The organism is Acinetobacter soli, assembly GCF_000760595.1.
In the GTDB taxonomy this organism is placed as follows: Bacteria; Pseudomonadota; Gammaproteobacteria; order Pseudomonadales; family Moraxellaceae; genus Acinetobacter; species Acinetobacter soli.
In genome coordinates, this window is record NZ_BBNM01000006.1 from 173,015 (window position 1) to 220,908 (window position 47,894).

General features: G+C 43.9%; 46 protein-coding genes (1 of these 46 cut by a window edge). 14 read left to right on the forward strand and 32 right to left on the reverse strand.

Annotated features, from left to right (window positions below; all coding sequences use genetic code 11):
- A protein-coding gene (locus Aso01_RS09305) for an NCS1 family nucleobase:cation symporter-1 (protein WP_004934974.1) crosses the window boundary here: on the forward strand, positions 1 to 924 show its 3' portion. The gene continues 513 nt to the left of window position 1, outside the view; only the last 924 of its 1,437 coding nucleotides appear in the window; its start codon lies off the left edge, out of view; its stop codon occupies positions 922 to 924.
- Between the two features lie 205 nt (positions 925 to 1,129).
- Positions 1,130 to 1,951, forward strand: a complete 822-nt coding sequence (locus Aso01_RS09310; protein WP_004934970.1) for a tetratricopeptide repeat protein — start codon at positions 1,130 to 1,132, stop codon at positions 1,949 to 1,951.
- Positions 1,952 to 1,994: 43 nt separating this feature from the next.
- Here Aso01_RS09310 and Aso01_RS09315 read toward each other — a convergent pair whose 3' ends face one another.
- From Aso01_RS09315 to Aso01_RS09325, 3 genes are all read right to left on the reverse strand, one after another.
- On the reverse strand, positions 1,995 to 2,918 hold the full coding sequence (locus tag Aso01_RS09315; protein WP_004934967.1) for an AEC family transporter: 924 nt from the start codon (positions 2,916 to 2,918) through the stop codon (positions 1,995 to 1,997).
- 62 nt (positions 2,919 to 2,980) lie between these two features.
- Complete coding sequence (locus Aso01_RS09320; protein WP_004934964.1) at positions 2,981 to 4,093, reverse strand: NADH:flavin oxidoreductase/NADH oxidase; 1,113 nt, start codon at positions 4,091 to 4,093, stop codon at positions 2,981 to 2,983.
- A 21-nt stretch (positions 4,094 to 4,114) separates the two neighbouring features.
- Positions 4,115 to 6,292 carry a TonB-dependent receptor domain-containing protein gene (locus Aso01_RS09325; RefSeq protein ID WP_004934961.1) on the reverse strand — a complete coding sequence of 726 codons (2,178 nt, stop codon included), beginning with the start codon at positions 6,290 to 6,292 and terminating at the stop codon, positions 4,115 to 4,117.
- 246 nt (positions 6,293 to 6,538) lie between these two features.
- On the opposite strand from Aso01_RS09325, the gene mutM reads away from it, so the two are divergent.
- Positions 6,539 to 7,387 carry a bifunctional DNA-formamidopyrimidine glycosylase/DNA-(apurinic or apyrimidinic site) lyase gene (mutM, locus tag Aso01_RS09330; RefSeq protein WP_004934957.1) on the forward strand — a complete coding sequence of 283 codons (849 nt, stop codon included), beginning with the start codon at positions 6,539 to 6,541 and terminating at the stop codon, positions 7,385 to 7,387.
- Between the two features lie 3 nt (positions 7,388 to 7,390).
- Positions 7,391 to 7,678 (forward strand): peptidylprolyl isomerase, encoded by a 288-nt coding sequence (locus tag Aso01_RS09335; RefSeq protein WP_004934954.1) that lies wholly within the window; start codon positions 7,391 to 7,393, stop codon positions 7,676 to 7,678.
- A 56-nt stretch (positions 7,679 to 7,734) separates the two neighbouring features.
- On the opposite strand, the gene Aso01_RS09340 is transcribed toward Aso01_RS09335, so the two are convergent.
- From Aso01_RS09340 to typA, 3 genes are all read right to left on the reverse strand, one after another.
- A complete protein-coding gene (locus Aso01_RS09340; RefSeq protein WP_004934951.1) occupies positions 7,735 to 8,082 on the reverse strand; it encodes a gamma-glutamylcyclotransferase family protein in 348 nt (115 codons plus the stop codon).
- A gap of 138 nt (positions 8,083 to 8,220) precedes the next feature.
- Positions 8,221 to 8,661: a large conductance mechanosensitive channel protein MscL gene (gene mscL / locus Aso01_RS09345; RefSeq protein ID WP_004934947.1), complete on the reverse strand. Its 441-nt coding sequence runs from the start codon at positions 8,659 to 8,661 to the stop codon at positions 8,221 to 8,223.
- Between the two features lie 226 nt (positions 8,662 to 8,887).
- Positions 8,888 to 10,720 carry a translational GTPase TypA gene (gene typA, locus Aso01_RS09350; RefSeq protein ID WP_004934944.1) on the reverse strand — a complete coding sequence of 611 codons (1,833 nt, stop codon included), beginning with the start codon at positions 10,718 to 10,720 and terminating at the stop codon, positions 8,888 to 8,890.
- A 176-nt stretch (positions 10,721 to 10,896) separates the two neighbouring features.
- On the opposite strand from typA, the gene Aso01_RS09355 reads away from it, so the two are divergent.
- The 4 genes from Aso01_RS09355 to Aso01_RS15870 all read left to right on the forward strand — a co-directional run bounded on the left by Aso01_RS09355 (position 10,897) and on the right by Aso01_RS15870 (position 15,138).
- Complete coding sequence (locus tag Aso01_RS09355) at positions 10,897 to 12,270, forward strand: uracil-xanthine permease family protein (protein ID WP_004934942.1); 1,374 nt, start codon at positions 10,897 to 10,899, stop codon at positions 12,268 to 12,270.
- Positions 12,271 to 12,332: 62 nt separating this feature from the next.
- Entirely contained in the window at positions 12,333 to 13,358 is a 1,026-nt protein-coding gene (locus Aso01_RS09360) for a methyltransferase (protein ID WP_004934939.1), read from the forward strand.
- Between the two features lie 9 nt (positions 13,359 to 13,367).
- Complete coding sequence (locus Aso01_RS09365; RefSeq protein WP_004934936.1) at positions 13,368 to 14,831, forward strand: amino acid permease; 1,464 nt, start codon at positions 13,368 to 13,370, stop codon at positions 14,829 to 14,831.
- A gap of 139 nt (positions 14,832 to 14,970) precedes the next feature.
- The gene (locus tag Aso01_RS15870; RefSeq protein WP_004934934.1) at positions 14,971 to 15,138 is read left to right on the forward strand and encodes a hypothetical protein; all 168 of its coding nucleotides are present in this window, start codon (positions 14,971 to 14,973) and stop codon (positions 15,136 to 15,138) included.
- Positions 15,139 to 15,222: 84 nt separating this feature from the next.
- Here Aso01_RS15870 and omp38 read toward each other — a convergent pair whose 3' ends face one another.
- Complete coding sequence (gene omp38, locus Aso01_RS09370; RefSeq protein ID WP_004934932.1) at positions 15,223 to 16,275, reverse strand: outer membrane protein Omp38; 1,053 nt, start codon at positions 16,273 to 16,275, stop codon at positions 15,223 to 15,225.
- A 386-nt stretch (positions 16,276 to 16,661) separates the two neighbouring features.
- On the opposite strand from omp38, the gene Aso01_RS09375 reads away from it, so the two are divergent.
- The 3 genes from Aso01_RS09375 (at position 16,662) to Aso01_RS09385 (ending at position 19,049) form a co-directional block, all read left to right on the forward strand.
- The gene (locus tag Aso01_RS09375) at positions 16,662 to 17,180 is read left to right on the forward strand and encodes a GspH/FimT family pseudopilin (protein WP_004934930.1); all 519 of its coding nucleotides are present in this window, start codon (positions 16,662 to 16,664) and stop codon (positions 17,178 to 17,180) included.
- A 114-nt stretch (positions 17,181 to 17,294) separates the two neighbouring features.
- Positions 17,295 to 18,470, forward strand: a complete 1,176-nt coding sequence (locus Aso01_RS09380) for a thiolase family protein (RefSeq protein ID WP_004934927.1) — start codon at positions 17,295 to 17,297, stop codon at positions 18,468 to 18,470.
- A gap of 132 nt (positions 18,471 to 18,602) precedes the next feature.
- On the forward strand, positions 18,603 to 19,049 hold the full coding sequence (locus Aso01_RS09385) for a VOC family protein (protein WP_004934924.1): 447 nt from the start codon (positions 18,603 to 18,605) through the stop codon (positions 19,047 to 19,049).
- 15 nt (positions 19,050 to 19,064) lie between these two features.
- Here the strand turns inward: Aso01_RS09385 and Aso01_RS09390 are convergent, their stop codons facing one another.
- The 6 genes from Aso01_RS09390 to rpe all read right to left on the reverse strand — a co-directional run bounded on the left by Aso01_RS09390 (position 19,065) and on the right by rpe (position 24,698).
- The gene (locus tag Aso01_RS09390) at positions 19,065 to 19,382 is read right to left on the reverse strand and encodes a DMT family transporter (RefSeq protein WP_004934921.1); all 318 of its coding nucleotides are present in this window, start codon (positions 19,380 to 19,382) and stop codon (positions 19,065 to 19,067) included.
- A gap of 144 nt (positions 19,383 to 19,526) precedes the next feature.
- Positions 19,527 to 20,468: a hypothetical protein gene (locus Aso01_RS09395; protein ID WP_004934920.1), complete on the reverse strand. Its 942-nt coding sequence runs from the start codon at positions 20,466 to 20,468 to the stop codon at positions 19,527 to 19,529.
- A gap of 70 nt (positions 20,469 to 20,538) precedes the next feature.
- On the reverse strand, positions 20,539 to 21,357 hold the full coding sequence (locus tag Aso01_RS09400; protein WP_004934917.1) for a copper resistance protein B: 819 nt from the start codon (positions 21,355 to 21,357) through the stop codon (positions 20,539 to 20,541).
- Positions 21,344 to 23,131, reverse strand: coding sequence for a copper resistance system multicopper oxidase (locus tag Aso01_RS09405; RefSeq protein ID WP_004934915.1), 1,788 nt, complete (start codon positions 23,129 to 23,131; stop codon positions 21,344 to 21,346). Before Aso01_RS09405 ends, Aso01_RS09400 begins: the two co-directional genes overlap by 14 nt.
- 58 nt (positions 23,132 to 23,189) lie before the next feature.
- On the reverse strand, positions 23,190 to 23,639 hold the full coding sequence (locus tag Aso01_RS09410) for a hypothetical protein (protein WP_228127969.1): 450 nt from the start codon (positions 23,637 to 23,639) through the stop codon (positions 23,190 to 23,192).
- Positions 23,640 to 24,011: 372 nt separating this feature from the next.
- The gene (rpe, locus tag Aso01_RS09415; RefSeq protein ID WP_004934908.1) at positions 24,012 to 24,698 is read right to left on the reverse strand and encodes a ribulose-phosphate 3-epimerase; all 687 of its coding nucleotides are present in this window, start codon (positions 24,696 to 24,698) and stop codon (positions 24,012 to 24,014) included.
- A gap of 183 nt (positions 24,699 to 24,881) precedes the next feature.
- Between rpe and Aso01_RS09420 the strand changes: the two genes are divergently transcribed.
- Entirely contained in the window at positions 24,882 to 25,157 is a 276-nt protein-coding gene (locus Aso01_RS09420) for a DUF2218 domain-containing protein (RefSeq protein WP_004934905.1), read from the forward strand.
- A 54-nt stretch (positions 25,158 to 25,211) separates the two neighbouring features.
- Here the strand turns inward: Aso01_RS09420 and fghA are convergent, their stop codons facing one another.
- The 6 genes from fghA to Aso01_RS09450 all read right to left on the reverse strand — a co-directional run bounded on the left by fghA (position 25,212) and on the right by Aso01_RS09450 (position 30,391).
- Positions 25,212 to 26,048, reverse strand: coding sequence for an S-formylglutathione hydrolase (gene fghA / locus Aso01_RS09425; RefSeq protein WP_004934902.1), 837 nt, complete (start codon positions 26,046 to 26,048; stop codon positions 25,212 to 25,214).
- On the reverse strand, positions 26,017 to 27,450 hold the full coding sequence (locus tag Aso01_RS09430) for a C13 family peptidase (protein ID WP_004934899.1): 1,434 nt from the start codon (positions 27,448 to 27,450) through the stop codon (positions 26,017 to 26,019). Before Aso01_RS09430 ends, fghA begins: the two co-directional genes overlap by 32 nt.
- 129 nt (positions 27,451 to 27,579) lie before the next feature.
- A complete protein-coding gene (locus Aso01_RS09435) occupies positions 27,580 to 28,392 on the reverse strand; it encodes a class I SAM-dependent methyltransferase (RefSeq protein ID WP_004934896.1) in 813 nt (270 codons plus the stop codon).
- Positions 28,393 to 28,438: 46 nt separating this feature from the next.
- Positions 28,439 to 29,107: a tRNA (adenosine(37)-N6)-threonylcarbamoyltransferase complex dimerization subunit type 1 TsaB gene (tsaB, locus tag Aso01_RS09440; RefSeq protein WP_004934893.1), complete on the reverse strand. Its 669-nt coding sequence runs from the start codon at positions 29,105 to 29,107 to the stop codon at positions 28,439 to 28,441.
- A gap of 103 nt (positions 29,108 to 29,210) precedes the next feature.
- Entirely contained in the window at positions 29,211 to 29,759 is a 549-nt protein-coding gene (locus Aso01_RS09445; protein WP_004934890.1) for a gamma carbonic anhydrase family protein, read from the reverse strand.
- A 5-nt stretch (positions 29,760 to 29,764) separates the two neighbouring features.
- Positions 29,765 to 30,391, reverse strand: coding sequence for an NUDIX hydrolase (locus tag Aso01_RS09450; protein WP_004934887.1), 627 nt, complete (start codon positions 30,389 to 30,391; stop codon positions 29,765 to 29,767).
- A 121-nt stretch (positions 30,392 to 30,512) separates the two neighbouring features.
- On the opposite strand from Aso01_RS09450, the gene Aso01_RS09455 reads away from it, so the two are divergent.
- On the forward strand, positions 30,513 to 31,061 hold the full coding sequence (locus tag Aso01_RS09455) for an NUDIX hydrolase (RefSeq protein ID WP_025096147.1): 549 nt from the start codon (positions 30,513 to 30,515) through the stop codon (positions 31,059 to 31,061).
- Positions 31,062 to 31,104: 43 nt separating this feature from the next.
- Here Aso01_RS09455 and filF read toward each other — a convergent pair whose 3' ends face one another.
- The 6 genes from filF to filA all read right to left on the reverse strand — a co-directional run bounded on the left by filF (position 31,105) and on the right by filA (position 39,053).
- Positions 31,105 to 32,991, reverse strand: coding sequence for a putative pilus system protein FilF (filF, locus tag Aso01_RS09460; RefSeq protein ID WP_004934881.1), 1,887 nt, complete (start codon positions 32,989 to 32,991; stop codon positions 31,105 to 31,107).
- A 20-nt stretch (positions 32,992 to 33,011) separates the two neighbouring features.
- Entirely contained in the window at positions 33,012 to 34,274 is a 1,263-nt protein-coding gene (gene filE / locus Aso01_RS09465) for a putative pilus assembly protein FilE (RefSeq protein ID WP_004934878.1), read from the reverse strand.
- Complete coding sequence (gene filD, locus Aso01_RS09470; protein ID WP_004934875.1) at positions 34,274 to 35,938, reverse strand: putative pilus system OmpP1/FadL family transporter FilD; 1,665 nt, start codon at positions 35,936 to 35,938, stop codon at positions 34,274 to 34,276. The genes filE and filD overlap by 1 nt, the downstream gene beginning before the upstream one ends.
- A 14-nt stretch (positions 35,939 to 35,952) precedes the next feature.
- Positions 35,953 to 37,107, reverse strand: a complete 1,155-nt coding sequence (gene filC / locus Aso01_RS09475; RefSeq protein WP_004934872.1) for a putative pilus system protein FilC — start codon at positions 37,105 to 37,107, stop codon at positions 35,953 to 35,955.
- A 54-nt stretch (positions 37,108 to 37,161) separates the two neighbouring features.
- A complete protein-coding gene (filB, locus tag Aso01_RS09480; protein ID WP_004934869.1) occupies positions 37,162 to 37,995 on the reverse strand; it encodes a putative pilus system C39 family peptidase FilB in 834 nt (277 codons plus the stop codon).
- A 215-nt stretch (positions 37,996 to 38,210) separates the two neighbouring features.
- On the reverse strand, positions 38,211 to 39,053 hold the full coding sequence (filA, locus tag Aso01_RS09485; protein ID WP_004934866.1) for a putative pilus system protein FilA: 843 nt from the start codon (positions 39,051 to 39,053) through the stop codon (positions 38,211 to 38,213).
- A gap of 244 nt (positions 39,054 to 39,297) precedes the next feature.
- On the opposite strand from filA, the gene pabB reads away from it, so the two are divergent.
- Entirely contained in the window at positions 39,298 to 40,656 is a 1,359-nt protein-coding gene (gene pabB, locus Aso01_RS09490; protein WP_039910010.1) for an aminodeoxychorismate synthase component I, read from the forward strand.
- Here the strand turns inward: pabB and hisC are convergent.
- The 7 genes from hisC to Aso01_RS09525 all read right to left on the reverse strand — a co-directional run bounded on the left by hisC (position 40,644) and on the right by Aso01_RS09525 (position 47,642).
- Positions 40,644 to 41,735: a histidinol-phosphate transaminase gene (gene hisC / locus Aso01_RS09495; RefSeq protein ID WP_004934860.1), complete on the reverse strand. Its 1,092-nt coding sequence runs from the start codon at positions 41,733 to 41,735 to the stop codon at positions 40,644 to 40,646. The genes pabB and hisC overlap by 13 nt on opposite strands.
- A 70-nt stretch (positions 41,736 to 41,805) precedes the next feature.
- A complete protein-coding gene (hisD, locus tag Aso01_RS09500; RefSeq protein ID WP_004934857.1) occupies positions 41,806 to 43,095 on the reverse strand; it encodes a histidinol dehydrogenase in 1,290 nt (429 codons plus the stop codon).
- Between the two features lie 257 nt (positions 43,096 to 43,352).
- On the reverse strand, positions 43,353 to 44,045 hold the full coding sequence (gene hisG / locus Aso01_RS09505; RefSeq protein ID WP_004934855.1) for an ATP phosphoribosyltransferase: 693 nt from the start codon (positions 44,043 to 44,045) through the stop codon (positions 43,353 to 43,355).
- Entirely contained in the window at positions 44,045 to 45,301 is a 1,257-nt protein-coding gene (gene murA / locus Aso01_RS09510) for a UDP-N-acetylglucosamine 1-carboxyvinyltransferase (RefSeq protein WP_004934852.1), read from the reverse strand. The genes hisG and murA overlap by 1 nt, the downstream gene beginning before the upstream one ends.
- 6 nt (positions 45,302 to 45,307) lie before the next feature.
- Positions 45,308 to 45,559: a BolA family iron metabolism protein IbaG gene (gene ibaG, locus Aso01_RS09515; protein ID WP_004934849.1), complete on the reverse strand. Its 252-nt coding sequence runs from the start codon at positions 45,557 to 45,559 to the stop codon at positions 45,308 to 45,310.
- A gap of 134 nt (positions 45,560 to 45,693) precedes the next feature.
- A complete protein-coding gene (hpf, locus tag Aso01_RS09520; protein ID WP_004934846.1) occupies positions 45,694 to 46,032 on the reverse strand; it encodes a ribosome hibernation-promoting factor, HPF/YfiA family in 339 nt (112 codons plus the stop codon).
- Between the two features lie 161 nt (positions 46,033 to 46,193).
- Positions 46,194 to 47,642 (reverse strand): RNA polymerase factor sigma-54, encoded by a 1,449-nt coding sequence (locus Aso01_RS09525; protein WP_004934842.1) that lies wholly within the window; start codon positions 47,640 to 47,642, stop codon positions 46,194 to 46,196.
- Positions 47,643 to 47,894 lie beyond the last annotated feature (252 nt).

Genomic DNA, 47,894 nt, shown 5'->3' on the forward strand with positions numbered 1-47,894 from the left:
AATGCCATTCGGGTATTTATCGACTGGGCAGGCCCGCTGGTATACGTGGTAATGTTTATTTTGGCAGCGTATCTGGTCTACAAGGCAGGCTGGAGCAATATCTCATTTAGTTTAAGCGAAAAAAATCTCACGACTGGTCAGCAAATTACCCAAACATTTGTAGCCATTGCGTTGGTGGTTTCTTATTTTTCTGGGCCACTTCTTAATTTTGGTGATTTCGCCCGTTATGGCCAAAACATGCAACAAGTGAAAAAAGGCAATTTCTGGGGTTTGCCATTTAACTTCATTTTCTTCTCTCTGATCACCGTGGTTACTGTCTCGGCGACCTACAGCGTATTTGGCAAAATGGTGACCGATCCGCTGGAAACCGTTGCCATGATTGACAGCACGGTGGCCGTGGTATTGGGCCTGATTACAGTACTTACAGCTACCATTGGCATTAATATTGTGGCGAACTTTGTGTCTGCCGGATTCGATTTTTCTAATATTTTCCCACAAAAACTGAGCTTTCGTGGTGCAGGGATGATTGCCGCCTTAGGCTCGGTACTCATTACTCCATGGAATTTGTTTAACTCACCAGAGCTGATTCATTACACCTTAGATGTACTGGCCGCATTTATTGGCCCGCTCTTTGGTATCTTGATTGCAGATTTTTATTTTGTAAAAAAACAGCAGGTAATGGTCGATGAGTTATTCAATGACAAGAGCACGGGACAATACTGGTATAAAAAAGGTGTGAATCCAAAAGCAGTTTGTGCGCTAATTCCTGCTGTCGTGATTGGCTTAGTATTTACACTGGTGCCTGCGCTACAACATCTCGCGCCGTTTAACTGGTTTATTGGTGCATTTCTTGGCGCAAGCTTCTACCGTTACTTAAGCCGCGAAGAGGTGAAAGCCATTCAACGGGCTATGATCAAACCTTAATACACGCTGCTTTTCTTCATAAGCTCTCCATTTTTGGGGAGCTTTTTACATGGTCTCCCCAGAACGATACGCCTTGTAGCAAAATCCTGTAAATTGTCTCGATTGAACCATTTACATTCGGCATAAATTACTTAATATGAACTAGATCACAAAACACAAATACTCATCAACGGAATGATATGAGTAAGCATTAGGATTTTGGTACATGAAAAAACAGCTTCTTGCCCTTGTTGTGGCGCTATCGACTACAGTGAGTTTTGCAGCAACCGCACCGCAAGCCCAAGGCAGTAATCCTGCACAAGGCACCCCGTTTGAAAAAGCAGAACAGCTTTATAATCAAAAAAATTATCCAGCGGCTTATCAGGAAATTGACCGTCTGGCCAAAACAGGTAATGCGCAGGCCATTTATAATTTAGGCTTTATGACCGAACTGGGCCAAGGGACCAGCAAAGATGCGAAAAAAGCCTTACGCTATTATGAAGAAGCATCGAACAAGGGCTATTCAGTTGCCACTTATCGACTGGCCCAGATTTATTCGATTGGTGATTTGGGCGTAGCAAAGGACGCTCAGAAATCACGCCAGTATCTAGAAAAAGCATCGAATGCTGGCTTTGATGAAGCAACGGTGGAGCTGGCGGTATTGCTCTTTGCAGAGAATAAACCGGCGTCAGATCAGCTTGCTTTGCAAAAACTCAATCCGCTGATCAAGCAAAATAATTACCGTGCCATGCACCTTAAAGCCATCTACGACATCAGTCAGGGCTTTAAAACCAAAAATGAAGCGACCGTTAAATCGGGCTTGAGTACCATCGAAACACTGGCCAAAAAGGGCTATGTTCCGGCCTTGATGGCAGTGGGCAATATGATGGCCAATGGCAACATTGTGCCGCAAAATCTAGATGAAGCAAAAAAAATCTTTACCGCGCTGGCGCAAGAAAATGTGCCTCAAGCTAAAGAATCTCTAGCAGCGGTAAATAAACTGATTGCCGAAAAAGCCAAAGCGCCAGCGGCAAAAAGTAAAAGCTAACAATGCGTGTCACTTTGCCCGATTGTATCGGGCAAATGTGATTCTACCACCACAAGATAATCAGCATGCTCACCCCTATAAAGCCAATAACTGTACTGAGCATAAGCGGCGTGAGCGCGCGTTCATTGAGTCCGTAGGCTTGCCCGAATATACCAAAGGCGATCGGCATGGGCAAAGCGGCCAAAATGGTTCCGGCATGCAGCATTTCCTCACTGACATTAGGCAAAACACTAAGCAAGCTAAAAATAAGCAGTGGCATGAGTAGCACTTTCATACCGACCAAAAGTGCACTTTGCAGGTTTAAGGCTTTAATTCCCATGCCGACCAGACTGCCACCAATTGCAAATAATGCTAGAGGCGACGCCGTTTTTCCGAGTAACTCCAATGATTGATTCAGAAGTGCCGGAAGTCTCAAATCGAGCAAAATACAGCTCATTCCCAAAATAATTGCAATAATGACTGGGTTTTTGAGTAGGCTTTTTGCCGTTTTGATCACCAATGGAAAAATCGCCTGTTTTTCTTGCATCCCCGCTTCGGCCAAGGCCAATACCAAAGCCAGAATCAACAGATTTTCTAAAATCAGGGTAAGCGAAATATAGATGGCAGCATGCGAACCGATCAGCATGGTCAAAACAGCGGTACCAATAAACCCGGTATTTGACATTGAAGCCCCCATGGCCATCACTGCCGTCGGGGTGAGCGAATAAGTAAAAAAGTAACGATAAAAACAAAAAGCCAAGGCAAAAATTACCAAGGAACCACCGCCATAGGCTAAAAAATAAGACGGATGCCAGATGTCGTTTAAGGTTTTGTTCGATAGCGCAAATAACAAAAATGCAGGTAGGGCGATTTTGATAATAAACGCACTGAGTGCCTTGATTTGCTCAGGCGTAATCAGGCGAATGGAGACGCTGATATAGCCTGCAAGTAATAGCAGAAAAATCGGAACAATGACCTGAACAACCACGACGGGATTCCTTGCGTTAAAAACTAAAAAAAGACGCAATTGAATTGCGTCTTTTCAAATGATTAATGTTGAAACGGTTTAAAAAGCTGCTTAAGACCATGCGGTTGACAACGCAGATACTGTGGTGAGATTTCAATCTCGGCACCCAAGGCTGCCGCTGCATGCCATGGCCAGCGTGGATCGTACTGAATGGCACGGGCAAGTGCTATGGCATCGGCTTCGGCATTTTGTAAAATGGCTTCGGCCTGATCTGGCTCGGTAATCAAGCCCACCGCAATCACTGGAATTGCAACTTTTTGCTTAATTTGCGCTGCAAAAGGAACCTGATAATTGGCGCCTACATTAATCTGTTGCATACGGTGTAAACCACCGCTCGAAACATGAATATATGCTGCGCCTAATTGCTCAAGCGCCTCTGACAAACCGACACTGGATTCGATATCCCAGCTCTCGGTAGACATCCAGTCGGTTGCGGAAATGCGCACACCCACCGGATATCCTTCAGGTACCACCGCCTTGACGGCCTGAAGCACCTCGAGTGTCAGACGGATACGGTTTTCAAATGAACCGCCGTATTCATCATCTCGTAAATTAGACAATGGCGACATAAACTGGTGCAACAGATACCCATGTGCTGCATGCAACTCAATCAAATCAAATCCCGCTTCCACCGCACGACGTGCAGCAGCCACAAAATCGTCTTTGATTTGCTGGATTTGCTCGAGTGAAAGAGCTTGTGGCGGCGCATCGTGCTCACCAAAACCAATACTGCTCGGTGCAACTGTTTGCCAGCCGTGCGGATCGTTTTCAGGAATTTGACCACGCCCTTGCCAAGGCTTGTCTGTCGAGGCTTTACGGCCAGCATGCGCCAACTGAATGGCAAACGGCATCGGCGAAAGTTGTTTGACTTTGCTCAGTAAAGTTTTGATCTGATCACGCTGCTCATCATTCCACAGCCCCAGATCGGCATAACTGATTCGTCCTTCGGGCTGTACCGCCGTGGCTTCGATAATACATAACCCAGCGCCCGATAGCGCATAGTTTGCCCATTGCTGCTCGTGCCAATAGGTCACTTCACCCTGATCGGTTGCAGAGTACTGACACATCGGTGCAATCACGATTTTGTTGCTCAGACTCAATCTTTCAAACTGAATTGCTTCAAATAACTTCGCCATTTTAGTGCTTACTCTCTCAGATTAGAACTGTTTGACTACGCGGATGCCCGCACTCCAGTTACGTCCGTCGGCAGGTTCAAAGAAACGGCCTTTGGGTTGAGTTGAATCATTAACAATCACAGAGCCGACATAATCTTTGTCGAGTAAATTGTCCACTCGTCCAAATACATTGACCTTCCATGCTTGCATACTCCACACGTAACCTGCATAGGCTGCCATAACGGTGTAGCTTGGTGCTGTATCAGAATTTTTATCATCGACATAAATTTTGTCGTTGTACTGTGCATCGAGCCCTGCATAGAAGCCCGTTTGAGGCTTCCAAGTGATTCCCACATAGCCCTGATTTTTTGCAATACCCGGAATTTTATTGCCTGATGTAATGGCAGCGACGCTTCCACGTGCTGGTACATCGGCATCGAAGGTCGCATCGAGATAACCATAACTGGCCGTAGCCACCAGATCACGCCAGAGGGCTTTATTCCACGTCAGTTCAATCCCCTCACGTAAGGTTTTATCGGCATTGCGAAAGGTTGCACGGCCGTTGATACTGCCTGCCGAGACAATGTCATCCTTGGTTTTGGTTTGAAATGCAGCCAAAGTAAAATCACCCAGTCTGTTTTGCGATTTTAGCCCTGCTTCATAGGTATCGCTGGTCGATGCATTTAAATCAAAGTTAAATCCTGAAATATCTGGATCTGGGTTATACGCCATCTCGGTAAAGGTAGGTGTTTCAAAGCCTTTGGCATAACTAACATAGGCTAGTAGTTCAGGCTGAATTTGCCAGCTTAAGGCTGCAGACGGCAATACTTTCGAATATTCCGTTTTACCACTGTCATCTGGATTAGTTTCTTTTGCAGTATTGCCTATCACGATGTAATGATCATCTGACTTATAGTGAACATTACTGTAGCGAACCCCTGTATCAAGACGCCAAGCAGGTAAAAACTGCCATGAGGCTTGTAGATATGGGTCGAGATTCCAAAGCGTATTTTTTTCGTCGCGCTTGAGTTCGCCCTTAATACCAAGCTGTTCAGCATCATTATAGTTTTTATAACCGTGACGATCTTCATCCATAAAATCCAGTGCCACACCCGCACTCAGCGTGGTGTGAGGAAGCAACTCTTTTCCAGTCCAGCGAAGGTCTGCACCGTAATAATTTCGGTCAAAATCAATTACACCACCAGCTTGTTTAATATTTTCTTGTATCTTACTAAATGCTGGACCAACGAAAGGTGCAGGAATCGACTGGTATTGTGTGACTTGACGATTCCCCAGATATCCCATCATATACAATTCATTTTGATCGTTGAGGGGTTTGGTCCACGTGAGGCCGGTTTGGGTTTGCTCAATCTCTTTACGCACGTCATAAAGATTATTGGCATCATTAACCTGTTTTGGATTGGCTTTCCACTGCTCACGTGTCAGACCTTGCGGATCATCGGCATTGATTTTGACATAATTGGTAATCCAGTTAATTTTTGAACCATCATCTAGATTCCAAGTCAGTTTGGCGTTGTTCAATACTTTTCGGGCTGCGCTGTGGTCACGATAACCGTCTGTGTCGAAGTAAGATGAACTGATTACATAACTCGGTTCGTTCGGCGCTTTGGCACCGCCTTGCAAAATAATGCCACTACGGCCTTTATCGTGACTGCCGCCAGAATATCCCAGCTCAATCGAATCTTTGCCCTGACCTTCTTTAGTGGTGGTTAAAATGGTGCCACCTGAAGAATTTCCATATAAAGATGAAAATGGTCCAGTGAGTACTTCAACGTGATCCAAACTGCTTAAATCGATATTGGAAGTTTGCCCCTGACCATCTGGCATAGTGGCCGGAATACCATCAACATATAAACGAATGCCGCGCACACCAAAAGTTGAGCGTGCACCAAAGCCTCGCATTGAGAGCTGCAAATCTTGTGCATAATTTTCACGATTATTAATTTGCAGGCTTGGAATCCCTTTCACCACTTCGGTGAGATTCACTTGTGCAGATTGCTGCTGCGCTGGTGCATCGACACGAAAAATAGATGCAGGTGTTTGCAAATATGTGGTGCCAGTACGGGTGGCTTCAACCTGAATGACCGGGAGTGTCAGCGGGTTGTCTGCGGTATCTTGTGCCCAAACAGAGCCTGTCGCCCCTAAACCTGTTGCTAAAAATATGCAGTGAGAAAGCGTATTGAATCGTAAAAAACGCATTCATTTATCCTTATCTTGAAATCTTTACCCAAAAAGAAAAGTTTTAAAAGCCCAACGAATGTCTGACTATCATATCGATAAAAAACGATTTTATCGATGTCTGATCAGATCTTTATGTAAATACGCCACATTTTGACGTCTATAAAAAATCAGCCTATCTTTAACAGGCTCGTAGCATGCGTCCTGCCCTTTACAAGTGACAAGATCGTCCCCATATTAACATCGGTTTGATAAGTTGAGCTGATAATGCCTGAATTACCTGAAGTCGAAACGACAAAAACCAGTTTACTCCCCCTGTTACATCATCGCGTCCAGTCTGTGACAGTACGTGATTCCAGATTACGCTGGGCAATTCCAGACGATATTTCACGTTTGGTGGGTCAAGAACTTCGTGCGCTCAAGCGTCGTTCGAAATATATCTTGGCTGAGTTTGAAACCGATCAGATGCTCTGGCACTTGGGGATGTCAGGCAGTTTTCGGCTGTGTACGGCTCAAGATGAACTGCGCAAACACGATCACCTGATTTTAACTTTCGATGATGGCACCGAGTTGCGTTATCACGATCCACGGCGTTTTGGCTGTATTTTGTGGCTCAATGATGAACATCAGAAAAAGCTGATTGATACCCTTGGGCCAGAGCCGCTCAGCGATGCTTTTAACGCAGACTATTTATATGAAAAGCTTCGCACCAAACAAGTCGGCATAAAAATTGCAATCATGGATAATCATGTGGTGGTGGGTGTAGGCAATATCTATGCAACCGAAAGCCTGTTTAATCAGGGCATTCATCCGGCACAGCCAGCCAATACCTTATCGAGTGAGCAAATCGCTGGCTTGGTGGTTGAAATTAAACGTATTTTGAGTCATGCGATTCAACTGGGTGGCTCTACACTACGTGACTACACCAATGCCATGGGTGAAAACGGTTATTTTCAGCAAACGCTGCTGGCCTATGGCCGTGCAGGCGAAATGTGTGTGAACTGTGAGACCACATTAGAAAACATGAAGCTTGGACAACGTGCCAGTGTATTTTGTCCCCAGTGTCAGCCGTTAAAGCTAAACAGTACTGCCCCGAAACGACGCAAGAGAGGTTAATTCATGCAAACAGCAATTGTGCGACATATTTTAGTGAAGGACAAAGATCTTGCAGAGCAACTGAAAAAGAAAATTCAGCAAGGTGCAGACTTTCATCACATTGCCAAGCAATACTCGACCTGTAATTCGGCCAAACGCGGCGGAGAGCTCGGCGAAGTCAAAAAGGGTCAGTTAGTTCCAGTAATAGACAAACTGGTATTTAGCGCCGCCGAACGCATTTTGCATGGCCCAATAAAAAGTCAGTTTGGTTTTCATTTGCTGGAAATCAAATTTAGAACTGATTTTCGTTAAACACTGCAACTCGGCCACGTGGTACTTATCTGTCATCGTGGCCTTGTTAACATCTGTCAATGTGCAGATTTACGCGCGTTTTGGTTCATCTGGTAGGTCCATGCCTCTAGTTTTTCTCCAGTTTCCAATTGAATCTCGACCTGAACACGCTCATATTGAAAGCCCTCAAATTCGTCTAACCTGTCCCAATGCTGGTCTAGCTCATCACTGCTAAACAAGAAACCTGCTACCCGAGGTGCGCCCGAATCCAGAACAATCGCAGGCAAGCCTTGATCTGGCCCCCAATCCAAGGTATGAATCACGCCGCGAACATAAGCCTTTTGCCAGACTCCATCTATATTGGCCATAATGTGTGCGTTTTCTCGGTTTGGGCACAAGGTGCCATAAGCAAAAAGTCTGTTCACTGCCAAAATATCCTCTGGATTTCAAATGATGTGCACGAATCGTTATTTTCTCAAATTCATAAGAAAAATTCATGCCAAATAAAATTGGTACATAAAAAACGGCACTGTTTGTGCCGTTTTTAAAACAGGATGTTGAATTTAAGCTTCTGGGCGCTTTCTTAACTCGTCACGAATTTCGCGCAGTAACGCAATATCTTCTGGTGTCGGTGCTGGTGCAGCAGGCGCAGCCTCTTGTTTACGGCGCATACGGTTGATGAGTTTCACCATTAAAAATACCACCCATGCCAAAATCAGGAAGTTGATCAAAATGGTAATAAAATTACCATAGGTGAGCACGTTCACCCCCGCTTTTTGCAAAGCATCTAAAGATTGCAGATTGTCAGGATTGTTCCCGAGTACAATAAACTTCTGGGTGAAGTCGACGCCTCCTCCGGTAATCAGTGTGATTAATGGCATGATCACGTCTTTTACCAAAGAATCGACAATCTTACCAAATGCACCACCAATAATGACCCCGACGGCCAGATCAATCATATTGCCCTTAACAGCAAATTCTTTAAATTCTTGAATAATACTCATGAAAAATCTCCAGACAGCACTTGAGTGCTGCGTTGTTTTTTAATGACATTCTTAAAATGAATGCAGCTTTTATGTCAGTTATGGATTTTAATTTACTGTTTTTTACTTCAAAAACAAAAGTTATTTCACATTTCAACTACATAAAACGTTTTTAGCACTGCGTTTTAAACATAAAAAAACTGCCAGACGAGCTGGCAGTTTCTTGCTTGTATCGAGCCGGAGCCGATTACGCGCGGTTACGTTTACGTTCGTTTTCAGTCAAGTAACGCTTACGGATACGAATTGACTTCGGTGTTACTTCAACTAGCTCATCATCTTCAATGAATTCAAGCGCTTGTTCAAGCGTGTATTCAATTGCAGGTGTAAGTGTCAATGCATCATCTGTACCAGACGCACGTACGTTGGTTAACTGTTTCGCTTTGGTTGGGTTAACCACCATGTCGTCAGAACGTGAGTTGATACCCACGATCATGCCTTCATACACTTCAAGCTGTGGCTTAGCAAACAAACGACCACGGTCTTGCAAGCTGAACAATGCATAGCCCAAGCAAGTTCCCTGAACCATAGAAATCAATACACCGTTTTGACGCTTCGCAACAGTACCTTGTTTCACAGGACCATAATGAGAGAAGCTTGACGTCATGATTCCTGTACCAGAGGTCATGGTCAAGAATTCAGAACGGAAACCAATCAAACCACGTGATGGAACAGTTGCTTCAATACGGATACGGCCTTTACCGTCAACTTCCATATTGGTCATTTCGCCTTTACGATGGCCCATTTGTTCCATCACAGCGCCTTGATGCTGTTCTTCTACGTCAAACGTTACGTTTTCGTAAGGTTCTTGTTTTTCGCCATCAATTTCTTTGATGATTACTTGTGGACGCGATACGCCCAACTCGAAACCTTCACGACGCATGTTTTCAATTAAAACTGAAAGGTGAAGTTCACCACGGCCAGATACTTTGAAACGGTCTGGACTGTCTGTGTCTTCTACACGAAGTGCAACGTTGTGAATTAATTCGCGGTCAAGACGTTCACGAATGTTACGTGAAGTCACGAACTTACCTTCTTTACCAGCAAACGGTGAGTTGTTGACTTGGAAAGTCATCGATACGGTTGGTTCATCAACAGACAATGGTGGAAGCGCTTCAACATTTTTCTGATCACAAATGGTGTCGGAAATGTTGAGTGCATCAATACCGGTAATACATACGATGTCACCTGCAGATGCAGAATCTACATCGACACGCTCAAGACCATGGTAACCCATGATTTTTAAGATACGACCGTTACGTGTGTTGCCTTCTTTATCAATCACAGTAACAGGTGTGTTGGTTTTTACTGAACCGCGCTGAATACGGCCAACACCAATTACACCTACGAAGCTGTTGTAGTCGAGTGATGAAATTTGCATTTGGAACGGACCATCAACATCAACTGCTGGTGGTTCAACGATGTCTACAATCGTTTCAAACAACGGCGTCATGTCTTCAGCCAATTCTTCTGGTGAAGGACCTGCAACACCACGAAGACCAGATGCATAAACAATTGGGAAGTCCAACTGCTCATCAGTTGCACCCAAGTTATCAAACAAGTCAAATACTTGATCGATTACCCAGTCACAACGTGCGCTTGGCTTGTCGACTTTGTTGATAATCACGATTGGCTTCAAACCACGTGCAAACGCTTTTTGAGTTACGAAACGCGTTTGTGGCATTGGGCCTTCTTGAGAGTCAACAAGCAACAATACACAGTCAACCATCGACATTACACGTTCAACTTCGCCACCGAAGTCGGCGTGTCCCGGGGTGTCTACGATGTTAATACGGTATTCAGTGTCGGTACGTTTGTCGAGCCACTTGATTGCTGTGTTTTTTGCAAGAATGGTAATACCACGCTCGCTCTCAAGCGCATTCGAGTCCATGACACGCTCAATCTCACCCGCGCGATCGCCAAGTGCACCTGATTGTTGAAGAAGTTTATCGACAAGGGTAGTTTTCCCGTGGTCGACGTGTGCAATAATTGCAATATTGCGGAGATTTTTGATATCTGACATGAAAATTCGATAAGCCTAAAACTTGAGGGCAAATTATACAGAAAAATGCTACATAAAAGTAGTGACAGTTTATTGACATAGCCGCGTTTTTTTCACCTCTTGTCTATTATCTTTTATTATTTCCCTCATCTCGATTAGAATACCGCCACCTTGTCGTAGCTGACCGATGATTTTACATGTCTGATTCTTCCAATTTTCCCTCTAAAAACAACGATCAACTCGACCTTGTGTATGGTTTGAATGATCGGCCTGCACCGTTTGTCTCATTCCTGGCAGCTTTGCAACATTTACTCGCAATTATTGTTCCGATTGTGACACCAGGCTTGCTGATTTGTCTGGCATTGGGGGTTTCACGTGAAGAAACCAACATGATCTTGTCGATGTCATTGGTAATTTCTGGCGTTGCCACATTTTTACAATGTAAAAAAGTCGGCCCTTTAGGGGCTGGTCTTTTGATCGTGCAAGGTACCAGTTTTAACTTTATTGGCCCCATTATTGGGATTGGTAGCGCTATGGTGGCGGCCGGTACGCCTGTCAATCAAGTCATGGCTGCTATTTTTGGTGTGGTGATTGCCGGCTCATTTATTGAAATGGGTGTGTCGCGTATTTTACCTTGGATCAAAACCCTGATTACACCGCTGGTGACTGGTATTGTGGTGTTACTGATCGGACTCACTTTAATCAAAGAAGGCCTGATCAGTATGGGCGGTGGTTATCAGGCCATGCAAGATCAGACCTTTGCCAGCAGCGATAACCTCATCATGTCATGTACGGTGTTGGCAATTATTATTCTTCTCAATCGTATTCAGGTGATCTGGATCAAGAGTTCTGCCATTCTGATTGCTTTAATTGTGGGATATATTCTTGCGGGTTTTATGGGTCATTTAAATTTTTCAGGTTTAAATGAAACACCATTGGTTCAGATTCCCACGCCTATGCATTTTGGGCTGAGTTTTTCATGGAGTCTGTTTATTCCAATGGCGTTTATTTATCTGGTGACTTCACTTGAAGCGATCGGAGACATTACCGCAACCAGTAAAATTTCAAATCAGGCGGTCAATGGCCCACAGTGGATGCAACGAATTAAAGGTGGCGTACTGGTTAATGGCGCCAACTCGCTACTGGCGGGTCTGTTTAATACCTTTCCAAGCTCAGTATTTGCACAAAACAACGGCGTGATTCAGCTCACGGGTGTGGCCAGCCGCTATGTTGGGATTTGGATTGCGGTACTGCTGATTTTACTTGGACTGTTCCCTGCTGTTGCGGGCATTATTCAAGCCGTACCGCAAGCGGTTTTGGGTGGAGCTGTTATGGTCATGTTTGGTGCGGTGGCAGCATCAGGTATTAATATTTTATCTGGTATTCATTTAGATCGACGTGCCCTACTGATTATTGCCATTTCACTGGCACTGGGTTTAGGTGTTGCACAAGTACCGCAAATTCTGGAACACTTACCCGAATTGTTTAAAAATATTTTTAGTTCAGGCGTGGCCACTGGTGGGCTTGCAGCACTGATCCTAAATATTGTTTTGCCTGAACATAAACAATAATTTAGATCGTATTTACATTTTGCCCAGTGAGAACTGGGCTTTGTTCTTCATGAGAGATTAAGATGGATCCACGCAGTGAAGTGGTACTTCGACAGCATCAATATTTTTCTGGCACGGTGCTATTGATCAATCCGCCTGCCGATGGCTTATGCCATGAACTGAATCAGCACGCGCAAGCGTCTGTTTGGACGTGGAATTTTGCCGATCATCAATATTTTGAACAGCAATCAATTGTGACCAGTTTTGGTGTACATTTTCCGTCGGTTACACCCGATCAGGTGATTATTTTTGTTCCCAAATCTAAAGAACTACTGCGCTATATTTTGCACGTGGTGGTCAGTCACCTCACTCAAGGCCAGTCTATTTTTTTGGTGGGTGAAAAAAAAGGGGGGGTAGAACGTGCTGCCAAACAGTTACTCGATTATGGCAAGACCATAAAACTGGACAGTGCACGACATTGCCAGCTTTGGCAGACTAAAATAGACAAAACCGAGCAGTTGCGACCACTTGAACAGTGGGTACAACAGTACACGGTTAAAGTTGCACAAAATAGCCTCACGGTCTGTGCATTACCAGGTGTATTTAGTCAGCGTCAGCTTGATGTCGGAACAGCCGTACTTTTACCTTATCTTGAACAGATAAAATCGGGTAAACTTGCCGACTTCGGATGTGGTGCAGGGGTATTAAGTGCATCTTTAGCGCAGTTAAATCCGCAAAACAAGATTTGCGCCATGGATGTGGATGCATTCGCACTATGTTCTACAGAGATGACATTTCGTCTAAATGGACTCAATCCGGATCAGTTACAGCTTTGTGCGGTAACGGGCATTCATGATGCACCATCGGATTTGGATGCTATTGTAAGTAATCCACCTTTTCACCAAGGGATTCATACCGACTATGCCGCCAGTGAGGGTCTGTGTACAACAGCAAAAAAACACTTAAAGGCAAACGGTGAATTGTGGATCGTGGCGAATCGTTTTTTAAATTATCCCGTTTTGATTGAACAAGCCTTTGGCCAATGTCAAATAAAAGCAGATCAACAAGGCTTCAAGGTGCTTTATGCCAAAGCAACTTTAGGAAAGTAAGGAATTTTCATGAGCGAAACGACTCAACCTGATCAGCTCCAGCGTAAGCTAGGTGCTCGTCATTTAAATATGATTGCCATTGGTGGCTCAATTGGCACAGGTTTATTCCTTGCATCCGGCTCGACTATTGCCAATGCGGGACCTGGCGGTGCCCTGCTGGCCTACGTGCTCATCGGCGTCATGATTTACTTTTTGATGACCAGCCTAGGCGAACTGGCAACGCATAATCCAACCTCGGGCGCTTTCTTTACCTATGGTAACCGCTATGTAGAAGAAGGCTTCGGTTTCGCGCTGGGCTGGAACTACTGGTATAACTGGGCCATTACCGTAGCTTTTGAGCTGGTGGCAGTACAGTTGATTATGAAATTCTGGTTTCCCGACATTCCAGGATTTTACTGGAGTGCTATTTTCTTGGTGGTGATTTTTGCCATCAATGCCATGACCGTTAAGGGTTTTGGTGAAAGTGAATTCTGGTTTTCAATGGTCAAAGTGGTCGCAATTATTGCCTTTATCATTATTGGGATGGCCATGATTATTAAAATCATGCTGACACCCAATATAGCCACTTTTGGCAACTGGACATACAAAGATGCGCCTTTCGTGGGCGGCTTGCAAGCGATGATTGGTGTGGCCATGATTGCTGGATTTTCATTTCAGGGAACCGAGATGGTCGGCGTTGCGGCAGGTGAATCTAAAGATCCAAAACGTACTATTCCACTTGCAATCAAACAGATTTTCTGGCGAATTCTACTGTTTTATGTGGTCTGTATTTTTATCATTGGCACATTGGTCAGCTACGACGATCCACGTCTGCTTCAAGCAGCGCATAGCTCAGATATTGCATTATCACCTTTTACCTTACTCTATGAAAAAGCAGGATTTGCCTTTGCTGCAAGTCTAATGAATGCAGTGATTTTAACTGCAATTCTTTCGGCTGGAAATTCGGGTATGTACTCCTCTACCCGCATGCTGTGGGATATGGCCAAAGAAGGCCGTGCGCCAAAATGGTTTGCTCGACTTGACCGTCGTGGCGTGCCAATGAATGCACTTTATGCCACTACAGCCATTGCAGCTTTGTGTTTCCTAACCACATTTATTGGACAACAGGAAGTCTTTAACTGGTTACTCAACATGTCAGGCATGTGTGGCTTCATTGTTTGGCTGGGTATTGCGATTTCACATTATCGTTTCCGTAAAGGCTATGTTACACAAGGTTATAAACTTGAAGATTTAGCCTATCGAGCCAAATTTTTTCCATTTGCACCGTGGTTTGCCTTTATTTTATGTTCGATTATTATTTTAGGACAAAACTATCAAGCCCTTCTGGGTGGCAAAATCGACTGGATGGGATTACTCTCAACGTATATTAGTATCCCATTGTTCTTGGCAATCTGGTTAGGTTACAAATGGAAATACAAAACTAAATTGGTGACTTACCAAGAGATGAATGTCAAAGCCGATAAAGATCTGTAATGCTAGTCACTTAATAGAGTAGACAACAACTCGATTATCCGTCACACTGTCAATGAAACCCAGCAATCGCTGGGTTTTTTATCCTTTGTACGAGGTATTAGTCATTTACACAAATCTTTAATTTTCAATAGGAAGCATGATGAAACTCAAAGCTGCATCTAAAATTCAGGCTAGAAATAAAGTCGCACTATCACCACTGCTTCAAAAAGGCGGCCTACATGAAACTGAACAACCGCGCACACAGCATCGCCGGGATCGTAAACAAAGCAAACAATGGCTAAAACACGGGCATTACAACGAATTTTAAGGTGAATACTATGAATTATTTAATTTCAATCAGACAAAAAAAAGCAGCTCCGAAGAGCTGCTTTTTTATTTGATCAAACTCAGATTATTGAGCTTGTTGACCAGGCTGAACAGTTACTGTACGGCTACCAGTGATCGTAGCGAATACACGACGGTTCATTGCACGGCCTTCTTTCGTGCTGTTGTCAGCAATCGGTTGATCCCAAGCAAAACCTTGAGTTGTCAAACGAGCTGGATCGATGTTGTATTCGTTAACAAGTGAAGACTTCACAGAGTTTGCACGAGCCAAAGACAAACGTTCGTTCAACTTACGTGGACCAGTGTTGTCTGTGTGACCATCGATACGAGCAGTTGCGTTTGGATATTCAACCAATTTCTCAGCAACTTTCGCGATTTCTGGCTTGTATTGATCTTTGATGTTTGATTTGTTTGTATCAAAGAATACACGAAGTTCCATGTTAAGATCTTCAGTCAACTCTTGTGGTTGAGGTTGAACTGGAGTTGGCTCAACTGGAGCAACTTCTACTACAGGCGCAGCAGGCTTCAAGTGACCGCCAAGAACAACGTTCAAACCAGCAAGTGCTGTGTAGTTCCAGAAGTCTTCATCGATGTTGTAAGTTGCACGCGCTTCAGTACGAAGAGACAATGCATCGTTCAAACGCCAGAACGCACCAACACCTGCATTACCCAAAGTACCTTCTTCAGTTGTACCGCGCGCGCCGCGTGGAACACCGTCAAAATCATACTTGTAGTGACCAGCACCTAGTAATACGTATGGCTTGATTTTGCTGTCATAGTTTTTGGTGATCAAATCAGAAGTAACGTAGAAGTTACCGTTGATTTGTTGTTGTTTGTATTCAGCACCTGCTAGAGCACCGTCTACATCACCTTTAACTTGGTTATATTCAGCTTCGAAACCTAACCATGGAGTTAATTCAACACCAAGTGCTGCACCAACAAACAAGTCGTCTTGAAGCTCAGGACCATTCGTTAGGTCACCTTTGTTTCCGCCGTTGTTGTGTTGAGAGTCTTGGAATGTGTAACCAAGTAATAATGGAGTTACTGTAACACCAGCATTAGCAGCAGCTAGTGGAGCAGCAACAAGCATAGTAGCAAGTGCAATACGACTCAATTTCATGGATATCCTCCAGAGATAACAAATTGTTTGTTGTTCAAGCTCAGCCTAAAATTTATTTGGCTTCCTGAGATAAGCTATTTTTGTACCCCAGTTTTATTTTTAAGCTACTCACGTTGAATCATACAAACACTTAAACTGATTTCCAAGTGCTTGATAACTTTAATCAAGTAAATTATTGACAAAATTACTTACAATTTCCGTTGTAATTCGGTAACTTTTTACTCAATTTATTTCTGTGAATAACCAACTCTTCACGCTTTCTTTATTTTAACAGCATTAAAACGCTTAGGTAATAAATATTTCAATTCGTTTATTTTTGCAACACGCTTAAGGTAATCAACTGTTAAAAAAAGAAAAAAACTACAAATGATGGACATTCCTTTACTATGAATAACAATTTTTTAGGTTTTAGTTTAATTGAATTTCTCGTTACCATCACGGTTTTAAGCATTTTAATTGGTGTCGGAGTACCGACTTATCAGCATGTTATGGCGACTCAAGAAGCCAACCACATTCCAAGAACACTCACAATTCACATACAAAAAGCAAAGTCCGATGCGGTGCTGTATCGTCATAACGTTGTGCTCTGCCCGAGTATAGATAAGCAAACCTGCAGCGACGACTGGAGCAAGGGCTTTATTGTATTTTTAGATCAAAACCGTAACCGGCAGCGAGATCTCAATGAAGATCTGTTGTCGAGTACAGACTGGAATACCCGTTATGGCATGCTATCTTGGAAAGGCACTTTGCAATCTAACCATTTGATGTTTCGGGCCGCAAGTGGCTTGCCAATCGGATCAAATGGAAGCTTTTATTATTGTTCGCAAAAAGTCAGTCATAAACGTCTGGTGATCAGCCGCATGGGGCACTTTCGTGTCGAAACCCTTGCCGACTGCCCAACATGAGAACTGGACAGTCTAGCTATCCGATGTATGCACAAGCAGTATCAGCTTAAATTTTGACTATACTGCTGTCACGATCAAATACAACCGCATAATAACGAACTTGGAGTAAATAACATGACAGACGTCGTGATTGTCAATGGTGCACGTACCGCTATGGGCGGTTTTCAAGGTGCTTTATCTTCAGTTTCTGCGCCAGAGTTGGGTGCTGTAACCATTAAAGAAGCGATCCACCGTGCTGGTTTAGCGCCTCACGATGTTGATGAAGTCATTTTAGGCTGCGTACTCCCAGCTGGTCTTAAACAAGGGCCTGCGCGCCAAGCCATGCGTCAAGCAGGTTTACCCGATCAAACGGGTGCTGTGACCATTAACAAACTTTGTGGTTCAGGCATGAAAGCCGTGATGCAGGCCACCGATGCGATCAAAGCGGGAAGCGCTCAAATTGTAGTAGCCGGTGGTATGGAATCAATGAGCAATGCACCTTACATACTCAGTAAAGCTCGCGCTGGTTATCGTATGGGGCACGGCGAAGTAAAAGATCATATGTTTTTAGATGGTTTGGAAGATGCCGAAACTGGCCGGCTCATGGGTTCTTTTGCTCAAGATATGGCCAGCCAGCGTCACTACACACGTCAACAAATGGATGATTTCGCAATTCGTTCGCTTCAACGTGCACAAACCGCTATTCAGGCTGGATATTTTAAGGATGAAATTGTACCTGTCACGGTCACTTCGCGTAAAGGCGATGTTGTGGTCGAACAAGACGAGCAACCCCTGAACGCCAAACTTGATAAGATTCCGAGTTTAAAGCCTGCTTTTGCCAAAGATGGCACCATTACCGCTGCCAATTCGAGCTCAATTTCAGATGGCGCTTCGGCTCTAGTTTTATGCTCACATGAGCTTGCTATGCAGCGCGGGCTTGAACCACTGGCCAAGATTGTTGCGACTGCTTCCAACTCTCAGCACCCTTCGGAGTTTACCATTGCCCCTGTAGGTGCGATTGCAAAAGTTTTAGACAAGGCTGGATGGCAAGCAGATGAAGTCGATTTATGGGAAATTAACGAAGCCTTTGCAATGGTGACCATGTGTGCGATTGATGATTTCAAACTGGACACCGAAAAAGTGAATATCCACGGTGGTGCATGTGCGCTCGGCCATCCTGTAGGCTCTACCGGTTCACGAATTATTCTGACGCTGATTCATGCACTGAAACGTACCGGAGGACGCAAAGGTATTGCTGCCTTGTGTATTGGCGGTGGTGAAGCGACCGCGGTGGCCATTGAACTGCTCTGAAACACTAAAAATCTATAGATGATGACTCCCGCCTCAGCGGGAGTTTTTTTGTATTTTCCGATAAAAAATACTGTTTTTTGCTCAAAAGAGACTAAATTAAAAACATTATTATCATCGTTTAGGATCACGCCGATGCAGCTTAATCACTATCTCAACTTTGCTGGTGAAACCGAAGCCGCGTTTATCTTTTATCAATCGGTATTTGGTGGTCATTTTGCACAACTCACTCGATACGGGGATATCCCCGCCGAAGACGGCCAGTCGCTTTCCGATCTGCAACGTCAACAGATTTTGCATGTCTCTTTACCCATTAATGCCTATACCGTGCTGATGGGATCTGATATCAATGAACAATTCTGTGCAGCAGACTCGCGCGGACTCAGCAAAGGCAATAATCATTATATTTCGATTAATCTGGATCACGATGAGACCGAGGCACGACGTCTTTTTAATTTACTCTCGGCAGGTGGACACATCGAGACGCAACTACAGAAAACCTTTTGGGGTGCCCTTTATGGCGCCTTTACCGATCAGTTCGGGATAAAGTGGATGGTCAATTGCCAGCTTGAATCGGTTTAAATTACTTCATTCGGCTTAATGTGTAGACAGTTTCATGAGTACCAAACCCGAGACAATTAAGACAGCAGCGAGCATTCTCATGGCACTCACTGGCTCGTGCAATAGAAAAATCCCCAATACAAATGAGCCAATCGCACCGATTCCTGTCCAGACGGTATAGGCAGTACCAAGCGGTAGTGTACGCATTGAAATCGAGAGTAAAATAACGCTTAACAGCATAAAAATGATCGTTACAACGCTTGGCACGAGTCGGGTAAAGCCTTCAGAGAGCTTCATCGAGTACGCCCATATCACTTCAAAAAAACCAGCAAGAATCAGAATCAACCAAGCCATGCTTACATCCTTATTGAATAATCAGGTCGGCCTGATAATTTTCCCACTCTGGGGGAGGTCGTTCCTCCTTAATTTCAATACTTTAATATAGGATGGGTCGTTAAAAAAGCAAAAGCCCACATTATTGGTACATAATAAAATCAATTACTGAATCACAAACGAGGTTTTTTTCTGAAACACTTTGCGGGAACGGTTGAGCAAGAACATCACCATGAGCACTGTCATCACAATATCCGGCCAGTTCGAATTAAGTTGAAGGCACAGTAAACCCGCAATCACCACCGCAAGACTAAATACCACTTCATAAAAACTCAGTAATGTTTTCCAGTTTAAATCCAGTTCGGCCGCGTGGGTCTGTATCAATAACCACATATTCACCAGCATGGTAAGGAGCGCCAGCAACCCCACGAGCACCACCATTTGCGACATGGCGGATTGACGCATCACAATTTGCAAGGCCACACCAAACATCAACAGCAGGCTTAAGCCCAATTGTAAATACACGCCTGCGCGGGTGAGTTTGTATAAGCCGACTTGTTTTTCCTGAATCGCAAAGAGCATCATGGCATAGATCATCACATCGCTCAGTAGAATCAACCCGAGCGCCATCAACGCGGTAGAAGAAGCAATCACTCCGGTGAGGAACGTCACGATCAGCATCACCAGATTAATACTAAGCAACCAGCTAATCATCTGATTACGCCGCTGCATATAAGACCAGTCGATTGGCTCAGGGATATAATTGGTCTGGGTTTGCTGAAATACCAATTGAATTCCATTTTGATTTAAATGCGCTTCAATAGGCTGTACGGGGCCATCATGATAAATTGCCAAGTGATGGGTTTGCTGATCAAGCTCGACATAACCCACATGGTCTAAATTATTCAAGCACGTTCTAATTTGCTGCTGAGTCACGGGGGTGAGCTCAGGCAAATAATAAAAACTCATAAACTGACGGTTGAGATCGTCATCGACTGGAATATTCAATAATTCTTGAGACATCACAGTACATGGTGATTGAGTGTGCAGCGAATGCAGCAAAGCATCGGTAATCAGATTGGTTTGATACTGCTGTTTTAAATTCATTTATGCACCATGAGCATTACATCGGTGACCGCTGATACGTTGATCAGCGGCTTATTTCAAAAAACTTACATTAAAACTTAAACGTTACGCCCGCACCATACCACCACGCTCGATCTGAAACGGAAAAAAGTGCTGTGGGATGCTGCTTATAATGATATGCAACATCAATGAATGGCATCACTTTTTTGTTAATTTCATAGCGTGTTTGTAATCCGGTTTTCAGCTCGTTCAAACCGGTTTCAGCAGCTTCTGACGATTGATCCGAGATCACAATATCCGCTTTCAAATACGGTTTTATTACAATCTTCTGCGTCAGCAACACATCTCGTTCGGTTTCGACGCTTAAGCCAGTGTAGCCATGTGCGCCTATAAACAGCGAGAGATCCGTTTCAAAAAAGTATGGTGCCAGTCCATGTAGTGCAATCACGCCATCAAGTGTCTCATCTGCTAATTCCGATGCATCATCACGATACCTTAAGCCCGTTTGAATATCCCAAAAATCAGAGATCATCCGGCTATAGCGCATAGAAATATTACGTGAAGCAGATTCAGATTCTTCTTTCTCAAGTTCTGCCTTGAGATACAGCTTGTTTTCATCTGTTCCCCACCAACTCCGCAGTTCCGATTGTACTGCACCTTTGCCGTGGGTATTTACCATCCACTGAGTATCCACTTGTGTGGCCTGATACCACTGTCCGCCGTGCTGATCGCGATGATGTTGCGCTTCATCGGACTCCTGATATGCAAGATGTGTATCTTTTAGAGTGGTCGTTGGCATTGGCATGATAGCGTGAGAATGGGTATGCATCTGCTCATTTGAAGTTTGTGCAATTGTACCTGAACTGCCTAACGCCGCGCAGATACACAAGGTCATTTTAGTGATGCGCATGATGAGCTCCTTGTGATGGCGTTGGTACAAGCTCCGCGACAGATGAAGCACTTGATGCTGTATCTGAGTTTTGATCGGTATGCGCAACAATCAGCTTATTCATCATGCCTGCCGACATATGGTAAAGCAAATGACAGTGAATGGCCCACTCGCCCACCTCATCTGCGGTTAAAAGTGCGCTCACAGTTTGCCCTGGAGGAACAATAATGGTGTGCTTGTTGGGAAGATTTTTAGGTGCTTGACCATTTTCAAGTTGTACAAACATGCCATGTAGGTGCATAGGATGCGCCATCATGCTCTCATTGATAAATTTCAGCCGAACACGCTCGCCATATTTGACCTGAAGCGGCTTGGCCTCTGAAAACTTTTGTCCATTCATCGTCCAGATATAACGCTCCATCGTACCGCCTAAACGAATTTCAATTTCTCGATCTGGAGCACGCAGATCTGTCTGTGGCGTGCGAGCACGTAAATCGGCGTAACTGAGGGCTTTCATACCCTTTGGCGTGGCGGCATTCGACCAGCCCTGCACACGGGTATCATCGTTTTGCATCATGTGCTGCATGTGTAAATCGTGCTGCTGATCCATGGAGGCCATCGGCATGTGTTGCATGTGTGCATGATCTTCTTGCATCGGCATCGAATCATGTTCAGTCGTATGCATGTCTGGTGCCTGCGCAGATGTACTCATGTGAGCGTGTCCCATGTCTTGCATGGTCAGTACAGTGCGAGGCCGTGCCACAGGTGCAGGAAAAGCTTTAAGATGAGTGGCATTTTTATTGATGAGTGATGCTAAAGCAAATCCGGTTCGGTCAATCGATTCGGCCTGAATCTGATAGGCATCGTGCTGAGGTTGTACTACGACATCATAGGTTTCGGCAGCACCAATTCTAAATTCATCTACCGATACAGGTTGAACGGGTTGACCATCGGCAGCCACGACCGTCATCTTTAAATTGGGAATCCGTACATCAAAAAATGACATTGCTGCAGCATTGATAAAACGCAACCGAATACGTTCGCCTGGCAGAAATTGGCCGGTCCAGTTTTGGTCTGGTGCTTTGCCATTGACCAGAAAAGTATAACCACTCACATCGGACAAATCCGTTTTCAGCATACGCATCTGATTCCACATTTTGCGATCTTGCCACGTGGCTTTCACGCCTTCATGCTTCACCTGTTGCCACACATCCGACCATGTTTCACGGCGGTTTTGATAATACTCTGCATCTTTCTTCAGATTTTTTAAAATCTGATCGCCACGAGTCGGATGTGAATCTGAAAGCATTACCACATAGTCACGCTGCACAGGAGGCGCTGCATCTTGATGCTGGCTTGGCTTTGGATAAATAATCAATGGCCCATAGAGTCCGTCTTGCTCTTGCCCCTTACTGTGAGCGTGATACCAATAGGTGCCATTTTGACGAACACGAAAACGGTAGACGAAATCACCATTCGGAAGAATCCCTTGAAATCCGTTGAATCCCGGCACGCCGTCCATCAAGCCGGGTAATAATAATCCATGCCAATGCAGTGCGGTTTGTTCTTTCTTTAAGTTATTGTGTACATGGATGACGGCCTCATCGCCTTCGTTAAATTCCAGCAACGGCGCTGGAAACTGCCCGTTTACCGTGATTTTACTGACTGATTTTCCATTGAGATTGATGTTGTGTTGATCAATCGTCAGATGATAGGTTTTTACCGCTGCACTGGCCGTGCTGGACAGCACCAGACACATTGCAGCAAACCATAGGGTTGGCAATTTTAATTTCATGACTAACCTCAAAATTTAAAAAACATTAAACGTGAAACGTTAAAGATCTAAATCGAGATTAGGCTCTAGGAGGACGTAAAATATCGGTGAGATAGCCACTCTCAGTATTTGAGCTATAGTCTATGGCTGTACTCGACACCAGCGTGTACGATGTCGGCAAGGCGATTATGGGGATTTCGCCCAACATGACACAACTGATCATTTGACAATGTAATGGTGTACATTTTTGGCAGTCTGCAAAGGATACACTGGAATGATCATTGATACTGGCACAATCTGATCCGACAGGTTTTTCTGTTGCCTGTGTGGCGTGGCTATGTTTCATCACTGCTTGATGACAATCAGACATGACACCATGATCATGCGTCGAATGATTTAAATGTTGCAGCGAGATGCCTTGATTTGAAAGTGATGCGTGCTGTAGCGTTGTCGATGCCATGGCAAAGCTGCTCCAGCTCATGAAGATCATCATGAGCCACACCAACCAGCGATATCGACGAAAACGCACGTTCAAACCCAGTGCTCCAAAAAAAATGGTGATGTCTTTACTATTACACACCCTTATCTAGCATAGCCAAATTCATGCACAGTCTCAATCCTCATTTATATCGCTCAGTTTACGATTGTGCGTGTTGCTAGAAGTTTGAGCACTCACTTTAACAACATTTCAACCCAAAAATAAAATGTTATTCAAAACGTTCACCCGTAAAAAAAGCACGCATATTGCGTGCTTTTTAAACCAAAACCGATGCGTAAATAAGCAATTGTTTTATGATTGATTATTCTATCACCAGTTTATCCATATACTTATGAACACGGTTATCCATATAGTTATAAACAAACTTATCCACAGGACATGTATAAATTAAAGTGTTTACTCTTATACAGACTGAGTGCCCACTTTGGCCAGCTCTAATCGCATTTCATCAATAACCGCTTTGTAGTCTGGTTTTCCAAAAATGGCTGAACCCGCAACAAACATATCCGCACCTGCTTCAGCAATCTCTCGAATATTGGCTGGGCCAACACCACCATCAACTTCAAGGCGAATATCACGACCGCTGGCATCAATCAATGTGCGTGCCTGACGTAATTTGTCGAGTGTCATTGGAATGAATTTCTGTCCGCCAAACCCCGGGTTGACACTCATGAGTAAAATTTGATCGACTTTATCCATTACATAATCAAGATAATGCAAAGGCGTTGCCGGGTTAAATACCAACCCAGCTTTAGCACCACCTGCTTTAATCAGTTGCAGTGAGCGATCGATATGATCAGATGCTTCTGGATGGAAAGTAATAATGTCTGCACCTGCTTCAATAAAATCCCCAATCATTCGATCGACTGGCGATACCATCAAATGCACATCAATTGGTGCCTGAATGCCATAACTTTTAAGCGCCTTACATACACCCGCACCAAAGGTCAGATTCGGTACATAATGATTATCCATCACATCAAAATGAACGACATCTGCACCCGCCGCCAAAACACGTTCGACATCTTCACCTAAACGGGCAAAATCGGCAGACAAGATAGAAGGAGCAATCAAATACGGCTTGGACATATACGACCTGGCAAACTGAAGAACAAGAGCAACAGTATAACAAAATCAAGTACAGACTGCCTGTTTATCCTACACAGTTTCAGCGCAAGAGATTGCAAAATTGCAACGCAGCATTCTCGTTTGGCCGGTACTATCCCGCTGTAAAATTTGCTAATGTCAGGATCTATACTTGAGGACAGCACAGTGAAAACACAAACAACACTTGATACACAAGACGGTAAACGTATTGCGAAACGCCTAGTCAATCATTGGAAACACAAATTTGAAGTGGCAGAGTCAGAAACAGAATTTCGAATTCTGATGCCGACAGCAACTGTCATTTTAACATTTTCAAATACGGCGCTTGTGGCACGTATTGAAAGTGATCTTGACGATCATAGCCGCCTTGAAGGTGTGGTGATTGAGCACTTGAACCGAATGGCACAACATGAGTTTGATGCAACATGGGATACACTTTAAAACAAAAAAAGTGAAGCATTTCTGCTTCACTTTCAATAGGTTGAATTTATACATTCATCCTTCAAGCTGTACGGCATGAAATTGCAAATGATCTTCAACAAAGCTCTGAATAAAATAATAACCGTGATCATAACCTGCATGTTTTCTTAAGGTGAGAGGCTGCCCCACTGTTTGACATGCACGTTGAAATATATCTGGATTTAACTGATCGTAAAACTGATCATCCATGCCCTGATCAATCAGAATATCTTTAAACAAAGCACCTTTACTTTTGACCAATACACTTGCATCGTGATCTTGCCATACGGCTTGATCTGCCCCCAAATAATGTGAAAATGCTTTTTGGCCCCACGGACATTGTACAGGCGCACAAATTGGTGCAAATGCAGAAACGGATTTGAATTTTTCAGGATACTTAAACGCTAGCGTTAATGCCCCATGCCCGCCCATCGAATGGCCCATGATACCGATCTGACTTGGATCGACTGGAAATTCTTGTTGCACCAAGGCATATAACTCCTCGGCAATGAAACTTTCCATTTGATAATGGGCTTGCCAAGGCTGCTCAGTGGCATTGATATAAAAACCTGCTCCCTGCCCCAAATCCCAATGATCGCCTTTGGCCACGTCTTCACCTCGCGGTGAGGTATCTGGCATAATCAAAACCAAATCAAGATGTGCAGCCAGACGCTGAGCATGTGCTTTGATTGCAAAGGTTTCTTCGGTACAGGTGAGGCCAGCCAGATAAAACAGCGCCGGACAGCGGTTGCCTTCAAGTGCCGCAGGCGGCAAAAAAATCCCAAATCGAGTAGTCCCGTTTAAATGGGTCGACTCAAATTGATAAATTCGTTGTTCTCCGTCATAACACTTGTTTTTTTGCAGCAGTTCCATGGGTCTTTTCCTCATGTGAAATTACGCTGGCCTGTGGCACAGTTTGTTGTGGGAATAAATGTTGTTCGAGTTGAGGCAGCATCAATTCCATATTTTTACCAATCATCCATTGTGGCTCAGAAGGCTCAAAACCTTGTGCCTGTTCCCATTTTGCGACGGTTTGCTTGGCTTGCAAGAATGCATCTTTCATTGAATGATGATCACGCATGGCCTGATCAAAGAGTGCCCGACCAAAATAGGTATAATCGGCTTCGTTGGTACAACCAAATGATTGTCGGTCGGCAGCCGATGCCGTAATGATCAGTGTATCTGGTGATTGTAATGCGGGGATAAAGCTGCCCGAGAAACACGAAGACACCACAATGACACGCCAGCGAATACCGGACTTGTCGAGGGCTTCACGTAGCCATTTAGGATCGACTTGCCCCAAATCTAGCGGTGCATTTTCAATTTCAAACTGATCTGGCGCGCCGTGCGAGGTCATGTACAAAAACAGCACATCACTTTCACGGTTCATTTGTTGCCCGATCCGGTTTAACGCCATCGCGATACTGGTTTTCGATGCCAACGGAATCTGGGTTCGGGTATCTGGATTATTGACCAGCATCATCGAGCGGCCAATGGTGCCAAAACGCGTATCGAATTGCTCTTTAATGCGCATAATTTCAGATTTAAAGACATCCTGATAACTGGCACCTGCCACCCCTAAAAAGTACCAGTGACTTTGCGCGAACTCACCATACTGAATTTGCTCAAGGGCTTTATTGAGTAGGCGACTCTGTGCATAAAAGGCATCTTCGGCAAAGCTAGGAGGAACATCTTCTACTTTCCAGATCGGCTGACTACGCACCGATCCCTGCCACACCACCAGAGTCACCAGCGTTGCAATCATAATGAGTGCGCGCTCCCACCATGGCCATTTTAATTCACGGGCAAATACCCATACCACCGCCAGACTTTGCCATACAAACAGCACCATAAAGATGCTCGGCAAATAGTCATACAATGAATAAGGCAAATAGTCGAGCTGGCCCAGATACTGGATCAAACTTTGTAAAAGCGCAATATTGGTATCCAGTACCAGCCACAAAATTGCAGGTACCAGCATCAGACGGGCATTGTTGGTTCGCTGAGAAAGGAAAATCCCGACAATCAGTGCCAGAAATGGCCATAACGCGTAACTGACCAATCCTTGAGAGTTAAATGCGCCTCCATCGCCTGCCACCAACCAGCTAAAGAGCGTATTGGCAGCACCACCCAACACACCCCAAACCAAAAGCTGAAAAATTGAGGGATGGATGACCTGAAGCGAACGTCTCGACCCCAAAAATAACCATAAACCCGCGGTTTGGTTGCTTTTAAAATCATGCCAAAAGTTAATGGACGGTTTGAGGTCGATCATAGAATTGTTCGGGAGGCCGTGAGTTTGGTAAGCACTTTATGAGTTGAATCCGAAGTGCAATTTTCTTGGTGACGCATGTTCACTATATAGCAAAGTTTTGGCAAATATTGAAGCAATGATCACACTTACTCACAGAGAAAGCTGAAAATAAGCATCAAAACGACAGGCATCACCCTGCCATTGATGGTCAGGAGTCTCATCATTTAAAAATACAGCATGTCTCGGACGTTTCACCACCACACGCTTTGCCATTTGCCGTGCTAGGGCTAAAAGTTGATCTCCTAAATCCATCTGCCCATCTTCAGGTAACAACAGATGCAGTAGCTGCATTTGTTTTTTTACCTGAGCCTGCTTCTTGGCTGCTTGCTGATGCTGGTCACGCTGAGGAAACATCGGATCTAAATACACCACATCAGTGATCGCCTGCTGCTCAATTCGCTGCGTCAAGTAGTCGGCAGCATCTGAAAAAATCAAGTGCATACGTGCCATGACAGGCGCTAAATACGCATCCTGTTCGGCTTGTTGTTTTGCAAATTCGAGCAAGGTAAAAAGTATAGGATGACGCTCCACCAAAGTGACCTCTGCACCAAGACTGGCCATGAGCAAACCATCATGTCCTAAGCCCGCAGTGGCATCAATTAAATGCGGCTGCTCACCCAACTGACACGCTCGTGCAATCATTTCAGATTTTAGGCTGGCACGTTTTAATCGAGGAATTTCAGCCATCCAGTCGGGCTGCATTTTCATTCCATTGGCACTAAGCCATAACCCTGCATGATCGACACATAAGGCCAATTCGGGATGCTGTCTTAAGAAACGGGCATTTAATTGCTCAATCTCGATCAGTTCAGTGACCACACCGCGTGTCTGAAGAAGCTGTTGAACCGCTTCTGCCTGATCTTTTACTTCGGCCACAGCATATAATCGCATTGGATTTACCATCAGGTATATCCTTTAAAAATAAACAATAAAAACAAAGATAATGCAATCACTGTGCTTTGCCTTGCTCGGCAATCTTTTTCCACGCATTGTCACGCAAGTAAACAGGAAGTGCCTGTTCAGCCGGCACCCATTGCTCATTGAGTGCATAGTGTCTTGCAAGTAATGCAATGTGATGTGCATTCGGCTGGACTGCTGCCACCTGTGTCTCTGTGGTCGCGATTAAATGCGCGCCTGAACCAACAACGGTAAACTGAGCTGCTGCCTGAGCATCTGCATAGTTCAGCAAACGTTCCTCGCCATCGAGTTGCATGATGCCGGCATCATCGAGTACATAATTAGCCAAATAAACTTCTTGCATACGTGCATCTAAAACAGCAGTCACCTGTTGTAATTGATGGGTTTGATAAGCGGCCTGCGCCAGTGCCTGCAAAGTAGACACTGCAATCACCGGCAGGTCATTGGCCCATGCCAATGCCTGTGTCACAGCAGCATTGATCCGTACACCACTAAATGATCCTGGGCCTCGACTAAATGCAATTGCTGTGAGTTCATGCAGCTCGGTCTGCGTATCGCGCAAGGCGGTTTCAATCATGGGTAAAATTGTTTGAGTCTGAGCCTTGGCTCGATCATCAAGTTGAAAAAAAAGCTCTTGATGTTGATCGATCAAGGCCACAGAACATTGTTCATTGGCTGTTTCCAATGCAAGCACTTTCATGCAAACCTTACGCTATATAATTAACAAAAACGCTGAACATCATACTCTACTCCCCGCTGTCAGGCGAGTGATTCAACGTAATCGGTTTGCACGAATCCAAGATTCAAATCGACTCATATTCATCAAAAAAATACGGTTCAAGCTGCACATATTTTTTATAGTGCTCGGCATAATGCATGGCACTCATTTTAAGCTGTGCCGCACCCTGATCATCGAGTGTTTTAACCACTTTGCCCGGCGACCCCATCACTACTGAATTATCAGGAATGACTTTACCCTCAGGAATCAGGGCATTGGCACCAATAATGCAGTTTTTGCCAATAACGGCATGATTCAGAATCACGGCGTTAATACCGATCAGGCTGTTATCACCAATGGTGCAGCCATGTAGCATGGCCTGATGTCCGATGGTCACATAGTCTCCGACCACCAGCTCAATTCCCGCATCGGTATGCAACACGGCATTTTCTTGTACGTTGGTAAAATCGCCCAACCGGATTAAACAGTTGTCTGCACGAATCACTGCTCCAAACCAGATACTGACTTCATCACCCAGTTCGACTTGACCAATCACGGTCGCATTACCTGCAATCCACCCCTTCCACGGATGGTGTTTGGTTCTAGGGTGATGTCCTTGAAAGCTATACATCATCTGAGTTACTCCTTTCTATTGTTCTTTTCAAGTTTTTGCCGAATAAATAGAGGCGAATTTAATAAGAATGGCCACTCCTTTTGATAACCAAGGCCATATTGAAAGAGTGAAATCAACATACGTGCCGTTAAACCCCAGACCACCTCATCTTCGACACGCATACTCGGAAAGTACAACGTTTGCTTGATATATTTCACCTGATGGGGTTCTGGCGGCGCATTGAGTAATTGTTCAAGCGAAGCAAAAAAAATACGATCGATTTCAGTAGGCTGCGGTATCAAATGCACATCGGGTGGAATCAGCCCGACAATGGGTTTTACTAGCATGCCATTTTTGGCACGCTGCATGGGCAGATCTCCCATCAACTCGACATCGAAGGGATTAAGTGCCGTTTCTTCTTGCGCTTCACGTAATGCCACCACGATATTACTGGTATCACCACGGTCACGTTTTCCGCCCGGAAAAGAGACTTCTCCGCCATGATTTTTTAAGCGGGTAGAACGCCGCGTCAATAACACCTTCGGATCTTTTTCATCGGTAATCGCAATTAATACGGCAGCTTCTGCAGGTTGAGTACGTCGCGCAAAACGTAGTCGTTGTTGTAACCGATGGGTTAATCCTTGTTCACTCATTTGCGCCTCTCGATTCTTGTTATTTTTCCATCATAGCTCAATTTTTTTGGGGTCGTATACAAATGATGCGAAACAATAAAAATTCAGTTATGCTGAGCTATCTTTAGCCCCGATGATTGTTATGAGTTTTTGTATCGTTTGTGGACATAAAACAGAAGAACAGATCCCGCTAGGTGATCATAAATTGCGCCGTGTTTGTGGCAATTGTGGCCATATTCACTATGAAAATCCAAAACTCATCTGCGGGGCACTGGCAGTTTGGGACAATAAGGTTTTGCTGTGCCGTCGGGCAATCGAACCACGTTACGGATTGTGGACTTTACCCGCAGGCTACATGGAGTTGTTTGAGACCATGGAAGAAGGCGCTGCACGTGAAACGCGTGAAGAAGCCGAGGCCGAGATCGACATTGAACATTTATACTGCATGTATAACATTCCTCGTATCGGACAGATCTACGTGTTGTTCAAAGCCCTGCTCAAAGACGGCGTATTCGGCGCCGGTGAAGAAAGCATCGAATCGCGGTTATTTGAAGAACACGAAATCCCATGGGGCGAACTGGCGTTTCCAAGTGTTGAGCGTACGCTTCGACATTACTTTGAAGACCGTAAACAGCAGCACTTTCCGGTACATTTAGAGACCATCGGCACCCGTCTGGATCACACAGGATAAAATAAAAAAAGGCCAGTCATACTGGCCTTTTTCATGTTGTTGATTATTTATTTTTTACACTATAACAGTTTGGTAGCTCAATGCTCAGCGTACCAGATGTGCGCTTGGCCAGTTCAATCTGTGCAGTTGTCGGTGCGGGTTGAACATTGGAAATATTGTTGTAAACCCGTTGATAAGCCGCATAAATATTGGCCCAGTTTGCCGAGTTGTTGTTAAAATCAGTAATCGACAGCGCACGAGAATTCGCGCTTTCGTCTAATAAGTTATTCAGATTGATTTTTACACCGCCAGAGCTAAGCTGGGCTGATGATGTTTCTCCACTGACTGCAAGTCCTTGATTTAAACCAAGCAGCACGCCTTCTAAAAGACCAAATCGTGCTTCATTTAAAATCATACGAATGGTGATCGACTTGTCACTTGCCGAGAAATTGGCTGCACCTGTTGTTCCAATCCGATATTGCGTCACACCGAAGTTATCTTGCATGCCATTGGTCAAAATTCCACAATTTCCAGACATATCATTTGTGGTGGCATTGGCCCCAATATCGGTACGGATATCGCCATTTTCATCGATCACGATTCCGAGTTTGACATCTGCAACACTGGTATCTGTAAACTTAAAGATCAGTGTGGCATTGAGTGGAAATAGATAACGTCCAGAGCTGATGTTATTACTCGACTTAAATACACGTCTGTCGAGATAAGTAATCGGACTAATCTTGGCCAGATCAATCGTTCCGTTAAAAGTTTCATTATCGGCAGTTTTGGTCCACCGTCCAAAAACCGAGCTGTCTACCGTCGTGGTATTCATGGCACGCTTATACAAATCGTCTGTTGCCACCACCAAATAGTTATCAAGTAATTTGCCTTGGAAAATTTTTAAGTCGTCGCTGCTGTTCGCACTCAAGCTAAAACGAAACGGTTGCGCTGACGACAGCGATTTGGTCAGTGGATTGAGCCACGTGCTTTGTGTTTGTGCCGTCATTTTGGTTGGTGCAAACTGACTAATTAAGGTGAGATAACCCAGATCACCCGTATTCTTAGGTACGCCCTGCCATTGTAATCCATAGCCCGAGGTTAAGCCTTGTCGGTCAGTCATCAGGTACATATTGGCAATAATTTGTTTATTGGTTGTAGATGAACTGCCGCGGAAACCACTGGTGTACTTTAAAATCGCCAGATCGACCAAGCTGCTTGGGGTAAAGATTTCTGCGTTGTAAATCCCTGCATTTTGTATATTGGCCATTTTTTTGACCACATTCAATGCCTGTGCCTCAGACACCGTCGAGACATCGACCCATCCCACCAGTGCCGCTGCATAGCTGCCGTCTTTAAAATCGCTCACGCTCAAGGAACGAGTAATTTTAGAGAGTCCATTTTTGAAATCTTCAGTCATGGCTACAGGCTGAATATCTCCGGCAATATTACTGTTTTGCTGCACGCCTAAAGCCTGAAAAATACGTACCAGTGCAGTGGCCACCTTAACGGTATCATCCGATAAATCAAATGTCGCAGGTGCCTTACCCACCATTGCGGTTGCCATATCAAGTAGTGAAAGCGGTTGCTGACCAATATTGATAGGCGAAATGGTTTTTAAGTCTAGACTGCCCAGATTAATCTGCTTGTCTGCTGTTTGACCCTTGATCGAAAAATTAACGGTATCGCCAAGCTTACATGCGCCTGTAAATGCGTTACCACTTTGCGCCGTCACGAAATGATTCACCTTATCACTGCTACAATCGAAATTCAGACCTGCAATTGGATAAACCATATAGAAACTTTGGCAGTTAGCATCGGTGGTTTTACAACTGGTGCTTGTGGTAACGCCATTATTGGTGTCTTCATTAATATTGCCACTTTCACCACCACAACCTACCAGTGCAGATACAAGCGCAGTCAGCGCGGTCGAAATTAAAATTTTCTTTTTCATTGTTGTACCCATCTTTTGGGTTAACGGATTGCCGTTAACTTGATTTGTCCTTGATTGGTCAATAACTTGTCTTCTACGTCCAGAGCGGAAGCCAACGGTGTCATCAAAATATAATGCGCGTTTTCGGGTAAACGAATGATGCCTTCTAATGCTGCATATTTAAGTGCAGTTGCAGGATACTCTTGATTTTTATAGCCGCTCACCCCTTCGAGTACACAGCCTTTCTGATCAAGAAACACCACAAAAGGCCAATAAAATTGGGGATTGGTTTGAGTCGATGCATATGAGGTCAGTTTCATTTGCTTTAATGGCTCAGACAAGCGCACCACATCATAATCAAAGGTATTTTCAAGCGGTTTTCTTGGCCAGACCGAAACTTCTTTTTGCGTGTCGAATACTTTGACCTTCTTCATTTTTTTACCTTCAAAACATGTCGTATCCAAACTTTCAGTTACGTCTTGCTTAGGCATAATAAAGTAGGTCGAAGACAATGCGAGTGTCTCAGTCGGAGTTTCACTTGCCTTCGGTTTAAGCACCTGATTCAAAAAAGAACGGCTCACCCCTTTTTCACGCTCGACTGGCTGCATACGCACAACACCCGTTTTTGAGTCAATCTCCCCTTGTGGCATCATGTAAAAACGTTTTTTTCCATCCAAGTTAAATTCACGATTTTCTAAATATTCACTGTTGACGTATTCTTCACCGCCAATACTGGAAATATAGGGTGACTGCTTGCTTGATGATGTATCAGTCTTCACCGCAGGCAATGGCGCTGTGTTTTTTGTAGCTGTTACTGCCATCTGATCTGAACGTTTCACGGTGGGTTGCGATACATTCGGCATCGATTGGTCAGCACTCTTTGTAGCCATTTGGTCACTTGGAGGAGATTGCGATGGTACGGTAGCAGTATGAGTGGCTTTAATTACAGGCTTTGAAGTCGATTCAGCCAGCGGTATAGCCTGTTGACTCGCCGCTTTTTTTGAACTGATAAATCCAGTGGATGTTTGGGTTTGGGTACTTGATACTGCGGGAGTCAATGTAGACACATCAGTTGGCGCAGTTGGATAGGACTTTTGTACTGGATTTGAGGAAGCTTTTGAGCTGGGAGCGGCAGAATGACCTGTTGAACGCTGAGGCGTCTGCTTTTGAATCACCAAAGGACGTCCATCAGGCCCAATAATGGTAAAAAATTCAGCTGCATAAAGATTCATGCCAGTAACTAAAAGTGATCCAGCACACATACAAAACCACAGCCGAGTACGTCTGATGCTGTTTTTTTTCATTACCACCGTGTCCTGTAGTTAATCCCCAAAATGGTTACTTTTGTATTGGTTTTGACATCTAAACCTGCATAGGGATTGAGCAAAATATTACTCACGCCAGTTTGGTTGGCTAAGGAGCTGCTGCCTGCCGGAATATTGTCTCTACTGCGTAAAAAGCCCACAGACAAATCGACATCGGTATCTGCATCAAAACGATAACCAATGCCCAGACCGAATAACTGTGCATTATTGATCGGAATCAGGGTATTACGTTTGTCGTCTGGAATGGCAGAAGAACGTGGCTCATAACCCGCTCTCAGTTTCAAGCGATCAGTTGCAGAATACTCAACCCCAATTCCCCAGCTCCATGGTGAGGTAAAATTAAGTGGCAGCGCCAGACTGGTATTGGAGATATCGCTTGAAAGTAGCTTGGCAATTTGCAACGCCGAAACCTGCCGATCAAATTCAAATCGGAATTTGTCCCAAGCGCTATAGTCTGTCCACCCCACATCGAAATTGATTTGTAAATCGGGAATAATTTTATAGGTAATCCCTGCCTGAAAGTGGGCTGGATATTCAAAATCCATGGCCACCAAACCAGACTCTGTGGCCGGAATACTGGAAGGAAAACCAAGCACACGTGCAAAGACACTCCCCGTCGCAGAGGAATTTAAACCGCGAATCAACTCGCGCGGTGCACGTTCATTGTCGATAAAGTATTTACCCTTGAGGCGCATTTTACTCGAGCTTTGGTACACCATACCAAAGCTAAAATCTTCACGCGGTTCCCAAAGCAGGCCAAGGTTGTAGCTTGGGCTTAACGCCTGTTCGACCGTGACCTTTAACTGTCCAAAGCGGTTAAACGGATTCATACCCTCTTGAGCATTACAAATCCCGAGTAAAAGCAAATCGGTGATAAAGTCTTGATTGTCTTTAAATGGTGCACAGACCACTTCATCAACTAAACGCAATACCCCTATTAATTCGTTTGGAAAGCGTAAATCGGTTTTCAATGAAATGGCTTGATAAGACATTCCAACCGACGCCCCCAAGGACAGTTCATCATTGACTTTAAATGCAAATGAAGGCGATAAGTAGGTAATACGCTCTAGCGCAACCTGCTGCCCCATAAAATTTCCTGGGTTACCATTTTCAGCACCAAATCCTGCGACCAAAGGTGCATAGACTGCTGTGGCATAGGTAATTTTAGAACCGGGCGGCTTATACGCGATCCCTGCAGTAGGTGCAGCAAGCGGAACACCTTCACCCAAATCGACCATTTTTTTCAAAATAGGTACGTAAATACTGGCATATTCAACATCGCCGCGAACCGAACCTTTAAAGTCGGTACACAAGTTCGATGCGACTTCTGGCCCATCGTTACACACCAATGGGTCGTCGGAATAACCAAAAACGTTATATCCAGCCGGTGCAGAAAACTCACGCTGAATATCAAAGTTGGCAATTAAGCCCTGTACATCGGTTTGCAAGCCTTCAATACGGGTTAATGCTGCCGGGTTAAAGTGAATCGCGCTGATGCCTGGCGGATCGGCAGTTACCGCATTACCCAGCGCAAGAGAACGCACATCCACAGAAAGGTTTTGTCCAAGCTGTGCAAAAGTGACATTGGAGCAACCCGTCAGAATAATTGCTGATGCTAACGGGCGTAATCTGAGATATCGCATAGCGACTACTCCCCTTAGCTAATTTTTTTGGCAAATCCAGCAATATCCAGTGGGAACGAGATTCCAAGCGAGACATCCGGTGCATCTTCAGTCAGACCAATGCCCAAGGTTCCGTTAATAATGGTTTTAGGAGAGACACGTACACCAAGAGCAATCGCAAAAATAGAGGATGTTTGATCGGCAGGCTTGAACGTTTCACCAGAACTATAGGTAAATTCAGAATTAAAATTGAAACTTTGCTGATACGACATCGTCAATGACACGTCGTAGTTGAATGAATATGCAAAGCCTAGCGAGAAGCCACCACTAATGCCTGGATCAAACTCAGTGATCGTACGTGTACCACGGCGCTGATTAAGATCTGATTCCTTAAATCCGTAGTTGGCAGAAACCGAAGCAAACAGCACAACCGGATCGATATATTTACGCGTACTTGCACCAATACCTGCCGAATAATAGCCCTTACCGGTGGATAAATCCGTGACAGGATTAATTTCGTATGGACTATCGCCCGTTTTGGTCGAAATATTACCAAATAAAATAAGAGGTAAACGCCCTGTCTGGAGTGGGAAAGGTTCCCAACGCGCTCCAAATGCAATATCACCTAAACCGGCAGTGGTGGTATCTTTTAAATTATCCGCTTTGGCCACAAACGGGATCGATGTGGTTAAGGTTAAGTTATCCCGCAGGCCATATTGCAGGGTAAAAGTATTGGTTAAAGTATGGTTGGCATCTTCTTCAACTCGAAGCTGATTAACAGTACCGTCTTCAATAGCCAAATCTAAGCGTGTATCGCGATAGTAGGTATAATCAATATCGTAGTAACTTGAGATTTCACCACGTTTGATCAGAGAATATTGGCGCTCGTTGGAGGTGAAAACTTCTTGAAGATTACTTTCCTGTGTGGCATCACCTTCTTGTTTTTGAAGTGCCTCAGCCGCCGAATTTGACGAAACAGCAGGTGCTGGCGTACTTGCTGTTGCCTCAGCGGCAGCCGTGCTATTCGACTCGGTAAACACGCTCCCCTGAGCTGGCGCTTCAGAAGACTGTGTCGCTGTCGCTTGCTCGGCAGACTTTTCTTGTGATGAGGCAGCGGCTACATCATCTGCCGCATAGACACCCCCAATCATGAGCACATTGACACTCAGTGCCAAAAACGTTTTGTTCATCCCTTGCGTTCTCTTCTTCATTCTATCCACCACGTTATTTTTTTTCTTACCCAACTATTTACGCTTATAATACAACCGCATAAATGTATTTACCTTTTCTCCATAGGTCATCGAATCCTTGTTGTTGTCTACACCCCTTCTAACCGTAGATGCTTTGTCTGCGATGCGTTCCATATAAAAAGTCGGATACTGCATGTCAATCAATGCATAACGGTTGACTGTGGCATCCTCGACATGTCGTAAATCACTGTCTTGAAGTGCCAATAGCGTTTTACGCTGGGCTTCGGGCACTTGAATCAAAAACAAAGTGTTATTTTCCCAGACTTCTTTAAAGCGCACTTCATCGAAACTGATATTGCCTAGTGCTGGATCTGCCACATAGACTCGGCCGTCTTTATAACCTTTGTACACCACAAAATGTTTAAAACCAGCATAGGAAATCGGTACGATTGCTGGCTGTCCCTGATTGACCAGATCTGAAAACTCACCTCGATAACCGCCACTTTCCAAACCTAAAGCGGTCACAAAACGTTTCATATCGAGAAGTGAAAAACTTCTGCGCTCGATAATCCGCTGATATTCGCCAAAACGGAGCAGCCCATTCATGGTTTGTTGTTCGGTCAGTTGGGTTCCAACATAGCCATTCAATAATGTGGTCAGTGCAGCCGATCCACAACTATAGTCATAAGCCTGACGCACAATACCGCGAAACTGATCTTCCACAGCGGGCTTGATCACGACTGCTTCACGGTGCATACGTGTAAAGGATGGCTCTCTGGAATCAAGTGTTTCCGTATATTGAACTGTCCCCGGAGCTTTATCTTTAATATCGAAGGCTTGGGTTGCAAAGTAATAGATCAATGCCGACCCTAAGGTAATCTCTAACATAATCTTTTGGTTCTACTTTTGGGGCAGCAATGCCTGATTTTCATTGTATTTTTAGAGCAAATACTCTACATTCCCTGTCTTTTGAAGATACCTTTTTTTTGAAGAAATTGCAGCTTTTTTTTGGTTTTTTTGACGAAATACGTATTTTTTTGTAATAACGCATACAAAAAAACGCGTGTCGATCACGCGTTTTTTTTGCAGCAATTAATGACGTATTAGTGACCACTAATGGTAATAGTCGAATTCCCCATATTCAGCCCTGCAATTTCAAGATCACCAATGGAACTGGCAGTTTGAGTACCTAAATGTACACCTTGCACATAGGTATTAATATTTTGAGCGCTGGTGTTTTTAATTTGAATCCCGTTTGTAGTGACGCCAATACTGGCATTCAGATTTAAATCACCTGTAGTGTTATTGGCACCACGTACATAGATGTTATCCAAATAAATCTGACCACCACCTTGTGCATCTTTTAAACCCAACTTGGAAATCGTCAAACCACCTTGTAGGGTCGAGTTCAGTACAATCATCGCGCCTTGTGGCGTCGCGCCCAACTGAATATTGGCACTCACTTTACCCAAAGAGAGCGTTAAACCGGTTAAGATTTCGGTTGGTGTACCTGTTACACCACGTAAGCCTGTGGTCGTATTTACAGATGCATTCGAACTCGCGACACCAATTGAACCAATCCCCACATCGACAGCACCCACTGTGGCTGCAATATTCAAAAATGCCCCGTTTGCACTTCCATCGGTATCAATTTTTAAATCTAGAAGATTATCACTCGAAGTTTGCTTAACGGTGACGCCATTGATGGCAATCGCACCCGCTTTTCCGGTTGCACCCGTAATACCAGTGTCAGTTTTTAAACCGTCGTTATCATGTAAATATAGCTTATCAATACTGATTCCGGCATTATCGAGCTTGATCCCAATATTTAAGCCATCCTGACCAGTGGTCGCACTCATAGATGCATCATCCATTGCCTGCATAGCCATGGCATTTGCACTTAATAGCATTGAAGAGACTAACGCCAATTTCGTCAACATTTTCATTCCAAACTCTCCCAAGAGCATTTATTTTTATTTCTGACTACTCTCATTCTTACAAGAAGAATGTTCCATATCCCTGAGTAGCTGAATTTTGCCTCTTTAAAGTAGCGCTAGTTCACATTTTGCGCAACTAATGTTGCGTAATTTTTATCATTTTGCCGATAAGTGGCAAGCCAGCTTATGTGCATTTAAATTGTGTAGTAAAATTGCGTTTCTGCTTATCTGTTCATTTTTGGGCGATTTTTCCGTGCGCTATATTCAAAAACTTCCTTTACCAGTGCCATCCATTCAGCATATTTTGACACAACTTCATGCATCGACTGGTTTAGTTTTTTTGAATAATCACGATTCGCCTATCATTGCATTTCATCCTGAAGCTTATGCAATTTACCAGCATGATGAATATCGTTTTTATCAACATGATGCGTTCACAAACTATCACTTAAATCACGATTATAAAAATTTAAACGATTTTATTCAGTTTGATCCCACTGCTTCAGCTTCATCTGATTTAGGCTTTCAAGGCGGTTATATTGGGTTTATCGGTTACGATATTGCAGCTTCTCAGGATGTATGTGTAAAACATGCAGTACAACCTGCCTTGTATATTGGATTGTATCGAACCTATTTATGCCAGCATGCAGATGGCTGGTATTTTTATAGCGATGCAGAACAGCCTGAACAACACTATAACTGGCTGATTGATCAGCTCAGTCAAACACTTGCTTCTTCCATTCAGCCACTTCGCCTACATCATTCTTTTCGTCCACGCTGGTCAAAAAGCGAATATTTACACGCCTTTCATAAAATTCAAGATTACATCAAGGCCGGCGATTGTTACCAGATTAATTTAACCCAAGAGTTTCAAACCTGTTGTGAGGGTGAGCTTCTGTCAAAAGCAGATCAATTGTGGACGCTCACCAACGCACCGTATGCAGGATATTTAAAGCTAGATGATTTTGAACTGCTCAGTTGTTCACCCGAACTTTTTATTGAGTTTGAAGCAAATCGGTCTTTGAAGACGCGTCCAATCAAGGGCACCATGCCACGCTATAAAGACCTTGAGCAAGATGAAAAATCGAAACAGCAACTAAAGTCTTCAGTCAAAGATCAGGCCGAAAATGTCATGATTGTAGATTTACTCCGTAATGATTTTAGCGTTCACGCCGAAACTGGTTCAGTTAAAACCACTAAATTATTTGAAATTGAAAGTTTTAATCAAGTGCATCACATGGTGAGTGAAATTACGGCTCAATTAAAAAAAGATGCCAACCCATTTGATGTTCTTCGTTCTGCTTTGCCAGGAGGCTCCATTACAGGTGCACCCAAAATTCGTGCCATGCAAATTATTGAAGAATTAGAGCAGGCACCGCGCGGCGCATATTGCGGATCGCTTGGTTATTTTAATTTGGATGGTACAGGCAGCTGGAATATCCTGATTCGCACAATACAAAAATATCAGGATACGCTCTCTGTCTGGGCAGGCGGCGGTATCACTATTGCATCAGATGCAGAAGCTGAGTATCAAGAATGCTTAGATAAGGTATCTGCCATGCTGAATCTGATCAATACATGGCAGTCCCACACAAACGATTATGCAGAATGAAATAAACGGCTTAAGCTGTCGATCAAACGCTGATTTTGCGCATCGGTACCAATCGTAATACGTAAAAACTGATTGATACGTGGCTTGTTAAAATAACGAACAATAATGCCTTGTTCTCGCAGTTGTGTTGCCAGTGTTGCAGCATCATGTGCTGGATGAGTCACAAAGATAAAGTTGGCTTTTGATGGCAAAACTTTAAAACCGAGTGTCTCAAGTTGCGTCACTAAAACCTCACGGCTTTGAATGACTTTCTCGCATTGCGCTTCGAAATATGATTGATCTTGAAACGATGCGACTGCTGCAGCAAGTGCAAAGCGATCAATCGGATACGAGTTAAAGCTATTTTTTACTGCTTCCAGTGCCGCAATCAGATGTGCCTGTGCCAACGCAAAACCGACACGTAACCCTGCCAGTGAACGTGATTTTGAAGTGGTTTGACACACCACCAAATTATCGTAACGTTGAATCAGGCTAACCGCCGATTCTGCTCCAAAATCAACATAAGCCTCATCAATCACCACCACACGATCTGGATTATTTTTCAGCACCTGCTCAATTTTATCGAGTGACAATGCAATACTGGTCGGCGCATTCGGATTGGTAATAATAATCCCGCCGTTTGGTTGCTGATAGTCCTCGACATCAATTTCAAAATGCGCGTTGAGAGGGATTTGCTTGGTTTTGACACCAAAAAACTGACTGTATACCGGATAAAAACTATAGGTAATATCCGGATATAAAATTGCATCGTTTTGAATAAAGAATGCTTTAAAAATATGAGCCAATACTTCGTCTGAGCCATTTCCGACAAACACCTGACTCACATCTAGGTGCTGCTGATCGGCGATGGCCTGCTTCAACTGTAGCGCATCTGGATCTGGATACAAACGTAAGGCATCTGCCTGATTGTGTAAAACCGCTTCGATTGCCGCCACGACGTTAGGCGAAGGCGGATACGGGTTTTCATTGGTATTTAGTTTAAGGAGATTCTGAAGTTTAGGTTGCTCGCCAGGCACATACGGCTCAAGCTCACGGACTTCCGGGCTCCAAAATCGCATTTGTTCGTTGCTAATATTCATTGCGCTATTCTCTTGTTGGGGCCAAGCCATAGCCCCTAAAAACGATCGATAGTTTGGTCAACCTTAAATCTTACTGATAACGGTAGCGAGCTGAGCGTGCATGTGCATCCAGATTTTCCTGTTGAGCCAGAATATCTGCTGTCTTTGCGAGGGATTTTACACCCGCTTCTGAACACATGATGAGGCTCGAACGTTTTTGGAAATCGTAAACGCCAAGTGGCGATGAAAAACGTGCTGTTCCCGAAGTAGGTAATACGTGATTCGGACCTGCACAGTAGTCACCAATGGCTTCAGGCGTAAAGCGCCCCATGAAAATGGCACCCGCGTGGCGAATATCCTGACTCATCTGCTCGGCATCATCTACACATAGTTGTAAATGTTCAGGCGCAACTTGATTGATCAATTCGATCGCTTCAAGACGATCTTTTACCAACACCAAAGCACCACGATTAGCAATTGAAGTACGTGCAATATCGGCTTTTGGTAAAGCTGCCAAATGTTCTTCAATGGCTTGTGCCACATCATCAAGTAGCTGAGCATCTGGGGTAATTAAAATTGCCTGCGCCACAGTGTCATGTTCGGCTTGTGATAACAAATCCATCGCCAGCCATTTGGCATTGTTCTGCCCATCGGCATAGACCAAAATTTCAGATGGGCCTGCAATCATGTCGATACCGACCTGACCAAACACTGCACGCTTGGCCGCTGCAACGAAACGATTTCCCGGACCCGTAATTTTATCTACACAAGGTACAGTCTGAGTACCATAAGCCAATGCTGCCACTGCCTGAGCGCCACCGATCGTAAATACTCGATTTACTCCTGCCAGATAAGCAGCTGCCAATACCAGCGGGTTTAGCTCACCTTGCGGTGCAGGTACGACCATGACAATTTCAGGTACGCCCGCGACATGAGCAGGTATCGCATTCATTAAGACAGAAGATGGATAAGATGCCAAACCACCTGGAACGTAAATTCCCACGCGATCTAAAGGCGTTACCTTCTGACCCAGGGTATTACCCAACGCATCAACATAGCTCCAGCCATCTTGCTTTTGCGCTTCGTGAAAATCACGAATACGCTCTGCGGCGAGTTCAAGGGCTTCACGTACATCGGTGGTCAGTGCTTCAAAAGCTGCTTTAAGTTGCTCTTGGGTCAGTTCCAAATCTGAAAATTGATGCGCTGGATGTCGATCGAACTGTTGAGTGAGCTTAAGAACATGTGCGTCACCATGCTGACGTACATCAGCAATAATTTGGTCTACAGTTTTTAAAAGTTCAGGATCATTTACAGTTTCAAACGCCAACAAGTCTGCAAAGACTTGTTTGAAGTTTTGATCTTGAGTCGATAAACGTCGCATCAATTTACCTACACGGTTTTTAGTGAAAATAGGCTTCTAGTGTACTCTTTTTCAGTGCTTTTGTGGAAACTCAAAAACCCAGAATTGGAGTAATGTTTGATTGAAATTCTGGCTCAGCAAGATTTGATTTTCTGATTGATCTTGTCAAAACAATTTATGTTAAAGACCAATCATCTCATGGTTTTAGGTGATCGATAGCTCTTGTGTTCGATAAAAAAACCGCCACATCGGTGACGGTTGTTTGAAACGATAAACTTTTACTTGACCTGACGTGCTGCAACCGCCTGCTCGACTTGCGCCAGAATTGGATTAAGCAACGCTTGCTTGCGCTTAAAGCTGGCTTTATTCACAATTAAACGTGAAGAAACCTGCATGATTTCTTCAAGTGGTTCCAAACCGTTTGCACGTAGTGTGTTGCCTGTATCAACTACATCGACAATATAGTCACCCAATCCCACCAAAGGTGCCAATTCCATTGAACCATACAGCTTAATCACATCGACCTGTTCACCAAGGCTGGCATAGTATTGACGTGTTAAGTTCACATATTTAGTCGCAATTTTAAGGCGGCCTTTAGGTGGTGTAATCCCAACTTTACCAGCAGTCATCAAACGGCAATTGGCAATTTTAAGATCCAACAACTCATACACATGCTGAGCACCATGCTCCATCAACACATCTTTACCCGCCACACCAAAGTCGGCAGCACCGTTTTCTACATAAGTCGGTACGTCAGATGCACGTAAAATGAGAATACGCACTTTTTGATGTGTGGTTGGAAAAATCAACTTACGCGACTTGTCTGGGTCTTCAAGTAAATTGATGCCAGCCGCTTCAAGCAACGGCAATGTTTCCTTTAAAATTCGGCCCTTACTGAGCGCTAATGTTAAACCATGATCAAAATTTCCCATTACGTTAAAGTTTGGATCATCGTTTCTCATATCATTCATTAACTTACTCGCTTAATCTGCGCGCCTAAACCTTGCAATTTCTCTTCAATATTTTCATAACCGCGATCGATATGATAAATACGATCAATCAGCGTTTCACCCTGCGCAACTAATGCAGCCAAAACCAATGAAAATGATGCACGTAAATCAGTTGCCATCACAGGTGCCGCTTGAAGTGTTTCAACGCCAGTGACAATCGCATCATTGCCTTCAACCTGAATATTGGCACCCATACGTGACAATTCAGGGACATGCATAAAGCGATTTTCAAAGATGGTTTCAGAAATAGTCGCAAATCCACGACCAATCACATTGACCGCCATCAGCTGCGCTTGCATATCTGTTGGGAATTCAGGATGTGGCAGTGTTCTAAAACTGACCGCTTTCGGACGCTTCCCAAGCATATCCAACTCGATCCAGTCATCACCACGAGTGACTTCAGCACCCATTTCTTCAAACTTTTCTAGCACAGATTCAAGTAAGGCTGGGTCGGTATGTGTGGTTTTGACACGTCCACCTGTAATTGCAGCAGCGGCCAAGTAAGAGCCCGTTTCAATACGATCGGCAACGACTGAATATTCACACCCTTGCAGATGTTCAACACCCGTCACAACCAGCGTACTGGTGTCTAAGCCTTCAATCTTTGCACCCATCTTAATGAGCATTTGGGCCAAATCGGTAATCTCTGGCTCTTGCGCAGCATTTCGAATCGTGGTGACACCTTCAGCCAAAACTGCTGCCATCAAGAGATTTTCCGTACCACCAACCGTGACCATATCAAAGGTGATATCGGCACCCTTTAAACGACCATCCACAGTGGCATGTACGTATCCATTTTCAACTTCAATTTGCGCACCTAATGCTTCAAGCGCTTTAAGATGCTGATCGACCGGACGCGAACCAATTGCACAGCCGCCTGGCAGCGATACCTGCGCCTTGCCATAGCGTGCCAACAATGGGCCAAGAACCAAAATAGAAGCACGCATAGTTTTAACCAACTCATACGGTGCAAATTGATTATTGAGTGTCGAGGTATCCGCTTTAACCGTATCGCCTTCATAGTCCATGGTAATACCAAGACCAGCAATCAATTTTACTAATGTATTTACATCTTTAAGATTTGGAACATTACGCAAGGTAATTGGCGTTTCGGCCAAAATCATGGCAGCCAACAAAGGTAATGCTGCATTTTTTGCACCCGAAATACGCACTTCGCCTTCGAGCATTACTCCACCCGTAATAAGAAATTTATCCATGTAGAATTAAGCTCCGAATAGACTTGCTTTGCGCCATTCGTCTTTGGTCATCGCACGAATTGTGACTGCGTGAACTTCACCACTGGCAATATAAGAGTTCAAAGGCGCATAAACCGCTTGCTGACGTGCAACCGTACGTTTTCCTTCAAATTGATCATCCACGATACGGAGGTCAAATTTTCCAGCTTGTCCACTTACTACTACTTCCGCCGCGGGAAATGCATCTTGTAAAATTTGTGTAAGCTGTTCATTATTCATTGCGAGACCTCTTATACAACCTTGGGTGTAAAAACCCGTCATTCTACTATAAATCATGAAGATAATTCAGTAGTAAACTACATTTTGTTCATAAAAAAAGAGGCTGGAGACCAGCCTCTTACTATTTAAAAAAATCAAACAGGAACAACAACTTGCTGATAAGAGCATTGTATTTTACGATGCTTTTGCAATTGCCGTTTTAATTTTTCTGAGAGTTTTTTTATCGAGGTATACATATCGTCAGCAGAGGCCTGTGCAAAAAGCTCTATACCAGGTAAGCGTACTATCGCTTCAGCGATATGATTCGAACTGCCTTTGTGAGTTCGTTTATCGATTTGATGATCTTTTGAAAGTTTCACCTGCATGCTATTCACTTGATCTAAATGTTTTGTCATTTGACCAAATTTAGATTTAATATCGTTTTCAATGGCAGGTGTGATAGTTAAATGATGTCCACGAATTGTTATCTGCATAATTTTATCCCTCACCTTCTATCAGGATATTCATGTTCGCAAAATGAACTTAAGACAATAAAAGTTTGAAGCACGTCAATAAGTCATTTCAACCATTCCTTAAATAAAAAAGATTCATTGTTTTGCAACAATGAACCAGTAGGATAGTCAGATTTTTTAGATCAGATCAAGACTTTTCTCTCAGACGATGATGCAATATGTAACGATTCACGATATTTCGCCACCGTTCTACGCGCCACATCAATCCCCTCATCTTTGAGTAAATTGGCAATCGCATTATCTGACAAAGGCTTACGTGGATTTTCAGCAGCGACCATTTTTTTTATTCTGGCACGAATCGCAGTTGATGAACATTCGCCTCCAGATGTGGTACCAACATGACTTGAAAAGAAATATTTCAATTCAAACAAACCACGTGGTGTCAGCATATATTTATTGGTCGTCACTCGTGAAACTGTTGATTCATGTAATTCAACTTCTTCGGCTACATCACGTAAAACCAAAGGTTTCATGCCCTCTGGGCCAATTTCAAAAAAGCTACGCTGATGCTGCACAATACACATCGCCACTTTTAACAGCGTCTTATGACGCTCATCAATGCTTTTAATAAAATTTTTAGCTTCGAGCATCTGATTACGAAGATAAATATTATCGTCGCTTTGATCTGCCCTACGGATCATATTCGAATAAAATGAATTGATGCGTAATTTAGGCATGATGTCTGGATTTAACTGTACTTGCCATGATTGATCTTTTTTACACACCACAACATCCGGAATCTGATAGTCAGACTCTTGCGATTCAAAACTCAAACCTGGATAAGGTTTTAAGGTTTTTAAAAACTCAATCACGGCTTTAACTTGCACCATAGACAAGCCAGTGTATTTCAAAAGCTTGTTTAAATCGTTACTGACCAAAAGTTCGTAATATTTTAATAAACATAATCCTTCATTACGTAATGGAGTATTTGGATCCAAGACATCCAACTGAATTTTAAGACATTCAGCAAGATTTTTAGCACCGACACCCACCGGATCGAGACGTTGAATATGTTTGAGCACCACAACGACTTCATCCGCTTCGATTTCTTCACTCATACCTGCTTCAGACAGCAGATGTTGTGCCGCTTCAATCACTTCATCAATTTCAGCATCGAGAAATCCCTTTTCATCCAAACAATCTACAATGCAATAGGCAATCAAGCGATCAATCGTTGAAAAGTGGAGTAAATTAACTTGCTCTAAAATATGTTCTTTTAAAGTATGTTCGGCTTGTCGATTATCCTCACGCTCTTCGTATTCAGGTGACGCTAGTGCAGTTGACTGATGGGTATAGATATCATCCCAATCGGTATCTACTGGTAAATCGTCAGGTAAATGATCTGCATTAAGATTTTGTGTCAGATCGGTACTTTCTTGATTTTCAGCATGAGAAAGACTTTCTGCAGTACTCTCTTCTTCTATTTTCTCCAATAAAGGATTACTGTCGAGCTGGATTTGGATTTCTTGTTCGAGTTCCAAGCTTGATAATTGCAGTAGACGTATTGCCTGTTGTAATTGAGGGGTAAGCGATAAAGAATTCGCAACTTTCAATCCAACTGATAACTTCATAAAGCAACATCCCAATAACGAGTTACATTAAGCAAAAAATGTGCCGATATTGAAGTTATAGCATAGGAATTAACTTTATCCTACAAAAAAAAATGTTTGAGAAACAATTAATTTGTAAAAAATAGATGATGAATTATACAAAACGAATAAAAGTTATTCAGATTAACACACGAACTTAAGCTAGTTTATCTCATGGGCAATAAAAAATGATCACACACCTTATCTACTCATATATGTCAGGCACTTATTTTC

What these genes read in the sequence shown, in the direction of transcription:
- Aso01_RS09310 (WP_004934970.1), top strand. Translation starts at nt 1,130, where the DNA reads ATGAAAAAACAGCTTCTTGCCCTTGTTGTGGCGCTATCGACTACAGTG.
- rpe (WP_004934908.1), bottom strand. Translation starts at nt 24,698, where the DNA reads ATGTCCAAGCCGTATTTGATTGCTCCTTCTATCTTGTCTGCCGATTTT.
- Aso01_RS15870 (WP_004934934.1), top strand. Translation starts at nt 14,971, where the DNA reads ATGAAACTCAAAGCTGCATCTAAAATTCAGGCTAGAAATAAAGTCGCA.
- tsaB (WP_004934893.1), bottom strand. Translation starts at nt 29,107, where the DNA reads ATGAAAGTGCTTGCATTGGAAACAGCCAATGAACAATGTTCTGTGGCC.
- Aso01_RS09405 (WP_004934915.1), bottom strand. Translation starts at nt 23,131, where the DNA reads ATGAAATTAAAATTGCCAACCCTATGGTTTGCTGCAATGTGTCTGGTG.
- murA (WP_004934852.1), bottom strand. Translation starts at nt 45,301, where the DNA reads ATGGATAAATTTCTTATTACGGGTGGAGTAATGCTCGAAGGCGAAGTG.
- Aso01_RS09395 (WP_004934920.1), bottom strand. Translation starts at nt 20,468, where the DNA reads ATGAATTTAAAACAGCAGTATCAAACCAATCTGATTACCGATGCTTTG.
- Aso01_RS09445 (WP_004934890.1), bottom strand. Translation starts at nt 29,759, where the DNA reads ATGATGTATAGCTTTCAAGGACATCACCCTAGAACCAAACACCATCCG.
- omp38 (WP_004934932.1), bottom strand. Translation starts at nt 16,275, where the DNA reads ATGAAATTGAGTCGTATTGCACTTGCTACTATGCTTGTTGCTGCTCCA.
- filF (WP_004934881.1), bottom strand. Translation starts at nt 32,991, where the DNA reads ATGAAAAAGAAAATTTTAATTTCGACCGCGCTGACTGCGCTTGTATCT.
- typA (WP_004934944.1), bottom strand. Translation starts at nt 10,720, where the DNA reads ATGTCAGATATCAAAAATCTCCGCAATATTGCAATTATTGCACACGTC.
- fghA (WP_004934902.1), bottom strand. Translation starts at nt 26,048, where the DNA reads ATGGAACTGCTGCAAAAAAACAAGTGTTATGACGGAGAACAACGAATT.
- filA (WP_004934866.1), bottom strand. Translation starts at nt 39,053, where the DNA reads ATGAAAATGTTGACGAAATTGGCGTTAGTCTCTTCAATGCTATTAAGT.
- hpf (WP_004934846.1), bottom strand. Translation starts at nt 46,032, where the DNA reads ATGCAGATAACAATTCGTGGACATCATTTAACTATCACACCTGCCATT.
- Aso01_RS09455 (WP_025096147.1), top strand. Translation starts at nt 30,513, where the DNA reads ATGAGTTTTTGTATCGTTTGTGGACATAAAACAGAAGAACAGATCCCG.
- Aso01_RS09320 (WP_004934964.1), bottom strand. Translation starts at nt 4,093, where the DNA reads ATGGCGAAGTTATTTGAAGCAATTCAGTTTGAAAGATTGAGTCTGAGC.
- filB (WP_004934869.1), bottom strand. Translation starts at nt 37,995, where the DNA reads ATGTTAGAGATTACCTTAGGGTCGGCATTGATCTATTACTTTGCAACC.
- ibaG (WP_004934849.1), bottom strand. Translation starts at nt 45,559, where the DNA reads ATGAATAATGAACAGCTTACACAAATTTTACAAGATGCATTTCCCGCG.
- mutM (WP_004934957.1), top strand. Translation starts at nt 6,539, where the DNA reads ATGCCTGAATTACCTGAAGTCGAAACGACAAAAACCAGTTTACTCCCC.
- Aso01_RS09380 (WP_004934927.1), top strand. Translation starts at nt 17,295, where the DNA reads ATGACAGACGTCGTGATTGTCAATGGTGCACGTACCGCTATGGGCGGT.
- Aso01_RS09430 (WP_004934899.1), bottom strand. Translation starts at nt 27,450, where the DNA reads ATGATCGACCTCAAACCGTCCATTAACTTTTGGCATGATTTTAAAAGC.
- Aso01_RS09435 (WP_004934896.1), bottom strand. Translation starts at nt 28,392, where the DNA reads ATGGTAAATCCAATGCGATTATATGCTGTGGCCGAAGTAAAAGATCAG.
- Aso01_RS09335 (WP_004934954.1), top strand. Translation starts at nt 7,391, where the DNA reads ATGCAAACAGCAATTGTGCGACATATTTTAGTGAAGGACAAAGATCTT.
- hisD (WP_004934857.1), bottom strand. Translation starts at nt 43,095, where the DNA reads ATGCGACGTTTATCGACTCAAGATCAAAACTTCAAACAAGTCTTTGCA.
- Aso01_RS09360 (WP_004934939.1), top strand. Translation starts at nt 12,333, where the DNA reads ATGGATCCACGCAGTGAAGTGGTACTTCGACAGCATCAATATTTTTCT.
- Aso01_RS09375 (WP_004934930.1), top strand. Translation starts at nt 16,662, where the DNA reads ATGAATAACAATTTTTTAGGTTTTAGTTTAATTGAATTTCTCGTTACC.
- Aso01_RS09325 (WP_004934961.1), bottom strand. Translation starts at nt 6,292, where the DNA reads ATGCGTTTTTTACGATTCAATACGCTTTCTCACTGCATATTTTTAGCA.
- Aso01_RS09450 (WP_004934887.1), bottom strand. Translation starts at nt 30,391, where the DNA reads ATGAGTGAACAAGGATTAACCCATCGGTTACAACAACGACTACGTTTT.
- Aso01_RS09525 (WP_004934842.1), bottom strand. Translation starts at nt 47,642, where the DNA reads ATGAAGTTATCAGTTGGATTGAAAGTTGCGAATTCTTTATCGCTTACC.
- Aso01_RS09365 (WP_004934936.1), top strand. Translation starts at nt 13,368, where the DNA reads ATGAGCGAAACGACTCAACCTGATCAGCTCCAGCGTAAGCTAGGTGCT.
- filE (WP_004934878.1), bottom strand. Translation starts at nt 34,274, where the DNA reads ATGAAAAAAAACAGCATCAGACGTACTCGGCTGTGGTTTTGTATGTGT.
- hisG (WP_004934855.1), bottom strand. Translation starts at nt 44,045, where the DNA reads ATGAATGATATGAGAAACGATGATCCAAACTTTAACGTAATGGGAAAT.
- Aso01_RS09400 (WP_004934917.1), bottom strand. Translation starts at nt 21,357, where the DNA reads ATGCGCATCACTAAAATGACCTTGTGTATCTGCGCGGCGTTAGGCAGT.
- hisC (WP_004934860.1), bottom strand. Translation starts at nt 41,735, where the DNA reads ATGAATATTAGCAACGAACAAATGCGATTTTGGAGCCCGGAAGTCCGT.
- Aso01_RS09385 (WP_004934924.1), top strand. Translation starts at nt 18,603, where the DNA reads ATGCAGCTTAATCACTATCTCAACTTTGCTGGTGAAACCGAAGCCGCG.
- Aso01_RS09390 (WP_004934921.1), bottom strand. Translation starts at nt 19,382, where the DNA reads ATGGCTTGGTTGATTCTGATTCTTGCTGGTTTTTTTGAAGTGATATGG.
- Aso01_RS09355 (WP_004934942.1), top strand. Translation starts at nt 10,897, where the DNA reads ATGTCTGATTCTTCCAATTTTCCCTCTAAAAACAACGATCAACTCGAC.
- filC (WP_004934872.1), bottom strand. Translation starts at nt 37,107, where the DNA reads ATGAACAAAACGTTTTTGGCACTGAGTGTCAATGTGCTCATGATTGGG.
- mscL (WP_004934947.1), bottom strand. Translation starts at nt 8,661, where the DNA reads ATGAGTATTATTCAAGAATTTAAAGAATTTGCTGTTAAGGGCAATATG.
- filD (WP_004934875.1), bottom strand. Translation starts at nt 35,938, where the DNA reads ATGCGATATCTCAGATTACGCCCGTTAGCATCAGCAATTATTCTGACG.